This is a genomic window from Staphylococcus sp. NAM3COL9 (assembly GCF_001431205.1).
GTDB lineage: Bacteria > Bacillota > Bacilli > Staphylococcales > Staphylococcaceae > Staphylococcus.
In genome coordinates, this window is record NZ_LGPC01000014.1 from 357703 (window position 1) to 403148 (window position 45446).

Consider the following 45446-nt stretch of genomic DNA (forward strand, 5'->3'; position numbering starts at 1 on the left):
GTTCCTAAAACAGCAATACATGATGAGCAATTTGTTTTCATACAAAGAAATAAAAAATTTATAAAACGGGTTATTAAAACACAAAATTCGGGTAATAACAAAGATGTACTAATTCTTGAAGGTTTAAATCAAGGAGGTGTCATAGCTAGAAATGCTGATACTGTGCTGTCTAAAAATTAGACGTACACGTTATAAAAAGTTATATTTTTAAAATTCAATAAGATTATTTAGCCTTTTTATCATATGACGGTAAATTGAAAAACAGAAGAATAAATTTTGATTAGCGTATTGGTGTTTAAAGAATTGAATTAATAATAGAAATCATTAACGTAATGCTTAAACATGTTTTTGTTTACTTTCTATTTTTATTTAGTTATAATAAACTAAATAATAGAGGTTTTAATATATTTCACTTAAATATAATCGAGCCACAAATTATGATAAACACTTTGTATTTAACTTTCAATTAAGACAAATAATCATACAAAAAAATTATTAATATGTATATTTGATTGGGCATTTAGAATAGGGAGGAATTAGGATGGCTATCACCAAAATCAATGATTGCTTTGAATTATTAGCTATGGTCACATATGCTGACAAACTAAAAGGTATTATCAAAAAAGAATTTTCAGTAAGTTTCGAGGAGTTCGCTGTATTAACATACATTAGCGAGCACGAAAGTGAAGAATATTATTTAAAAGATATCATCAATCACTTGAATTACAAACAACCACAAGTTGTTAAAGCTGTTAAAAACTTATCTCAAGAAGATTATTTTGATAAGAAACGTAACGAACAAGATGAAAGAACTGTATTGATCTTAGTTAACACTAAGCAACGTAAAAAAATCAATGAATTATTAACTCGCGTTAATAATCGTATTAAAGAAGCTAACGACGAAAAAGAAGTTTAAGTTAATTTAAATTTATACAGTCACACAAGTTTCTATAATATTGCTAACTTATTTTTAAAGGGATTTTCCAATATATTGGAAATCCCTTTTTTATATGTACTCCCCCTTTTCATGATACCAACTACACTTCATAATCTTCATTCCTTACAAAAATAAAAAATACTGTTGATATAAAGTCCTGAGACATTATATCAACAGTATTTAATAAAAACATTGCAGTATCTATATATATAAAATAGTAATGCGTATTTTAAAACGATTTTGCAAGAAACATTTATATTAAATCATCCTTTTGATGTTGCAAAGTGCTAATAAAATCTAAATACACTTCCACAAAATGATTGGGTTCTTCAACATGTGGCGCATGACCTGATTGCTTAAATTCTAAAATAGTTAAAGTTTGAAACGCATAATCGTATCTATCCGATGATTCTCCCATAAATAAAGGATCATATTTTCCATTAACTAGAAGTGTTGGAACATTAACATGTTTAATCACAATATCTTTATTAAAAACTGGAAATCCCATTAATGCTCTTGTCGCAACAGCACTGTCTTCGGCTGATTGTCTACTATAAATGAGCTGGTTTTGAAACCATTTTTTCGCTTTCCCTTGGTCTTTATACATATACGGTAATAATAAAATAAGTGCTTCAGATTTATCAAAACCTTCTATTTCGTCTTGATGTTCTATCATTAATTTATTTAATCCGTGTACACTGTCTATCAAATTAGATGCAATTAAAGTTAATGATGCCACCATTGATTCATATTTATTAGTAAAACTTTTAGCTATTAAGCCACCCATATCATGTCCAATTAAATGCGCTTCTTCAACATTTAATTTTTTCATTAACATTTTCAAATCTTCAACATGATCTTCTAAATTAAAGGAGTTTGGCTTAGAAGATTTACCATGTCCTCTCACATCGTAGACAATAACCTCAAATTTATTTTTCAATGCATCTTTCAAGTTATATAAAGAAGCCATATTGCTATCTAGTCCATGTATTAATATAACAGGAAAACCTTGACCCTCACGGATATATGCTATCTCGTTGTTACAACTTGTTTCGATTTTTATCATTATGGGCCACCTCCCTTTACAGAAGTAATATACCCTTATTTCATGTTTATTACGCTATTATTTTTGTTTGTCAGAATATATCATTTATAAATTTATTATTTTTCTGTTCCAACTATTTAAAAACTCCCTTCAAATTAATATCTTGAAGAGAGTTTTTAAAATATATTTATATATACTAATTTATCCTTAGTTTCTAGATGAAATACGTATAGTGTAATAAATAATGACAATCAATAACAATACCCAAATAATTATAGAACCAATTTGAGCAATTTCAGGACTACTAATCATAGCGTCTATCGTTTTTTGACAAAGTAGTAAACCAATTCCAGTAAATTCTAATCTTCTAAAATAAAGACCAGCAATACTAAATATAATACCTACAAAAAAGACGGCTTGATGTCCATATACTGTTATTGCTACGATGCCTAAATTCATATTAAATGCGTGCCCAATAATGAGAATTAAAGACACCCCTGCAACAACTAATCCTATAATTCTTTCGAATTTATTACTATAAAGATAATTTTTCCAATCAATACGCAAATATATAAAAATCGAAATTGGTAAGATAATTAAACAATAAAAGATAGACAATCCTGTTGCTGCTTGATACGGCACAAATTGTTTATCATATAAATACGATAACAATACAAAATTAAGTATAAAAAACACAATAGGATTCAATTGCAATGTAAATAAATTACGTTGTATCGTCAAAATAACTTCAGCGGGTGATTTTTTTCTATATTCAATATAATCTTCATCTTTTTCTTCGGATTTCTGAAAATCTTTTTTCAATTTCACTTTAATGTCATCTATTAAATTTGGAGAAAGACCTTTATGAGTGAAGTAATCATTAATGTTTTCCACTAGTACTTTGTCGTTAACTCTCATGACAAGCTCCTTTAATAATATTTGAACTATATCTACTATAATTTAATTTATAATCTCATACTTACACTTATTTTAACAATAAAATAACCGACAAGTATATAGCTTTACACTTGCCGGTCAAATTATTCTTTTTAAAAGCTACAAGTAATACTTATTCACCAATATCTATACGATAAAGTTTAATATTTTTATCACTTGGAGATGACGAGCTGAATTGATATGAAGCTTCACCATCTTGCACATAGCCAAAATTACCAGTTACGTTATTATAATGCTCACGTGCGACTGCATCTTTACTTAATTCGTTTTTAACTTCATCATAGGCTGGGCCGTCAGTATCATTATAACTCATAGAAATACGAGTAATTTCGCCTTCATTTTTCTTGCCATCAGTAGTTACAATAAGTACACCATTCTCTTTTTTAAATTCGTAATAATGTTCATTGTCATCAGGTCGATGAGAATAGACTGGGGTATCGTTATTTTTCAATACGCTTTGAATAGACTCGCCTAATGTTGCGCCTTCTAATGTTGTATCTCCTTCTTGCAATGCTTTAACATTTTGGATAGAGTTACCTGAAGCCGCATCCACACTACCTGCACCAATTCCAGAAAACGCTAATCCTGAAACTAAAACTGCCGCAAATATTTTTTTCATAAGCACTCTCTCCTTTTATTTATAAGTTATTTTATGCTTATTAACAGTGTACTATAAATATTACGTAATTAACAGGGATGTTACAAAAAGATTACATATCCATATCATTTCGTAATATAAATACGCGGCTATACTATATTTTTGTTTTTTTCATTTGCTTTAATAAAATCTCCTACAACATCGAGGAATTTTCCTTGTTGTTCTATAAATGGATATAAACCTGATTTTTCGAACACTTCAAACGAAACATCTCCAATATAGTCGCCCACTTCTTTAGCTTCTACAACGGTTGTTCTTTCGCCATGTTGCCCAGCGACAATTAAAGTTGGCAAATGGATTTTCCCTAAATAATGCATAATATTATTATTATTAAATGATTCCTTAACTGCTTTTAGTTCAGCTTTCGTAGCAATCGCATTGGTATCATCTACTTGTTTTAAAAACTTTTTAGCAGTGCGTTTTGAATAATATAGATGTTTGTCAAAAAACTTTTGTTGCGCTTCTTGTTCCCAATTACGCACTTTATCCGAATATTTACGATACAAACGTTCTTCAGGTGTTATTTCGTTAAGTAACGTTGGATTGACTAACGTCAGTGTCGTTGCCATTTCTGGATATTGAGCAACAAATGAGGCCGCAACTGAGCCACCTAGCTCATGACCAATTAATGAACACTCTGGAATATATAAATAATCTAATAGCGCTTTAATATCCTCTGCATAAGTTTCAAACTCAATATCCTTTGGTTTATCTGAATAACCATGACCTCTTAAGTCAATAAGCACAACCTGATGCGTTTTATTTAAAGTATTTTCAATCTCATTGTACACAGATAAATTATCTAAAGCAGTGTGTATCACAGCTATAGCATCTCCCTCACCACTTGTTCTGTAATTCAAAGCGACACCATCTTTTGTTGTGAATAAATTCATTAATTATCTTCCTTTCTTCGCTACAGATAATATTGTTAATAATTCTTCAGTGCTCCTAATCGTAAAATCTATTTCTTCAGGTAATGGTTCTACTTCAACATCATCGTCTTCCCTAAACCAAACGCTAATCATTCCCATTGCTCTCGCAGGTGCAACATCATTTAATGGATCATCACCCACATACATCGTTTCTTCTGGTTTTGTCCCTAGTTGGGATAACATATCTTCAAAAATCTTAGGATGTGGCTTACGGTAGCCCACTGTTTCAGATGTAGACAAATAGTTAATCGCATCCTCTACACCTAAAGTATGCATCCGGAATTGTTTGATTTTCGACTTTCCATTTGCGATTACACCCGTGAGATAGCCATTACTTGTTAACTTTTCAAGTGTATAAAGCGTGTCGTAATAAGGAAATACATAACGGTAAAAGTGCATTTCAAAATCATTAAATAAGTCCTTCCACGTTAAGCGATCAACATGAAAATCTTTAATAATTGCTTTATACAACTCTGGTTTATCATGATCTTCATCATCGTCTAATTCTATAAATTTTTTCTTAAAATCTGCAAGTTGTATACGTACTAAATAGTCATGAAATCTTTCATACTGTTCTTCTATAAATTTTTCGCGTGATTTTTTTCGATCTAAAAGTGTGCCTTCTAAATCAAAGACGACCGCTTTCACTTGTGTTAAGTCCATCATCATTACCTCTTTATTCAAACTTTTGCTTTAATTTATGCTTAACAGCATACATATTCATCTATTGCTACTTCGTTATTCATACATACGTGACTGTGTAATCATGACATAGAACAATACTGGTATACCCAGTAAGGCGAGTATAATACTTGCAGGTACTTGGAATGGTTCTAAAACAACACTTCCTAACCAATCTGAAAGCACCATAATTGTACCACCAATAACCATATTAAGTACCATTTGTTGCCCTAAATCATAATGACCACTATGTCGCCGTACAAGTTGTGGTATAACCATACCAATAAAGCCAATAACACCAACATACGCAACGATTACTGCAGTTAAAATTGATGCAATCAGCAACACACTATATGCCATGCTTTGAACATTTAAACCTAATGATTTAGCTCGTAAATCACCAAGTTGTAATAATTTAATTTTAGAAATCATGCTTAACAAAATAATAACACCAATGAGTAACACTGTGCCAATGTATACCACTTCGTTATATTCAGCTGAAGAGAAGCCACCAAACATATAATTGACAATATTATTCATTTTATTTTGATTAAATATAATGAGGATATATAGAAAAGCGTTAAATAAAGCCCCTATCATAATACCCGATAATATCAATGTTCTAATAGGATAGCCTCTCGACATCGACATCGTTAAAGCAAGAACTAAAACCAATGTAATAATACTGAATACAACTGAAAATATTGGTAACCATATAAATGACATTCCTAGGACGACAGCCAAGCCTGACCCAAATGTTGCACCACTCGCTAATCCTAATGTAAAACTATCCGCTAATGGATTGTTTAATAACGTTTGAAACATATGGCCAGCTAGTGTTAAGCCAATACCTGCAAGCAATGCTTGTAGTGTTCTGGGTAGTCTAACTTGAAAGAGAATTGTTTGGGTCAATGTGTCACTGATATCCCCAATACTCCATAATAAACTTAGCAATATGCTAGCAATGAGTACTGTTAGCCATATTATGATTGATTTATAGTACTTCATTTTTTTGCCACGCTTTCAATGAAATCTTTCAATTATTACAATACCATCTGTTTATGCTTAACACTAAACCTCTCCAAATAAACACTTGGAATTTCATAAGCGCAAGACTGTACAGTTATATGGATAAATAGGCAAATTCCTACTATTTGTAAATAGCCTCTTTCAAAGCTTTTAATCCATCATCAATACGTGGCCCAGGACGTGAAATTTGATCGCCATTCACAGCTTCAACATGGTTTTGTTGCACTGCTTTTATGTCACTAAATCCACCACGATGGTTCAACGCTTGTTGGTATTCATCTTTAGAAATACCCATTGTCGAAATCATAACATCTGGATTTTTCTTAATAATTGCTTCTTTACTTACTTTTTGCCAACCCTTCATATTCGAAAAACTATTCGCTGTGTTTAATTGATTTAACATATCATCAAAAAATGTATTTTTACCTGCTGTATATATTTCTGGTTCTGAAGATACTTCCATAAATACTTTTTTTGATTTAGCATCTTTCGGTACAGATGCTTTCACTTCTTTAATATTTTGTTTCGTCTCTTTAATGAGTGCATTTGCCTTATTCTCTTTACCAGTCACCTTCCCAATTTGTTTAAATGTGCTATACATTTCGGTGAGCGACTGTCCATCTTTCACGTAGACTATTTTAACGCCACTATCTTTAAGCGTATTTAATATGTCACCACTTACCGATTTTTGTGATTCATGCGCTAAAATTAAATCTGGTTTTGCTTTTAATAAGGATTCTTTATTTAATTTCATTGCATCAAACTGCTGCTTATCTTTAACTTCTTTCGGATAGTCATCCACAGTCGAGACACCCACAATATTATTTCCTAACCCTAATTCATACAATATCTCAGTATTACTAGGCATCAACGATATAATCCTATCGTAAGAACGTTTGTCCGAATTCTGCGATTTCTCTTTAGGTTGATTTCCATTTATCTCACAAGCTGCTAATAAAAATACTAAAACAATTAAAAGACAAATCATTTTATGAGGTCTTTTCACATCGTAATCTCCTAGTTCATATTTTTCTTTATCATATCAAAATTCTGTTCAATTTTAATTAACAATGCTAAATTTTTTTCTATAAATACGCATTTGATTGTAAAATCCCTAAAAAAACCAAACGCCTTTTATTAGTTATTTGATGTCTAGTTAAGCATTTATGCCACATTTTATAAACTGCTCATCTTGCTCATACGTATGTGCCATATATTCGATAAATGGATTGTCACAATTAGTCACTTGAATCGATAAAATACGTTTGAATTCTTCAATGTTGTCAACTGCTTGATTAGGTGTAATGCCCCCATTTTGCAACCGAGTATTTTATTTTTTTCATCTACAGTACATTCAAAATATTGTTTTATTTCTTCTAATGTTAATTCTAGGACTCTTAAAAATAAAATATGCTGCAGTTTCGTTAGATTTTCCATGTTATATGATATGTAACCTTGCTCATAAATTTGATTGGTTATTAACATATCTATTTCATGATAGTAATGCAATATGCGCGTACTTACACCAGTAATATTTGCGATGTCTTTCGGACTAAATTGTTATTTCAATTATCTCGTCTCCTATAATGAAGTATGTCGTATTACGTTATGTGAAGGTCAACCCCTTGTTTAATTTTCAAAATAAGCATCTAAAAATGTATATTTTGTATTTATTTTACCGTTAAAATAATTTTTTCCAAAATTATCTAACAATGCGTGGAATTCATTAGCATCTTGATTTGAAAAGTCATTTGGTAGTTTAATGTGCCGCTTTAATTTTTCATAGCTGTCAGTTTGCGTATATCCTAATTTTCGATAGAGTCTCCTAGAATAACTGTCTGCAATAAACTCAACGCCTCCAAAGATATATACAATGAGTACATCAGCTGTCTCACTACCAATGCCTTTAATTTCTAACAATGTTTTTCTCAAATCTTGCTTATAGTAATCGTTAATCTCCTGATAATCAAAATCGTAGTGAGCCAACCAATTTAATAAAGAGAGAATTGTTTGTGCCTTATTTTTATAAAACCCACTTGATTTTATGAATACTTGCAACTCTTCTAACTTTAAATTCAAGATGTGATATGGTTCTAGATGTGTTGCTTGCTTTAAAGATTCAATTGCATATGCTGCATTTCTCCAATTCGTATTCTGAACGAGAATCGCGTCCAACATAACTTCTATTTTTGATTCTGCCGGCCACCAACCCTGCGGTCCCATATGCTCATATAGTAGTTGATATAACGTTTTTGTATCCAACATAATATACCCACCTCTCTTCAACTTTAAGTTTTATAATTACTTATAAGTTAGTTTATTTTTAAAAAAGAGCGAGCAACGATTTGTTGTTGGATAAGTTGTTAAACTATCTAATCCATACAAATCTATTACTCACTCTCGTTAATTGAATCTTATCACTTTAGACTTTTACTTACATAGATTCTGGTGCATTAACGCCAACTAAATCTAATGCATTATGCATTGTGATTTTGACTGCATTAATAAGCGCGATTAACGCTTTTGTCTTTTCAACATCATCTGTTAATACTTTTTCCGCATTATAGAATTTATGGAAGTGAGAAGCTAACTCTTGAATATAATTCGTAATTCTATGAGGTGCTCTTTGAACTGCTGAACTTTCAATCATTGTTTCGAATTCAGCTACTTTTTTCAATAAATCAATTGCTTTTGCATTTGTTATATATGAATAATCCGCTTCTTTTGAAGGTTTAATGTCTCTATCTTCAGCTTGTTTCAAAATCGAACAAATACGTGCATGTGCATATTGTGCATAATACACTGGATTATCTTGAGATTCTTGTTTCGCAAGTTCCATATCAAAATCAAAATGTGTATCCGGGCTACGCATTGTTAAGAAATAACGTGCAGCATCTACACCGACTTCATCCATAATTTCACGTAACGTAATTGCATTACCTGTACGTTTACTCATTTTCACTTCTTGTCCATCTTGCATTAATCGAACCATTTGCATAATTTGGATTTCAAGGCGGTCATTTTCTACACCAAATGTTTCTAACGATGCTTTCAAACGGTTAATATAACCGTGATGGTCTGCACCAAATAAGTTGATTAATACATCGTTGCCACGTTCTATTTTATCAAAATGATAAGCGATATCAGGCAAGAAGTAAGTGTAGTTGCCGTCTTTCTTGATTAATACTCTATCTTTATCATCTTTAAAATCAGTTGTACGTAACCACGTTGCGCCATCTTGTTCGTACGTATAGCCAAGTTCTGTCATTTTATCTAAGACTTTTTTAATTTCGCCTTTTTCGTATAAAGATGTTTCACTAAACCAACTGTCAAAGTGTGTATTGAAATCAGACAAATCTTTTCTTAATTTTTCCATTTCATAATCGACACCTAATTGTCTAAACGTTTTTATACGTCCGTCCTCTGAAAGGTCTTTTAACTCAGGTTGTTTGTCAGCTAAATCTTTACCAATATTAATGATATCCTTGCCGTGGTAACCACCTTCTGGCATTTCAAAAGAATCATCACCCAGCGCTTCAAAATAGCGTGATTCAATTGAGCGCGCCAAATTCGTAATTTGATTACCAGCATCGTTGATATAGTATTCTCTTGTTACTTGATAGCCTGCTGCTTCTAAGATATTGGACAACGTATCTCCAACTGCTGCATTGCGCGCATGTCCAATATGTAGGTCTCCTGTTGGGTTTGCAGAAACATACTCTACTAAGATACTTTTACCGTTAGCTTCTTCAGTATGGCCAAATTTGTCACCTTTATCCATTGCTTCAGAAATGATTGCAGTTAAGTACGAATTGTCTAAATAAAAATTAATAAACCCAGGTCCTGCGATAGCTACTTTTTCTACTTTAGCTTTTGTTGTATCTAAATTATCTACAATAGCTTGTGCGATTTCACGTGGATTGCGTTTTGCTATTTTTGTTAAGACCATTGCAATATTTGTTGAATAGTCACCATTACTTTTATCTTTAGGAATTTCTATCTTTATTTCTGGAATTTCACTCGTATCAGCAAGTTGTGCTTGTTGAATACTGTTATTAATTTCTTCAACCAACGTTTGTTTAACTTGATCAATTATGTTCATTATGGTGTCTCCTTATAAGTAATTTCATATTGATAAGATCCCATTTTCTCTTCATCTTGAATTAAATCATAATGTACTTTCAATTTGCCACCATCAGGAGTAACAAAATGTAAAATGGAATGTGTACGTACCGTGAGTGGAATGCGTCCGCCACTAATTTCATATAAAGTAATCGTATCTTCACCTTCAACAAAATGAAGAATCATTTTAATTTCACCGTTGCGAATGATTTTGACACCTGATTTCTCAATTTTCACCGTCACATTTACAGTCACATCATTAATTTCTTCTTGATATCGGATAAATTCAGCATTGCGTTTTTGCCAAGATCCTTGTGTTTTTTGCGAAAATTTCTCTTTATTATCAAATTGTTTAACAATTTGCTTCGTCTGGATATTAACATTGTTTTCCAATGTGCATTTCACCCTAATCTTTAAAATAATACAAACTATTATAGCATACTTGAAATAAGCAATACAGTTGCGGAAACAATTTTCAAAACGTTAATTTCATACTAACTGAAAGTATAAATTTCTTTTTACATGCAACACTTAGAACTAAGTTGAATTCACATAATAAAACAGCCAGAATTCAAACAATTCGGCTGTCTACTTGATCTAAAAACAAAATGTCTTAGATGTTACTTACATTAAATTTACTTAGTATCTAATGCATCATGCAATGTTTGTTCAGAATTATTCCACATCTCAATATCATGTACTTTAAGAAAATCTTTTAAAACTTGTTTGTTTTCTTCACCGATGTGTTCAATTTCTATTTGACGTTTCATAGATTTATCCATCATGTTGACGTGTTCCGGCATACTTTTATAGCCTCTACGAATACTTTTGTTCACCATTAAATAACAGCCTGTGACACCTGCATAGTACGGACCGTTTTCGCCTCGTTCAGTTGTAACCCAGCACAACCAATACTCTTTAGCCTCTTCACCTTCAACGACTTCTTTTTCTTTTATCCACTTAACACCTTTTTCTACACTTGCGCGCGCATGCATACCACCAATATCAATAAAGGCTTCTTTATTTTGAACATCAATAAAGACAGGCGCTACGTTATCTAAACTGATTGAACCGATATTCGTGCCTTTATGTCCATCTAGTGGATCATTCTTAATGATGTTAAATTTAAAACCTTTGCTTTCAGCCACTAGCAAACACCTCCAATAAAATAAGTTTCATAATTAATTGCAATAACTACGTTCTATTTTAAAACCCCAATATGCCTCATGTATACTTAAATGGTTTTTAAAAGTTGTATTCAAAACGACATTTTAATTGCCGATACTTTACCAGCATTGGTGAATCGCTAATTTAATTCGTTTAAAATACTGATAATCGCATTGCTTATATTTTCATCTTTAATTTCAGTAATAAACTCTTTAGGATAATATAATTTATAATCCTCTCTGTTTATACCAGTAATACTATGAATGATTAATGACTGACTACTAATTTCACGTATTTCACCATTACGGCGCAATAAATGAATAGGTTGTCTATCTGACCCTGGTCTATCATAATCGTATGGTAAATCCGAGAACGACTCACTTACAAAATAATAATTTGGATCTATACCTGCTTGTATAAACAAATCGGTTAATTCTGTAATTGTAATAATAGAACCGTCAAACGGCATATATTTAAATAAATCACGATTAATAAAACGACGCGATAAATCACTTAAGATTGCATCATCTTCTTTCACCCATGCTTTCAAATAATACAATACCACCGCTTCATCTAAATCCACGTATTGTTCAATTGTCATAGACTCTTCAAAGAACGGTATGAAATCTGTCGGATGCATTTTAAATGTATAGTTTTCCTCATATAACTGCTTTGCGCGTTTCAAACAATTATTTAATAGTACTTCACCACCTCGACTTACTGGGTGGAAATAAATTTGCCAATACATTTGGTAACGACTCATAATAAAGTTTTCTACTGCGTGCATACCACTTTCTTTAATAAGCACTTCATCTTTAGACGGCCGCATTAATCTTAAGATACGTTCCATATCAAACTCACCATAAGATACACCTGTAAAATACGCATCACGTTGTAAATAATCCATTCTATCTGCATCAATTTGTGATGAAATCATAGAAATCACTAATTTATTCTCATGCGTTTTATTAATTACATCTGCAACTTGTTGCGGAAAATCATTTGAGACACGTTTCAATACTTCATTTACTTCAGTTGGTCCCGTAATAATCGCTTGTGTAAAAGCTTCATGATCCGTGTTAAATATTTTTTCGAAACTATGTGAAAATGGTCCATGCCCTAAATCATGTAACAATGCTGCACATAATGCTAAGGGTCTGTCATCATTATTCCACGCTTCTCGACCATCAAATGAATCATCAATCAATCTACGTACAATTTCATATACACCGAGCGAATGCCCAAATCTACTATGTTCTGCCGTATGGAATGATAAATATAATGTACCTAACTGTTTAATACGACGTAAGCGTTGAAATTCTTTGGTCTTGATTAAATCCCAAACCACTTGATCTCTGACATGAATGTACCTATGAATCGGATCTTTAAAAACTTTTTCTTCAGGTAACTTTTGTGTAGCATAAGTTGTAAATATCAATGTAGTCCTCCTATTCATACCCTATACTTTACAGATCATTTTAATGGCTTACGTAACAATGCTAAGTCCATTGCTTCACCGTACATTACATGTGTGTATGAGCGTACTTTTTCAAAACCTTTTTGTTGATAGAACGTCATAGCCTCATCATTTTTATTATCTACCTCTAGATAAACTTCATTATATTCATCTTTAAAATATCTAATGCCTTCAGATAAGAGATTAGAGCCATAACCATGGTGTTGCCATGACGGGCTCACATAATGTGCAGACAAGAATAATTCAGAACCATAAATAAATATAGCGAAACCGATAATATTTTCATCTGCTTCGACTACTAAAAATAATTGATCTTCCAAACGTTTAAGCAAATGCTGTTCATTATATGAAGCAGCCAACAATTCATTCACTGTCTTAGCTGCATAAATATTTAAATACGTATTATACCAAGCTTTTGTTGCTACATCTCTGATACTGACAACATCTTCTACAGTTGCTTTTCTTACTTTATGCATGTTGCTCTCCCCCTATTTAGATAGGTAATAATAGCTACATTATAACATAATTTTAGTATTCAAAATACTTTATCTATCTAGATTAAAAATAGTTTGAACAACATAAATCATTTGTCCAAACTATCTTTTATATATTTACTTTTCACCTAATGTTTGTTGCCATTCTTGTGCACGTTTTAATGCGTAAACGTCCTTTTCAATATCGCCTGGCTTTTCAGCAGTACCAATAATATAACCTGATAACGTTGCACCCACAAATTCTAAGCTATATTTCACTTGTGTGATACATGGTTTCCCTTTTACTTTCGGGAAATCCCCACCAACGATGATTAATCTAAAATCTTTTTTTGCCATTTCTTCTTTAAAATTTTTATAATTCGGATCCATTAATGTTTCAGACCAATGATCGAAAAATGCTTTTACCGATGCCGATAAGCTATACCAATACACCGGTGAAGCAATAATAATCGTGTCACTTGCTAATACTTTATCAATAATCTCTTTATAATCGTCATTATATGATTCTATTATCTTATTATCATGTCTTACATCCCTAACTGGATTTAATTGATATTGTGTTAAATCTATCCATTTGTAGTCGTATCCTGCTATGGCCGCCTTAGTTAAATAAGCAGTATTTCCCTCTGGTCGACTGCCCCCGAATAAAACTGTGATCATAATAATCTCCTTCTACTACTAAATTAATAATATATCTGTTGAACTTTATAATTATACATTTTCATTATTTAGGTAAACTTAATTCATAATCCTACACTAAATAATGTAATTATTAAACAGATAAATGAAAATACATTAATAAATTAAATTATTTTCTCAAAAATAGTACTTTTCCAACATACTATTTATCTATATTTTTAGGATTTAAAGTTTATAAATATAAAAAGTAGATAAACGCTACGTGGTTCATCTACTATAATGTTATTATTCTATTGGAAATAATTGTTCGATTTTTTTGATTTCCTCGTTTGTTAATTTAAAATCAAGGGTTATTAAATTATCTACAACTTGATTTGGTCGTTTGGCTCCTGGAATAATCACATCTAATGATGGTTTAGTAAGATAATATGCTAATACAACATGTACTACATCTACTCTATGGTTATCTGCAATTACTCTGAGTTGATCTATTTTTTCTAAGTTTTCTTGATATCTTTCACCTTGAAACTCTGGATTTTTAGCACGAAGATCATCGAACTTAGTGTTTTCTGTATATTTACCAGCTAAAAGACCAGATACTAATGGGAAATATGGAATAAATGTAATATCATTTTCTGAAGTATATTCAAAAATCTTCTCGTTTTTACGATTCAATAAATTATATTCCATTTGAACGACATCTACATAGCCATCCTTATTCGCTTCTTTCAATTGTTCTAAACTAAAATTCGAAACGCCAATCGCTTTTATTTTACCTTCGTCTTTGAGTTCTTTTAAAGCTGCAACGGCTTCATTTTTAGGTGTTGATTCATCTGGAAAATGAATATAATACAAATCAATATAGTCTAATTTTAGACGTTTTAAACTTTGTGATACTTGTTCTTTTAAGAATTGCGGATCATTAGAGATTTGTACATTTCCGTCTTCATCAAAATAATGTGCGCCTTTTGTAGCTATCGCAAATTCTTCTCTAGTGAATTCTTTCACCGTTTCTCCAACAAGCTCTTCTGAACGTTCTGGTCCATAGATAAATGCTGTATCTAATAAATTAATATCGTTTCTAATTGCTGTACGTACAGTTTCCTTCCCTTGTTCTTCATCTAAATTATTGTAAAGGTTATGACCACCTACCGCATTTGTTCCTAAAGCAATGGGTGATACTTTAACATCTGATTTACCTAATTGTACTTTTTCCGCCAAACTTCTTCAGCTCCTTATATAAAATATGAATTACGTATTTTAAAATACGATTTCTATATTTATTCTCATTAGCCTCGCAACAAAATTGTACATCTATACACACTTTAATAAATCAAAGTCTAAAAATCGATGTACAAAACGATTAAAATTTAATGCTTCACTAACGTCATAATTTGTATTTACCCTTTTCAGATCATTTTATGAGTTGTTTTATAAATAAATTGTATTTTCAAACCATTTCCTTACTTATATCAACAAACAATTCAAATATAATACTATCTTCATAAAATTTATCATGATAGTTCTAATTTATTAAATAAATTGCTTGGGCCAGACTATCACTATTTTCCATAAAAAATACAAAAAACAGCAGTGCAACTTAAATTCATAAGTCTCACTGCCGTTGATTCGCTTTCAAATCTTCTCAATATAAACACTACTTTTATTTCACACTTTTTCGCTGTGCGAGTTTCTCTTTCAATTTTCTATCTTGTTCTTCTTTACGGCGTTTACGTAGTTCATTACGCTGTCTCAAACGCTCTTCTTCTTCTGGATCTCTCGATTTTTGTAACTGTTTCATTACTTTTTCCATGAGTTCTTCTTCTGTTAGTGCAGCGAGCGGACGGTTATTAACAAAGGCAAATGTTTTTCGTCTACCAGGCCCGCAATAAGACTGACAACCAATCTCTATTTCAGCTTCATGGTCTAATTTCGTCAGCTTTTTTTCTAATGATTTACAATCTACACCCTGACAATCATCACAAATCAGAAACTTATTTTGCAACTACACCCTCACCTTTCTAGTAATATACAGACTCAAAAATCCAATACTTATTTAATATGTATATGTGCACGCATTTGCAGTTCATTTTGTATTTACAACTCTAATTATTTTACTCTATTTAGTGAAAATTTCAAGTTTTTAATTATATGTTTGCCTATTATGACTTGATTTAAATTGTCTTATAAATAAAAAAAGTGAACTTAGTAGATGCTTTAATGTTCGCATACTAAGTTCACTTCATCGACTTTTAAGTCCACCATAAATCTGGTGCAGGGTTTGCTATATTAATTGATTTCAAGTTATTTACTGCTTTAGTAAAACCTTCTTCAATCGACATGATTGGATCTTCATGTTCGATACTAATGACATAGTCATAGCCATTGATTCTTAATGTACTAATCATTTCGCCCCATACTTGAGGGTTATGACCGTAGCCTACAGTTCTAAATGTCCAGGCACGTGTTTGTACATTATCATAAGGTTGCATATCCGTCAGACCATACATATTCACATTTTCTTGATCAATGTATGTATCTTTAGCGTGAAAATGGTGAATTGCATTTTCACGACCTAAAATTTTAATTGCTGCAACTGGATCGATACCTTGCCACCACAAGTGACTAGGGTCTAAATTAGCACCAATCGCATCATTTGTTGCTGCTCTTAATTTCAATAAAGTATAAGGTGTATGTACTAAAAATCCTGCATGTAGTTCAATCGCAATTTTGATACCTTGTTCTTTTGCGTAATATGCTGCTTTTTTCCAATATGGAATCAGTTTTTCTTCCCATTGCCATTCTAATATTTCAGAATAGGCTGTTGGCCATGGCGTTACCGGCCAATTGGGATATTTTGCTGTTTCATCCGAGCCAGCTACACCTGAAAAAGTATTAACTACTGGTACATTTAATAATGCCGCTAATTTTATTGTTTTAAACAAAGTATCATGCGCATCTTGTGCATTATCTTGATTTGGTGAAATGGGATTATTGTGACAGCTGAAAGCACTAATGCCTAAACCACGTTGCTGAATTTTTTCTAGATATTCAGCTCTTTTACTTTCATCTTCTAATAATTCATCTAAAGGGCAAAATTGATTACCTGGATTACCTCCAGTACCTAATTCAATCATGTCAACGCCCGCATCGGCTACATAATCCAACATTTCTTCAAAATTTTTATCTTGAAATAATACTGAGAACACACCAATTTTCATAAATTAAACCCTCCTCAAAATTTTAAAACGTTACAATCGAATACTATGTCCTTCTGTACTGCTCTGATATATTGCATCCATTAACACATTAATTTTTTGTGCTTGTTCAGGTTGTACCACTAACACTTCATGCCCTAGACAACTGTTGACAAAATTAAGCGCTTGTCTCTGAGCAGCAATTTCCTCATCATGTTCTGCATCAGCTTGCTCTGTAAAAAATGTGCCAAACCGTGGTTGATAAATTTCAAAAGGATACAAACTTAAACCACCGTCCACACCTGAAATACTCATGTGTTTTGTATCTTCTTTAATATTTGCTGACCAGGAACATTCAAATTGCAACGTTGAATGATCTTCAAAAGTAATAAAGCTCGAGACATGATCATCTACATCAAACGTTTCATGATCAAATTCTCCCCAGTCATTTATTTGATTCGGTGTTTTACTTAGTCTGTTATATGTTTTGCCAATCACTTCAACGGGTTCAACATCTTTTAATAACCACAATGACAAATCTAGCAAGTGGCATCCGTAATCAATCAGGCTGCCACCACCTTGCAATGTTTTGTTTGTAAACACACCCCAACCTGGTACTTTTCTTCTACGTAAAGCTTGTACACGTGTGACAAGCACATCACCAACAACGCCATCATCCACGGCATTTTTTGCAGTAATTGCAGCATCCGTAAATCGATAGTGATAGCCTATAGCCAATAATTTGCCAGCATGCTTAGCAGCTTTAACCATCTGTTCACATTCTAATTGATTCATCGCCATTGGTTTTTCACAAAATACATGCACACCTGCTTCTAAAGCAGCAATGGTGATTTCTGCATGAAATTTATTTGGGGTGCAAATAGCTACAGCATCAACCTTTTCAAACATAGCTTCATAATTTTTAAACACTGTATCAATTGCGAACCTATCCGCTACTGTTTCTGCTAATGTTTGATTAACATCTTGCAGTGCCACAATTTCAGCAAGATGGCTTAAATTTTGAAATGCTGGAATATGTCTGCCTTGCGCAATACCACCACAACCAATAATGCCGATTTTCAATTTTTCCATATACTCCATAGTAATCAAACTCCCAACCTTATTTTTCGTTTATTTCCTCTAACGGTTGAGCATTGCCATACTGATGTTTCGGTGTATTGGTATTGCATGCCCATCTCACAGCATTTTTGATAACTTGTTGGATGTTGGTATTATAATATGTCGGGTAACTTTCATGACCTGGTCTGAAATAAAATATTTTGCCATTACCTCTTTTAAAAGTCGCTCCGCTTCTAAAGACCTCTCCGCCTTCAAACCAACTAATAAATACTGTTTCATCAGGTGCAGGAATATCAAAATGTTCTCCATACATTTCTTCTTTTTCTAATTCAAAATATGAATCTAAGCCTTCAGTAATAGGATGTGAAGGATCAACTACCCATAATCTTTCTTTTTCATCTGCTTCTCTCCACTTAAGATCACACGTGGTACCCATTAAGTTTTTGAAAATTTTCGAGAAATGTCCAGAATGTAGCACAACAAGCCCCATGCCATCCAACACACGTTGTTTCACTTTTTCTACAATGACATCATCGACTTCATCATGTGCTTTATGCCCCCACCAAACTAATACATCTGTGTTTGTTAATACATCTTCTGTCAGACCATGTTCAGGTTCGTCTAGTGTTGCCGTCTTAACTTGGTGTTCACTCTCTAGAAAAGAAGCCAGTGCTTTATGAATACCTTCTGGGTAAACTTTTTTTACTTCAGCGCTTTCTTGTTCATGACGAAATTCATTCCAAATTGTAATATTCAATAGTAAGATCCCCTTTGATTAATGATTATTTAGATATACCGCTTTTCCTGTTTTTGCAGATTCATAAATCGCTTCTAATATTTGAGTCACTATAAATGCTTCTTTAGGTTTTACGACTGGTTCAGTATCATGAATAATATTATCTATCCAAGCACGCGCTTCTGCTTCAGCTTCATCGATTTTTTCACTTTCATAAAAATCAACGCCTGCATTATCTACTTCAATTTGAGATGTATATAAAGTACTAAATGCTTCACCATGAATACGCAAACCATCTTTCATATCTGCGCCACCGTGAGTTCCTGACAATGCACATTTCGCTTCGTCTACATCTAAAGAATTGAGTGCCCAACTTGATTCTAAGATGATCGTTGCGCCATTACGCATCTTAATAAAGCCAAATGCTGAGTCTTCAACAGTAAATTTATCTGGATCCCATGACCCCCAAGCATTTGCTGCATTTTCTTGTTTACCTAATTTATGAAAAGTAGATCCCATAACAGACTCTGGCTCATAATTATCCATCATCCATAAGGTTAAATCCAAGGCATGTGTACCAATATCAATTAATGGTCCGCCTCCTTGTTTCTCTTCATCTAGGAACACACCCCATGTAGGAACTGCACGACGTCGAATTGCTTGAGCTTTACTATAATAAATATCTCCTAAGTCTCCACGTTGTGTCACTTTTCGAAGATGTTGACTGTCAGCTCTAAATCTATTTTGATAACCAATCGTTAATTTTTTATTATTTCGCTTTGCAGCATCAATCATTTCGCGCGCTTCGTCTGAAGTTTTAGCCATTGGCTTCTCGCACATCACATGTTTACCAGCATTTAATGCTGTAACTGTAATATCCTTATGTGTATTATTAGGCGTACACACGTGTATTACTTCTATAGTTTCATCTTCGAGTAATTGTTTGTAATCTTCATATATTGCCGCATTGTCTATACCATAAGTTGCTGCTGCAGATTCAGCTTTCGCTACGTCTATATCGCAAAAAGCGACCATAGTTGCTTCTGGGATTTTTTCTAAACTTGGTAAGTGCTTACCATTAGCTATACCACCGCATCCAATTATTCCAATTTTCACATTCATAGACTCATCCCTTTATATTAAATTTATCCACCTTTTAAAGTAAACGCTTACAAAAACTCGTATTAAATTTAAACTTTATTACATTTAAAAGCTTAATACTTAATTCCATATTAAAATACAATGTTAAAAACACCAATAAATTTGACGTATTTAGATTTTATATATTAACATTAGAATATATTTTCAAATTCCGGAAAATTTTCCAATGAATAGGTGGAATCCACACATATGGTACTTGATCATCTTATAAATAAATACTTTGAACAGTTAACTGAAAATGATTTACATATCATCAATATCATACGTCAAAACATGGATGACATGTCAGCTATGAAAATACATGATTTAAGTAAACTGACGCATACTTCCATCTCAACGATTCATAGACTCGTTAAAAAGATGGGCTTTGAAGGTTATAGCAACTTTAAGTTTTACTTAAAAATGGAAAACAATGCGCAACCACCACATTTAGCAAACACTGATCCGATTGTCGAAGATGTGCAAAGAACTGTAGAACACCTTGAAATGTTCGACTATAACCTTTTAAACCACTTATTAGAAGCTGCACCTTTCGTCTATATATTCGGCACAGGTATGGCTCAGCAAAATGTGGCACGGGAAGCTCAACGTCATATGCTTTCTATCTCTAAACGTTCTATTGTAGTTAATGATGAAAATGAATTGCGCTTAGCCATAGATCAAATGTCACCAGAAGATTTACTTTTCATCATTTCTTTATCTGGTGAAACTAGAAATTTAAAAGAACCTATCCAACTCATTAAATCACGTGAATTGCATTACGTCTCCATCACGACATTGCATGACAACTATATTGCAAAAAATGCCGCCTTCAATATTTATGTCAACAGCGCGCCAATGCATTTTTTTAATAACACGGAATATTATAGTTTCACTCCATATTATGTCGTTTTTGATTTTATCGCTAGAACATATCACAACTACAAAATTTCAAAATAATGATACAAATTATATGATGTAAAACAACGATACTGGTTGGTTTTACATCATATTTAATTTTACATTCTTATTCTTCGTGTTTAATAATTTGTTCTACCGCTTCTCTCACTTGAGGAACCGATAGCCCTACGATAACTTGCACATTTTTACCGCTTTTCACGAGTCCATGCGCACCACCTACTGCTTTAAAATAGCCATCTTCTTCTACTTTTTCAGGATCTTTGACGGTCACACGTAATCTTGTTGCACAATTGGTTATATCAGCAATATTTTCAGTGCCACCCAAGCCTTCTAAATAAATCGCAGCTTTTTTTTCATATTCGTTTTTATCACTGTTTTTTTTGTTTTTATTTTCCTTATAATCACGCTTCGTATAGAGCTTAGTATCTATATCATCCTCTTTCTCTCTACCTGGCATAGGTATATCCATTTTTAGGATGATAAATCTGAATAGATAATAATAAATGAATATGAATATAATTCCTATAATAAATTGAGCAACGTAAGTTCCCCAATGAGAACCAAACAGCGGAATCCAATTGGTTGCTGCGATTTCAATAAAGCCACCACCTAAATTACCTACAAGACCAAATCCATGCATAATTGTCACCATTGTTGCTCCAAGTATAGCGTGAATTAAAAATAGAAACGGTGCTATAAAAATAAACGTAAATTCTAATGGTTCTGTGATACCTGCAAACACGGCTGTTAAAGTAGCCGCTAATAATAATGCTCCAACTTCTTTCTTTTTATGTGCTTTTGCCGTTGAATATATCGCAAGTGCTATACCAATTGAACCAAACATTTTAATATTACCTTGTAATAAAAAGCCACCACCTGGAAAAATTTCTTTTAGTGGTTTTGTTGTTTGAGAATACTCAGTTAAATGAGAAATCCAATACGATTTAATACCACCATCAACGACTGCCGGTCCATATTCAAATGGCGTGTATATGAAATGATGTAGGCCTGTAGGAATTAAAATACGTTCTAAAAAGTGGAAAAGCCATACGCCAACGTAACTTGATGAGGCTAAAAACACTTGTAACGAAGCAATCCATCCTTGAACTATAGGCCATCCCCAACTTGTTAAAAATGCTAAAGGAATCATTACAAAGAATGAAATCATGACAACAAACGGCGAACCTTGGAATATTCCTAATGACTCTGGCAATTTCTTATCATAATATCGATTATGTAACCAAATAGCAATGCCTGAGATGATTAGTGCACCAATAATATTTGTATCTAACGTTTTAATACCTGCGAGTTCAGTAATACCTGTGACTTCTGCCACATCACCCTTAAAGTCCACGCCAAAAGCAGGTCCCCATGTTGTTAATATGCTATTTATAAAATAATTAAACATCATATAAGTTACTACCGAAGACATTACTGCATGACCAGCTGATTTTTTAGCTAGTGATATAGGTAAGCCGATAACGAAAATAAGTTCTATATTTTCAAATACAGTCCATCCACCATTTTCAATTAATGACCATATTTGAAACCATAAACCATTAGGATCAGCCAGCTGACCCATAATCGCCTCGTTTTTAAACAGTGTAGCTATGCCAATAATAATCCCGAAGAATGGAAATAATAATACTGGAACAATCATTGCCCCACCAAACCTACGAATCGCATCTCCAAACATACGTCCAAAATTCATAATAATCACCCTTCTATCACTGCATATTTGTAAACGCTTTCTTAAGTTGATAATATGCTTTAATCTCAATGAGTTCAATAACATCCGCATATTTAGGCAATTCATTTCTACAACTGGTTTTTTTTTCATTAAGAGGTAAATTTTCCATTGATTTATTTAGAGGTATTCAAATTAACAACAACGTATTATGCGTTGATTATCAGTCTCTTATGATTTGGTCGCTCCATAGTTTACTTTTACTCAATTTCAACAAAAATAAAAAACAGTAGTGAGTGGGACATATATTTATGCCTCAGCTTCATACTGTTCATTTTCATTATTGACCGTGATATATATTAAACTCTAAAGGTTTTACTTCATTTGCTAACCATTCATCGTAAATGCGTTGTTTATTAACACCTTTATTGATTATCGTTATGCCACAATCTCCACCGCCTGCACCTGATGTTTTAGCAGCACCACCATATTTTTCAGCTACAGAACACAACACTTTTAAATGTGCAGTTTCAATATCAACTGTCGCTTCTTTATCCATAGATTGAATAATCTCACGGTTGATGCGAATCATTTGTTGCACGCCTTTAATATGATTCGTTTTAAAAGCATGTATCAACTTCTCAACACATAAATGAGAGCGTTCTAAAAATTTACCGTAAAAGGTAGGATCTGATTTTAAGCGTTTTACTTCACTCACTAAATGGTGTGATGAAGCTGGTGACCCAGTCCAACCTATAAGCACTTCCATATTCTCTGGTGGCTGTAACGGTTCGATATGAAGTCCAGGCCAGTTTTTATTCAATACATCATTGACTGACGTATCTTCGATTTGCTGTGATACCCATTCATGGTCAAACGTACTATAAGCTAACCAACCAGTATAAACACTGACAGCAATATCACCACAAGAACTTAAGCTTTGTAACTTCATATTTGCAATAACTGCAAGTTTGTAAATATACAAATTAGATAAATGCATACCATAAAATTCATTCAAAGCTTTAACAACTGATACCAAGACGGCTGCACTAGAACCTAAACCATATTTATGCCCATTTGTATCGTCTAAATTACTATCAATTGTTAAATTGAAATGTTTTAAAGGCATATTATTACTTCTTACAAATTGTTCAAAGATTTCAATTGCTGTGATGACATACTTCAATTGTTTAGCAGCATTTAAATCTGAAACTACAATTTTATCTTCACGTCTTTGAAATGTGACTGGTTCATGATGTAAGGTCTTAGAATGTATTGTGCCCTTAGGTGCATTTGAATCTTCAATAGAAGCAGTTACAAATCGGTCTACTGCGATTAATATTGATTTATATCCAGGTTCGACAACTGCGTATTCACCTGCAATGTATAGCTTCCCTGGTGCTTTAACTTGAATCATTTTATCTCTTCCTTACTCAATAATTTCTACACCTGTACGTGTAATGTCGCTCGCAATGATTTGGTCTTCTTTAAACGATTTATGTAATGCATCAATAACCGCTTGTTTATTTTTCTGTTCTACTAAAATTTTAACGTTAGGACCGGCATCCATCGTAAAGTAACAAGGATGACCCGCATTACGACATTGGTCTACAATATCCATCACTAAGTAGCTGTCGTCGACCATATAAGTGAACGGCGGTTGTGCACCTAAGTTTGTTGCATGCATGCGCAAACCATTGGCTTCAATCACTTCGCCTAATTGTTTAAAGTCTTTTTGATTTATTGCATGCTTAACTGACGCTATGTCCTCATCCACATGGTCTAACCAATATTGATAAAAACGTGATGTATCACGTGTAAGTGACATACCGGCACGACTTGAAACTTTTTTCGATTTATTATTAATGACTACAAATATCATTGCTAAATCGTCTTCCCAATTACCTGCTTCAATAGGAAAACTGTATGATGTCTCATCATCACACCCTTTTTCCCATTCTACAAAACCGCCATAGATACTTCTAGAAGCTGATCCTGACCCTCTACGTGCCAATCTAGATAACGCTTTACCTGTTAGCCCAAGATTCAAAGCTGCATCACAAGCTGCTGCTAATGCCGCATAGGCACTTGCTGAAGATGCTAGCCCTGCTGCTGTAGGAACATAATTATCACTTTCAATATATGCAAACATTGAGGTTTGACTTAATTCGCGGAACACATCCATAAAACGGTGTATCTTAGCCGCTTCTGCGTCATTTACTGCTTGGCCATTCAAAATAAGCGTATCTTTAGTATAGCTCTCATCAAATGTCACTTTAGTTTCAGTATAAAAGCGATCTAATGTAACCGATAAACTATTATTCATCGGAATAATATAAGTTTCATCAGCTTTACCCCAATATTTTATTAGCGCAATATTTGTATGTGCACGTGCTTTACTACTATTAACCAACGTCATTAACCTCCTAAATATTCAATCCATGTGTGATGTGCACCTAAGTCTTGCGCACTTTCAACAATTTTCTCAGCCACTTCTAAGGTTGAAGCAAGTACAATCATACTACCACCGCGACCGCCGCCAGTTAATTTTCCAGCAATAGCGCCTTGTTGTTTACTTGCCTCAAGTAATGTTTCGATTTTATCATGGCTTACCGTTAATGTACGTAAGCTTTCTTGACACAAATTAAAGATAGAGGCTAATTTTTCGAAGTTATGATGCTCTATAGAGTCACTTGCTTCGTATACAAGTTGACCAATATGTTTCACATGTTCTAGGTACTCACTATCTGCTTTACATAAATTATGTACGTCTTCTACTGCTTGTTTCGTAGAGCCGAGTACGCCCGTGTCAATAACGATCATGTAACCATTTAATTCTAATGGCTTTAATGTCGTTACTTTACCTTGTTTAAACCATACTGGCTTATTCGATACAATCGTTTGTGTATCAATACCACTTGGTTTACCGTGTGCAATCTGTTCCGCCCAATTGGCTTCTTCTATCAATACCTCATCAGTTAATGGTTTATCGAGATAATCAAAACTTGCACGCACAAAAGCAACCGCCATTGCAGCACTTGAGCCTAGTCCCCTAGATGGTGGTAAATTTGTATCAATCGAAACTTTTATAGGTGTTTGGATTTCATATTTTTCTACAAAACGAGTTATTACTGCCTTTAAATGTTCTGGGGCATTAATTAACTCACCTTCATATACATCACTTTTAATACATGAAGAAAGAGGTTCTTCTATAGATTCTATTTTCGCTCTCACTTTCCCGGTCGTAAATGGAATCGCAATTGCTGGTTCGCCAAATGTAACAGCATGTTCACCAATTAATATAACTTTTCCATTTGCTTCCCCATATCCTTGTTGTGTCATATTCTCAATCACCTTTAGTATTTTCTTTAGTTTTATATTTTAAGTACGCTAGACATTACAGACCACACTTATTTTAATCATTTCAGAGCACCATAATGAATTCTGCTTGGAATTTCCTGGGAAATTCTGTGTTTTAAGTCTATTTGTCAGCGAATCTAATATGTCTTTTATCATTATTAATTTGAAAAGACTGCTCGTATTCTATAGGAAAATACTCAACCTTAACTAATTTTACACACTTTATTATACATTATCTCATAAATTTTATATTATGCCATACAACTCTAGTCATAGTTGCTTTGTTTATTTTTATTTAAATAACAGAATCACCGTTCAAAAGTTAATACCTGCTACTAATTATAATCAATACCTTCCCATTATAAAACTCTATAGCCTTATATTCAAAAAGTTAACATGATTTTACGGAATTTTATTTAAAATAGCTAATTTTAAACTACACTTTTCCTATATTACTTATTTAGTTTCTATAATTCAACAATTAGAAAGATTTATGTCAATATTTTTTATATTAACTATAAAAAAGACCAGCGCCGTTACTTTAATAAAAAAGTACCGTTTCTGGTCTTAATAATTATTTAATCCATTGTTTGATTAATCTTGGCGTTACGTTCAATCATTTTTTCAAAATAACCTTCATAGCGTTGCCATTCATCATCTGTTATAGGTTCCATATTTAATCGTCCCCCTAAATCTTTAAGGGCATATAACAACTTAAACATTACGTCTTGAACAGTGATGGTTTTACCTAATAATGACTCTAAAGATGCCATGCATTGTGGGTCGATATTTGGATAAATAAATTTTGTTTCTTCGTCCTTTAATGCGCGTTCATAAAAATATTTCATCATATCAGCGCGTTCACTGCCATCACCTTCTACACAAAGATATACTTGTACAGCAATGCCGCCACGTACTCGTCTTTGTGAAATGCCTGCAAATTTCCGACCATTAATACTTAAATCAAATTTCCCTGGGCAATATGAACGTTCAATTTCATGTGTTTCAATATCTACGTCTTCATCTTCAAACATTTTCGCAACCAATAAATACATCACTGTAAAAGCTTCATCTATTGTAATATCGTGTTTACCTTTAAAGAGGAGTGAAATATTGAGTATACCTTGATCTAAGACTACACCTAATCCTCCTGAATTTCTTACAATCGCATTATAGCCACGTTCTTCAGTAAGATAACGAATGCCGTCTTGTAAAAAAGGCAGGCGTGAATCATGTATACCTAAAATGACTGTATGTTGGTGTATCCAAGTACGTACAACATTACATGATAAATCTTTACCAACACTTTCTGAAAATGTATCATCGAATGCAAATGATTGCATAGGCGCTAACCCAGAAGAATGGTCAATATAACGCCAATCTATATGATTAAAGTATTTGCTTGCTAAATCCATTATTGTAATGATTGCGCTGCAGTGATGATTGATAAGTTATACACGTCTTCTGTTGAACAACCACGAGATAAATCATTCACTGGAGAATTAAGTCCTTGTAATACTGGACCTACTGCATCAAAACCACCTAAACGTTGAGCGATTTTATATCCAATATTACCTGCTTCTAAACTTGGGAAGATAAACACATTAGCATTGCCTTGTATTTTTGCGTCTGGCGCTTTTTTCTTAGCAACTTCTGGTACGATTGCTGCGTCGAATTGAAATTCACCATCTACAACAACATCTTCAATATTGTCAGCTTCAATTTTCTCTTGAGCTAAGTTTACTGCATTTGCTACTTTTTCAACATCGTCTGATTTTGCAGAACCTTTAGTTGAAAAACTTAACATTGCTACACGAGGTGTCATGTCAAAGCTTTTAGCCGTTTTTGCACTCTCTACTGCAATTTCAGCTAAGTCTTGTGCTTCAAGTGTTGGATTGATTGCGCAATCGCCGAAGATATATTGCTCTTCTCCTTTAATCATAAAGAAAACACCAGATGTTTTTGAAACACCAGGTTTCGTTTTAATAATTTGTAACGCTGGACGAACTGTATCGCCTGTAGAATGTGCTGCACCGCTGACTAGCCCTTCAGCTTTACCAGTATAAACAAGCATTGTACCAAAGTAGTTTACATTTTTCAGCATTTCTTGCGCTTGTTCTTCAGTCGCTTTACCTTTACGACGTTCAACGAAAGCAGTTACTAACTCTTGTTTCAATTCACTTGTTTCTGGATCGATAATTTCAATATTAGAGATATCTAATCCTTTATCATTAGCTAAAGCCTTCACGTTAGCTTCATTACCTAATATTACCGGCGTAACATATTCCGTATTGTGTAATTGTGTTGCTGCTGTTAATACGCGCTCATCTTCACCCTCGGGTAATACGATTCTCACATTTTTTCCTGAAATTTTTTCTTGTAATACATCTAATAAAGACATAGGGGCCTCCTCGAAATTTAAATCTATTTATTTACACTATATAGTATACGTCATTTTTTTATAGAATTCCATGTCACTAATTTGTAATCATTTACTTATGTTTTAACACTACCTTTATGGTAGAATTTTATAGTGAAGACATAGAATTTTTCACAAAGGAGCGATTTACAATGCCACAAGTACCAGAAACGTTAGACGGTTGGTATAGTTTACATTTATTATATGCTATTGATTGGACTACTTTACGTTTAGTTCCAGAAGAAGAACGTCAATCTCTCGTGGAAGAGTTACAATCGTTTTTAAATAAGCATGAAGAAGCACGCACAAGTAATGCAGGAGATCATGCATTTTATAATATTACTGGTCAAAAAGCAGACCTTCTTTTATGGGTATTACGTCCAGAAATGAAAGATTTAAATGCTTTTGAAAATGAATTTAATAAATTAAAAATCACAGATTTCTTAATTCCAACATATTCTTATGTTTCTATCATAGAATTAGGTAATTATCTTGCAGGAAAATCAGATGAAGATCCATATGAAAACCCTCATATTAAACCAAGATTATTCCCAGAATTACCTCGTACTGAATATATCTGTTTCTATCCAATGGATAAACGTCGTGGTGAAACGTATAACTGGTATATGTTACCACTTGAAGATAGAAAGAAACTTATGCATGACCACGGCATGATTGGTCGCCAATATGCAGGTAAAATCAAACAATTCATCACTGGATCTGTTGGTTTTGACGATCATGAATGGGGCGTTACACTTTTTGCAGAAGACCCACTTCAATTCAAAAAAATTGTTTATGAAATGAGATTTGATGAAACAACTGCGCGCTATGGCGACTTTGGTAGTTTCTTCGTAGGTAATATCATCACAAAAGATGTCTTACAAAATCTATTTTCAATATAAAATACAATAAACAAGTCCATTTATATTAATGAAAACCTATAAGACTGTCGGCAAAGTATCCAACTTTGTCGGCTTTTTTATGTCTTTACATAACTCATAACTCGCTCTAGCTTTCAACTCGTTGCTACTTGTAGTTCCCATGCTTACGCCTCTAGCTTTCAACGAGTTGAAAGCTAGAGCGAGTAAAAAGGCACACTAGTCATTGAACAAGTGTGCCTGAGTCTGTGTAGTGTGTTTGGGAGAACTTTAATCACTACTTAATTTAAGTATTAACTGTTAAATATTGTCGCTACTCAATATTTGTCTGAAACAGTTAACTAATATTATTTTAGCCTATTTACGAAACTTGAAACATATTTAAATTACTTTAATTGTATAAAATGTTATTTTTTAAAATTTATAAAGTGCTTAACTTACTTTCTGATTCTTCTAACAATTTCTATGAGTAAAGTGTTACAATAAAAATTATTAACTTAATAACTTATTTCTATGCTATGAATACAAAAACATAGCTTTAGTTAAATACTTCTTTATTGGTGATTAGATGACAATATACAATCAAACAGTTGAAAGTTATGATGAAAGAATGGCGAAAGATGTCATTTTGCTCGCAGGACGCATTCTGTTGGAATCCGGTGCAGAAGGCTCCCGAGTTGAAGATACAATGACTCGGATTGCTACTACCTTAGGTTATCCAGAGAGCAATAGTTTCGTAACAAATACAGTTATCAACTTCATGTTACATAACGAATCTTATCCTAGAATTTTCAGAATTAAAACGCGAGATACAAATCTTCATCGCATATCAAGAACAAATGGTATTTCTAGACGGCTTGCTTTAGGTGACATTTCACTTGAAGATGCCTTTCAAGAATTGCAAAAAATATATCATGAACAAAGCATTAACCATGATCTAATTTTTAAATTTATTGCTGCCGCTATTATCGCAGCGAGTTTTTTATATCTTCAAGGTGGTATCTTAACAGATGTACTTACTGCTATTTTGGCTGGGTCCTTTGGCTTCATTGTTGTAGAAACGCTTCAACGGAAACTACATGCCCAGTTTATTCCAGAATTTATGGGCGCGATTGTCATCGGTCTCATAACTGTTTCGGGACACCATTTAATACCTGGTGGTTCGATATCTACTATCATAATAGCTTCAGTGATGCCAATCGTGCCTGGGGTCTTAATAACAAATGCTATTCAAGATTTATTTGGTGGCCATATGTTAATGTTTACCACTAAATCATTAGAAGCCCTAGTGACTGCTTTTGGTATAGGCGCCGGTGTAGGTACCATACTCATTATTTTTTAGGAGCAATGTCTATGTTTTGGATTTTAAATTTAATATTTAGTTATACTGCTTCCCTTTTCTTTGGTGTGATATTTGATGTGCCAAAACGCCTATACAATACAGTTGGTATTGTAGGAGCATGTGGATGGATGTTTTATATTTTATTTTATGAAGGTTTTCATTTCCATACTATATATTCTAGTTTCTTTGGAAGCATTGCGTTAGGTATGCTAAGTCACATCATGGCACGATATAAAAAAGAACCCGTAATTATATTTATGGTTCCAGGTATTATCCCCCTTGTGCCTGGTGGCCTTGCATTCGATGCAACAAAAAACTTGATTCTATTAGAGTTTAGTAAAGCAATTAATACAATGTTGGAAGTGACTTTAATTGCTGGTGCTATCGCTTTAGGATTACTTTTTGCTGATCAAATATCGAAACTTATTGTGTCTGGCACAAAAATACGTAAGAAAAGAATTTAAAACACATTATGCTAAATCAAAAACCTGAGAAAAATCATTGATACAAATGATTTTTCTCAGGTTTTTTGTTGCACATCATTTTTATAATAATAAAAGCCCTCCAATATAGACACTTTTACTGTATCTCTATTGAAGGGCTCATATAAAAATCTATAATCCGAGTTTAAATATTAGAAATTATATAATTTTACATGCAAAAAACATGATTATTATTCGCAAAAACAACTAGCTATTCGCTTTATCTGATTTATTTTTATTAATTAAATCTACTATTTCATCTTCTGATTGGTTTAAAATAAGTTTACTTAATCTGTCATTATCCATATTTTTCAGTTTTGGATAACGTACAATAAAGAAGATTAAACCAATGATTAACCAACCACCTAATGCGATATACGAAGGTGTTGAAAGTGCCGCTGGTGATCCAGGAACTAATAATAACAGTAAGAACACAAATGAAACGATTGAACCTAATATCGCAAAAACTTTATATACAGGTCCGTATGTGTTACTTGATTTATCAAAACTAAAGAGTCTTGCTGCTGATAAACATGTAATAAAGTAAGCAATTGATACACCTGTAGAAGACATATCAACAATCCATGTTAATGCAGTACGACCTAGCCACGGTGCAATTAATGTAACAGAAACTAAAAAGAAAATTGCAATATAAGGTGTCTTATATTTTTTATGCAATTTACTAAATACAGAAGGCATAATGCCTGAACGTCCCATTGAGAATAATAAACGGCTTGAACTCATCAAGAAACCATTTAAACCAGTGAATATCCCCATCATAATTGCAATTGCTAGCACTGCTAAACCAATGTAACCAAATGCTTCTTGTGTCACAGCACCTGTTAACCATAAATTACCGTTTAAACTTGTCGATGAACTACTTAACCAACTTGTGTATAAAATCATTAATACATAGGTAAATGCTGCGGCAAGCAAACTATAAACGATTAATTTAAATGTTTTATTCGGCGCAAAATCAAATTCTTCTGCTGTTTGTGGAATATTGTCAAACCCAACATACGCCCATGGTGCTACTGCCACGATCATAATAATGGATGTGAACCAACCTTCTTTTTCATTAGTTAACGGTTGTAGATTTTCAAAAGAGAAGTTATTTCCAAAGAATGAACCGAAAAATAGTAATAAGATTGTTATAACCATTGCTACACAGAAATAAAACTGTAGAGACCCTGATACACTTGAACCTTTAATTGCTATAAACATAAAGACAATTAATAATAACGATGCGATAAGAATCTCAGTTATATAAACATCCCATCCTGCAATAGTATATAACTTACCAGTTTCTAATATATCTGGTAGTAAGAACTTAATTAATAAACTAAATGCTGTTGCGTTTAAAGCTACAACACATATATATCCAAAAGTTAAAAACCAGGATGAGAAGAAACTAACGTACCTTCCAAATCCTAAAAAACTAAATGCAAATGCTCCACCCGAAACTGGAAAACGTTCAACTAAAGCACCATAACTTACTGCAATCAGTATCATCAATAATGCACCAATTACAATACCTATCGCTGCAGATATAGGGCCTGATTGACCAATCCAATCACCAGGCAGGATAAATGCACCCCAGCCTATACACGAACCATAGGCAATAGCCCACACAAATTTTTCAGATAAGTTTTGTTTTAAATCTCCTCTATCTATTTCCTTTTCCTTACCATTTTGACTCATAAATAAAATTCACCTCATGGACTGTATTATACCCACAAGATGAATTCTATAACAATTAAAAATTTATAATTTAAATGTTCCGATAATTAGCATTAACCAACCTACGAGGAATAAAACCCCACCGATTGGCGTAATTGCGCCAAGAATACGGATTTGAGTTAATGCCAAAATATATAATGAACCACTGAAAAAGACGATACCGAAGAACATGAGCCAACCTGCCCAATTCACATTAATTGAAGTTGTACCACTAATGATTCCAAGCGCGAGTAATCCTAGACCATGATACATTTGGTAAGTCGTTGCTTTTTCCCATACTGATAAATATTTTGCTGATAGTTTATTTTCTAAGCCATGTGCACCAAATGCGCCAGTTCCAACTGCCATCATTGTGTTCAATGCACCTAATATAATAAATACTTTCATCATGCTATTTACTTCCCTTCTTAATTAAAAATCAAATATTGAATCTCCATTACCTATTTCATCATCAGTAACCAACTTGTTAGATGTAAGTGACGTGTCAGAAACGCTACTTTGAGGGGCGGGTTGTGATGTTCTACCCCCCATTGCTCGAATCTCTTCTGCAGATACATCCTGTTTTTTAGAAGCTGATTGCGAATTTGAAATACCATTACTTACTATAGTAGATGTTTGGAATGATGAAGAAACATCATACGTATTATCTTTATAACTTTTATGCTGACTTGTCGACCCAGTAATAAGGGAAGTCAATGTATGAATAGCATAAATATGCTTTTCAAATTCAGCATTATGATTTGCTTCATCCGCTGCTACTAATTCTTGCTCAATTAACTGTATGATCTTATCTTTTTCCATGTTTATGCCTCACCTTCACACCAATTTACAGGCGCTTGACCATTTTCTTGTAAATACGTATTTGCTTGAGAATACGGTTTTGAACCAAAGAAACCACGATAAGCAGATAAAGGACTTGGATGTGGAGATTTGATAATATGATGCTTCGACGTATCTATCAATTTTATTTTTTGTTGTGCGGGTTTTCCCCATAAAATAAACACAACATTTTCTAATTGTTCAGATACTGTTTTAATCACTTCATCTGTAAAAAGTTCCCAGCCAATTTCTTTATGTGAATGTGCCTCGCCTTGACGGACAGTCAGGACTGTATTCAATAACAAAACACCTTCGCGTGCCCAATCTTGTAAATGTGGTGTTGTTCTTTCACAACCTATGTCATTTTTAAGTTCTTTATACATATTACGCAATGAAGGTGGAAACTTAGCATCTGGCTGTACTGAGAAAGCTAAGCCATGTGCTTGATCCGGTCCGTGATATGGGTCTTGACCTAGTATGACAACTTTCACTTGTTCAAATGGTGTTAAATCAAATGCTTGATAAACATTCTCTCTATCTGGATATACAATTTCTGTAGTATATTCTTTTTCTAAAAATTCGTGCATCCCACTAAAGTCATGTCGTGTAGTAATTTCATGAAAAACATCTGACCATTCCATATTCCCTCTCACCTCAGTAAACATTTTAACATATTTAGTGTTACTTCTTGTACTCAAGATTAGTAACACTTATGCATGAGCTTCAGCTCAGGTAATCATTTTTTTAAATACTCGCGCACGAGAAAATAGTAGTTCTTATGCATGTAAAGTAGTACTTCTTGCGTTAGCAAGATTAGCACTACTTATGCAAGTGTCTTAGCACTTGTAAACCTTTAGACCACCTCAGGTAATTCTCTAAGATATTTCAAACATATTATAATTAATACTATTTCACTTCATAAAAAAATAACCTACATTATACAAAGTCGTTAAATATTGTTCACTATTTAAAAGGTCATTATTTAGAATACTCGACAAACGTGGTATGATATGTACAAAAGAAATTTAGGAGTGAAGATTCATGGCATTGAAAAAAACATTAACGATTGCAGGTTCAGACACAAGCGCAGGTGCAGGTATGCAAGCAGATTTAAAAACATTTCAAGAGTTAGAGACATACGGCATTGTTGCTCTGACATCAATCGTTACAATGGATAAAGCAACATGGTCTCATGACGTAACGCCAATTCCATTTGATGTATTTGAGAAACAATTAGAGACAGCGATCTCAATCCACCCAGATGCTGTGAAAACAGGTATGCTTGGTACAAAAGAAATTATCAAACGTGCTGGTGAAGCATATGAAGAATCTGGTGCTGACTATTTTATCGTTGATCCAGTGATGGTCTGTAAAGGGGAAAACGAAGTATTAAACCCTGGCAACACTGACGCAATGATTGAGCATTTATTACCTAAAGCAACTGTCGTAACCCCAAATTTATTCGAAGCGGGACAACTTGCAAATCTAGGTACTTTAAAGTCAATAGATGATATGAAAAAAGCCGCTGAAATCATTCATAAACAAGGTGCGAAGCATGTCATTATTAAAGGCGGTAAAGCTTTAGATCAAGATAAATCATATGACCTTTACTATGATGGTGAACATTTCTACCAATTAACTACTGATATGTTCCAACAAAGCTATAATCATGGCGCAGGCTGTACATTTGCAGCTGCAACTACTGCGTATTTAGCAAACGGGAAAACACCAAGAGAAGCAGTTATTGCTGCCAAAGCTTTTGTTGCTTCTGCAATTAAAAATGGTTGGAAGATGAATGACTTTGTAGGTCCCGTTGACCATGGTGCATATAACCGTGTTGAACACATCGATGTTGACGTTACAGAAGTTTAAAAACAACGATATCAATTAAAAAAACCAAGCAGAAATTGAATATATTTCTGCTTGGTTTTTTGTGTATTATATACACTTTATGATACAGTCGCACTCGTTACATAGCCATCATTCATATGAAATACAATATAACCTTCACCTACTTCATACCCATATGAACCATCGGAGCTGTTTACTTTATCCCCATGAAGCGTTGGTTGATATTCAAAGTTTTGTCCAAATTGCACTCTCATATCTTGTAAACTTACCGCATCTTCCGCTATATCAAATTCTACTGAATTAGCTTTATTACCATTTACTTTTTCGAATTTTTGATCATAAATCACTTTGCTTTCAGAACCCGAATCATATTTGCTATTCACTTTAATGTCATTAAAAGTCACATTACCTGCTTTTAATCCATTATAAAAGGATTGATCTAATACAAAATCTCCGCCTTTAGCTGTGTAACCGTGATAATCATAATAAGGTTGCGTCGTTTCTGCTTGTGCTTCACTTTGTGATATGTTTTCGTTAGCAATGCTTAGGCCTACTGTAGTACCAAATACGACACTACATGCTACAAAAGTCTTTGCAAATTTGTTCATTCATTATCACTCCAAGCTTGAATTTTAAAAAATGATATCTCTCAGTTACAATTTACACTATAATTCAAAAAAGTTCAATCCTCACCCTTTATTTCACTCATCATTTTTCCTATTAAATATATTTTTAAATATTCATTTTTACATACTTTTCACCTTTCAAATCATATACGACATAAGTCTGATACAAAGTTGATACTGAAGACTCATGTATTTTTCAAGAAAATCTATTAGTATATTAAGTGTAGAGAGAAAAGGAGGGAATCACAGCATGATGATATACAAACAGGCTTTTGAAAATGGTAACCCAATATATGAAATTATCACTAAAACTTTCAAAACAATTTCTGTTAAATTTGATGAAAATTTCAGCATGAATGAATTATATAAGTTACTCTCTCTACTTGGAAGTAATGTTGATAATGTGAAACTAACCTATTAATAACATTCACTTTACACCTTAGACTTTTCAAAATTTAGCTTTAAGAAGTATTCAGAAGAATATATGCACTTAACTCCCCTTTAGAAATTAGAAATTTAAAAAGAATAAAGGCAACATAAGTTGTCCCCTTATGTTGCCTTTGAATAACACAACCCTATAAACACTCACCCTATGAGCGGTACATAGTTAGACAAAGATTGTCCCCTTTGTTGTGCTTGGAGAGAATACTCGAAGCAGTTCTAACTTATGTACCGCTCTTTTTATACATACAATAACTTAAATTCTTCACACACCATGATTTCTGTTTCATCAAAATGAATCCCTAATTCAGTATAATATGATTTGAAAAATTCGATATGTGCTTGACGCCAATAAGCCAGCGACTTATCTCCTTCACCTTCAAGATATGCATGTTCTTCAGTAACTTCATTAAATGGCGTTTGGTAAACACGTGTAGTTTCAATGATACATTGCGGATTCCCTTTTTCATTTAATACAACACTGATATCACCGACTTGTGGTAATGTTTCTTCCTCTACTTTATAAGACGCTAATCCACTTGTCGTCGCAGTTTTGATACCCTTTTTCACTAAATTAGCTAATTCATCTTCGTCGACACCAAAAGACCATGCATCAAATTGCACACCTTTATATTCTGGAAATGCTTCGATAAAAGATCTCCAATATGTTTCTACTGTCATAGTTATCCTCCTAAATTCACTCGTTATGTTACTTATTATTGTACCGTATTATTTTAAATTAACATAAAAAAACAATCGACAAAGTTTCATAACTCCGTCGATTGTTTTGATCCAAATAAGCTAAATTTTTAAAAATCATGTTTTATACGCGTTTATTTTTAGCCCACCACATCGCCTTTTCAGGATTTTCTGCATAGTATTCATATTCTTCGTCACTTTCAACATTAGGATAAGATCCTTTAAGTGATTTACCAGAAGTACTCACATGCAATAATGAAATGACGATAATACCAACAATACTCATCGCAGTTAAGTAATATGCAGGAGATAAGGGATCTCCTGTCTTCGCTACAAGTGTAGAAGCAATTAATGGTGTTGTGCCACCAAATAATGATACAGATACGTTAAATGTTACTGCTAATGTTCTATATCTAATATGTGTATAAAACATCGTCGGTAAGGAGCCAGGCATTGTCGCTTCATATGTTGATAAGAAGAAACCTAGAATAAAGATACCAACAATTACATAGATGATTGAAGTTGATTGGAAAAGTGAAAAGGCAAATATACTCAATACAGCTGTTCCAATTAATCCAATTAAGAATACTTTTTTCTCGCCAATTTTATCAGCAACTCTCCCAAACATTAATGCTAATGGAATCATTACAGCCATTACAATTGTAATAACTACAGAAACTGTTGTACTATCAAGTTTTACAATTTGCTGTAAATAAGAAGGCATGTATGAAGTTACCATGTAATTAGTACAATTAAAGAACGCCACTGCTACGAAACATACAATGATATCTTTATAATAATATCTAATAATAGTTAAGAAACCAATTGTATCTCTTTTTGATTTTGTTGCAATTTCATTTTCATAAACAGGTGATTCGTCTAATTTTCTTCTTAAATAGAAACCAAAAATACCTAAAAATAATCCTAAGATAAATGGAATTCTCCAACCCCATGTAGCCATTTGATCATCATTTAAAAAGAAAAATAGTAATCCTGTTATTACCGAGGCAGCAATATAACCCGATAACGTCCCTATTTCAAGTCCAGAACCAAGCGTATTTCGTTTTCTATCTGGAGAAGATTCTGCAACGTACACCATTGCACCCGCATATTCTCCACCTGTTGAAAATCCTTGTAGCACTCTACCTAGTAATAGTAATATTGGAGCCCAAATACCGATTTGTTCATATGTAGGTAATAAGCCAATGAACAATGTCGAGAACGCCATCATAATAATGGTCGTGGTTAGTACTACTTTTCTACCATATTTATCTCCAATAATGCCAAAGATAATACCACCAACAGGTCGTAGTAGAAACGCGATTGCAAATGTTGCAAATGTAAAAATGGTTTTGAGTTGATCATTTTCTACCGAACTGAAAAAATTTTGTCCGAGTATTACCGCTAAATAAGAATACAACCCAAAATCGAACCATTCCATAGCATTACCTATACCTGTGGCAAACACTGTTTTTTTAGCCGTTTTAGGATTCACTTTATTTATTTTACTTTTATCAAAATCCATGAATAACTCACTCCTTTTAACATGTTATATTATTATACGGAGTTAGTTTGCATTGTCAAATTGATATCTATTTATTACTTTATATCTTTAATAATTTTAAGAGTGTTATTACATTTAATTGAATATAAATATAATAAAATATTAAATCTCACTTTTATATTTTATTAATGAAAATTTTAACATCACCACTTTGATTAGAAATTACCACTTTTTCATGTGACACAAGTTCAAATTCTAAAGTTTCATTCATTTCAACCGATGCCACGTATTTCACTTTGTACGATACCCACGCTATTTTTTTATTCGCGAGCGCAAATTGCACAATCATTTGACCAGGTACTATATTTTTATGCACTGGGTTTTTATCATTGATTAAACTCAAATATTCCTTCACTTGTTCTGCTGTTATTTGTATCATGCTATATGTGCTCCAAAAATATTTGTTTAATCGAAATATAGTTTTCACTATTCTTAGTTATTTCTAATTTAAAAGTATATTTCATAATTTTTTTTATTTTCTTTTTCTCAGCAATATACATATGCGCAAGATACGTTTCATTCATTTTAAGTGAATTTAATTGATTAATTTCTGTCTCTTTCAGCAAAATATTACGCTTGGCATGTTGCTGAAACAACTTAAATTTTGGCCATAACTTTGCACAGTATAAAGGAGGTACTTTATTTAATGGATATTGGTTAAAGTATTGATTATAAGCCATGACTTCATCTTTATTAAATATGATTTCTTTCTCTTCATGTCCATCTTTCAAACAATAATGCATTGCCCATTCCTCCTCCTATTCCCATTGTAGCAATCGTTCTTTGATATGCTTCCATGTGAAACAAGCGCGTCACTAAAGCTGCACCACTTGCACCGTATGGATGTCCCGTAGCAATCGCCCCACCATAAACATTTAATTTTACATCAGATAATTGCAACATTTCTTGACTTGCTAACACCTGTGATGCGAAGGCCTCATTCAATTCAACAGCATCTATTTCATCAATAGTATATTGATTTTTGTCTAATAACCGTTTTACTGCTGGTGCAGGACCAACCCCTAATACATTTGGGTCTACACCTACAGTTACACCATCAGTAAATGCCAACCCGTTAGTAAAACCATATGCTTTGGCAGTTTCTTTTTCAATAATCATTAATAACACTGCACCATCATTTTTCATACAACAATTTCCAGCAGTAACTGTTCCTTCAGGTAAGAGCGGCTTCAAACGATTCAAAGTCCGTTCAGTTAACTTTGGTTTAATACTTTCATCTTGCTGAAATGTTTCTCCCTTGACTTGAAATGGAATTATTTCTCGAGAAATGATTTGATTTTCATATGCAGCCATCGTTTTTTGATGGCTCATCCATGCATAATAGTCTTGTGCCGTTCTTGAAATGTTGTAAGTTCGAGCTACATTTTCAGCTGCTTCAATCATAGAAGGGTCCTGTCTCTCAGGAGCAAACGATGCACGTTCAAAAAACTCTGGTGATTGCGTATCATAAACAGATTGAGGTCGTTTTATTTTCCAAGGCGAACGGCTCGTACTTTCTACGCCTCCTGCCATATAAATCGTACCTGCTCCTGCTTGTATCATACGGCAAGCTTGTAATACGGCTTCTAAACCTGAACCACATTGTCTATCGATAGTTACACCCGGGATGTGCTGATTTAGTTCAGCTTCGAGTAAGGACTTTCTAGCCAAATTGCCTCCATTACCTATGACATTACCTAGAATAACGTCATCTATATCTGACATCAAATTTGGAAATACTTCTTTGAAATGTGTAAATAATGGCTTTATGAGGTTTTCTGGCTCTATATGCTTAAGCTTTCCTCCATATTTTCCAAATGCTGTACGTTTTGCTGCAACGATTACCGCTTCTTTCATCATTTAAACTCTCCTTCTAAATAACGTTCCTTCATTAGTCTACGAGCTATTTTTCCACTTTCTGTATAGTACATTTTATCTATTCTAATTAATTTAGATGGTATTTGATATCTTGCTAAATGTGGTGACAAAAAACTTTTCAAAGACTGATAAGACATATCTTGTTTGCCTGTATAAAGTAGTATTGCAATTTCTCCAAACTTCGAATGTGGTTCACTCACTATACATACTTCATTAAAATAATCATATGCTTGTACTACACTTTCAATTTCAGATGGATAAACATTCCGACCACCAATAATCATGCGGTCGCTCTGACGTCCATGCAAATAGAGATATCCGTTATGATCAAGTGAAGCAAAATCACCAATTTCTAACGATTTACTTTGTGAAATATCATGATTTACATAACCACTAAATACCATATTACTTTTAATATGTAACACACCTACACCTTGTCCGTCTTGATGTGCCAAGTGTATTTGCACATTTGAAAAAGGTAAACCAACAGAATTAAAAGGAGCTTCATTATTGTAGTTATAACTTATAAAGCTTGCTTCAGATGTTCCGAAGAACTCTATTAATATAGTTTGTGGCATATATTTATGTACTTTATTTCTTGTATCTGGTAGTAACTTATCACCAGTAGAAAAAATATAGCGCACTTGTTTCATTTTATAATTGTCAGACAAACATGATGTTAACATTGTCGGTACTAAAAACATGGCAACTGTTTCAGATGCTTTTTCAATCGTTTGTAATAATAATGGCGCCTCAAATTGACGTTGTCCTATAAATGTTCTGCCACTATACAGTGCATATATACAAGCATATAAAGACAAAGAATGAGATAAGGGACCAGGTGCAACGAGTATATTAACAGGATCTTCTAAAAGCTTTTCGTTTTCCTTGTATGAATATAACCATGATTTCTCATTGCGATAATACGCTTTTGGTAAGCCCGTCGTTCCTGAAGTAAAACCAATATGTAATAAATCATCATCCCATTTTAATTGATTATCTTTAATGCGTTCACTTATTACTTCTTTTTCCTCATTAATTACATAAGCAATCCCATAATGTTCTAACAATGTGTCTATCTGTCCTTTTGACCATTGAAAATCTAATATGCAAGGAATACAATTTCTCTTTAACAATGCACAATAATATATGATTGTCTCCATAGGGTTTTTCATAACCAGTGCTACAAATTGATAACTAGGAATATTCGCTAAATCTTCAACTACTAATTCGATATTGATCTTTAACTGTTTATAATTGTACTTTAAATCATCAAATTGCAACGCAAGACAATGTGGCTGTGATTGTGCATGTTGATCAATCTTTTCTAATATTTCCATTTGCATGTCATCCTTCTAATTGTAAACTTTAATACTATACATGTTAACATTCATTATAGTCGTTTAGCTTTAAAGAATCACTGATAAATTTTATTCGTGATTCTTTAAGATTAGATGAAACTATTATTTCAAATCCCATTAACACGCTTAACTTTTCGTTAATATTTTACTTAAACTCAATTATATAGATATACGCATACCAAAATCCCCCACTGCATTTGTAGAGAGGGCCTTTCTATTAACATAGAAAATTTATTTATAATTTTCAAAGAAATCTATAGTTAACGATTTTACTTTTGGTGAAAGTATGAGGACAGCGATAACGTTAGGTATAAGTACAATTGCAAGTGCTAAATCTAATAAATCCCATAGTTGTGTTGCTGCACCCAAAGCACCTACGACTAATGATATTACGTAAACGACTTTCATAATCCAAGCACCTGTTAATCCAAATAAAAATTCTGCCATTCTAGAGCCGTAAAAAATCACGACGATAACCGTTGAAAACACGAAAAATAACATCGATATCGATACACTCATACTGCCAAATTGTCCAAAAGCATCTTCAAACGCTCTGGCTGTGAGAGCTGCAGATTGTGATTTTGCATCTTCTGATTTCCAAACACCAGAAACAAGCACAACAAAAGCAGTCGTACTACACACGACAAGCGTATCAACTACAATCTCACTAACACTCCAAAAAGCCTGACGTACAGGATGATCCGTTTTTGCAGCTGCATGGGCAATAGGTGACGTACCAAGTCCTGCTTCATTAGAGTATATTCCTCTAGCAAATCCCCAACGAATTGTAGTTGCAAGTGCTGCACCGAATGTTCCACCTAAAGCTGCACTAGGATTAAAAGCTTGTTCAACAACAAGCGCAATGACATGAGGCACTTGAGTGATATTCATTATAATAATAGTAAATCCTAAGAAACAATATAAACCTACCATAATTGGTACAATCTTCTCAGCAAATGATGCAATACGTTTAATACCACCAAATACGACTAATGCTGCAAGAATAGCTAAAACAATACCGGTTACACCCATATGTATATCGAATGTATCATGAACAGTACTTGCAGCCGAATGACCTTGCACCATAATACTTGGTATGAGCTCAATCATTAGCGCAAAAGCAAAGATGGTAGAAAAAATGGTACCTATTTTTTTGTTTTTAAAACCTTTTTTCATATAATATGTAGGTCCACCAATAAATTCGCCTTTTTTGTTTTTTTCACGATAATGTACACCGAGTACGTTTTCGCTAAATTTTAAAGCCATTCCTAAGAATGCAATTACCATCATCCAAAAGACAGCACCAGGGCCACCCATCATGATAGCAGTAGGCACCCCAACAATATTCGCGGCGCCTATCGTAGATGATAGCGCAGAAGTCAGTGCTTGCCTCGGTGTGATTGTGCCTTCCCCTTTTGGTTTTTTATTGATACTCCCAAAAGTCTGTTTCATCATATAAAAGAAATGTCTGAACTGAATAAATTTCAAATTTATTGTTAAATACAAACTTGCAACTAATAGTAAAGTAACTAAAGGAAATCCCCAAAGCCAATCTGAAAAAGCAACGATTTTTTCCATTATATCTCCCCTTTAATAATGTATTAAAATCAAATTGTCATAGATTTAGGTGAAAATAGTCTAAAGATAACTAAACTATTTTTTTATATTATCCCCTGTTTGTTTTATTTTTAACCATTAGTTGCTATTTTAAAATTCATTTATACATTCTAATTAAGTTTCTTTTGAATTTTTAAACTTATTATTTTTAATATTAAAATAAATTATGGTACTAATTAAAAACAACAGAGACTTGCGCCTACTTTTAAGATAAACGCGCTAACCGAAGACTACAGGATAAGGTTTTACCGGCGAAAAGGGAGCAAAAAAAGTGTCGACAAAGTAGGTTACTTTGTCGACACTTTTTCACTTTTATTAACACTCAAATTATAGTTACTCCAAATTTGCGTGGTTTTGTTGCATTGCTTCTTCATCAACTTTTAACTCAGTCATTAAGTCTAAAACAATACTATCTAAAAACACTTGTGATGCTTGTTCGAATAGACTACCTAAGGGTTGTGCTGAACCTTCAGCATCATATTTCGTCCCTGCCGGTAATTCAATAACTGCATTTGCAAGTTCACCTATCGCTGAAGCCGGGTTTGTCGACAATAATACAACTTCTGCACCTACAGTTTTAGCTTTATCTGCTAATAATCTTAAATGCTCTGTCGAACCTGACCCAGAGATAATAACAAACAAATCATTTTCAGTAATAGACGGCGTCGTAGACTCACCCACAACATGCGCGTATTTACCTAATTGATTTAAACGCATTGCAAAACTATTTGCTACAAAGCCTGAACGACCTTTGCCTGCAACAAATATTTGATTCGCTTCAACCACTTGTGTTAAAAACGCTTTTGCTTCACTATCTTTAACATGCGACAGTGTATGGTCTAATTCATCTAATATTAAGCGATAATTTGTAATCTCAGTCATATTATCTGCCTTCAATCGCGTCTCTACATTGTTTAGCAGCTTCAACTGGATCGTCTGCGTTAGCAATACCGCCACCAACTACAACTAAATCTGGTCCTTCTGCTACAACTTCTTTAATTGTATCTGGCTTAATACCACCAATAACAGCTACTTTAGAATTAGTAATAACTGATTTAACTTTACGTAAACTTTCTAAAGGAGATTGACCTTCGGCCTGTAAGTCATAACCCGTATGAACGGCGATATAGTCTGCGCCTAAATCATCTAACTCTTTAGCGCGTTTTTCTAAATCTTGTACTGCAATCATATCTACTAATAATTCTTTGCCACTTTTATGTGCTTCTTCAACTGCTGCTTTAATAGATGCATCTTCTGCAACACCTAGAATTGTTATTACGTCTGCACCAAATTTAACTGCTTGGCTTACTTCGTAGTCAGCAGCGTCCATAATTTTTAAATCTGCAAGTACTTTTACGCCTTCTATATTATCATTTAAATGTTGAACCGCTGGTAAACCTTCATTAATAACGATTGGTGTCCCAATTTCTACGATATCTACATAATCTTTAACTTTATTCGCAAGTTTTG

At 33.3% G+C, this 45446-nt stretch carries 50 protein-coding genes (1 of these 50 running past the window's edge); 8 read left to right on the forward strand and 42 right to left on the reverse strand.

Features of this window, described 5'->3' with window-relative positions:
- A protein-coding gene (locus tag ACA31_RS08850; RefSeq protein ID WP_253721381.1) for an efflux RND transporter periplasmic adaptor subunit crosses the window boundary here: on the forward strand, positions 1–180 show its end. Its footprint begins 768 nt before the window's first position; only the last 180 of its 948 coding nucleotides appear in the window; its start codon lies off the left edge, out of view; its stop codon occupies positions 178–180.
- 361 nt (positions 181–541) lie between these two features.
- Positions 542–916, forward strand: a complete 375-nt coding sequence (gene sarA, locus ACA31_RS08855) for a global transcriptional regulator SarA (protein ID WP_057512962.1) — start codon at positions 542–544, stop codon at positions 914–916.
- A gap of 274 nt (positions 917–1190) precedes the next feature.
- Here sarA and ACA31_RS08860 read toward each other — a convergent pair whose 3' ends face one another.
- From ACA31_RS08860 to ACA31_RS08955, 22 genes are all read right to left on the reverse strand, one after another.
- Entirely contained in the window at positions 1191–2003 is an 813-nt protein-coding gene (locus tag ACA31_RS08860; protein ID WP_057512963.1) for an alpha/beta fold hydrolase, read from the reverse strand.
- Positions 2004–2189: 186 nt separating this feature from the next.
- Positions 2190–2900, reverse strand: coding sequence for a hypothetical protein (locus ACA31_RS08865; RefSeq protein WP_057512964.1), 711 nt, complete (start codon positions 2898–2900; stop codon positions 2190–2192).
- Between the two features lie 151 nt (positions 2901–3051).
- Entirely contained in the window at positions 3052–3558 is a 507-nt protein-coding gene (locus ACA31_RS08870) for an SA0570 family protein (RefSeq protein WP_057512965.1), read from the reverse strand.
- Positions 3559–3686: 128 nt separating this feature from the next.
- Positions 3687–4490 (reverse strand): alpha/beta fold hydrolase, encoded by an 804-nt coding sequence (locus ACA31_RS08875; protein WP_057512966.1) that lies wholly within the window; start codon positions 4488–4490, stop codon positions 3687–3689.
- A 3-nt stretch (positions 4491–4493) separates the two neighbouring features.
- Complete coding sequence (locus ACA31_RS08880) at positions 4494–5192, reverse strand: HAD family hydrolase (protein ID WP_057512967.1); 699 nt, start codon at positions 5190–5192, stop codon at positions 4494–4496.
- A 75-nt stretch (positions 5193–5267) separates the two neighbouring features.
- Positions 5268–6218, reverse strand: coding sequence for a FecCD family ABC transporter permease (locus ACA31_RS08885; protein ID WP_057512968.1), 951 nt, complete (start codon positions 6216–6218; stop codon positions 5268–5270).
- Between the two features lie 142 nt (positions 6219–6360).
- A complete protein-coding gene (locus ACA31_RS08890) occupies positions 6361–7245 on the reverse strand; it encodes an ABC transporter substrate-binding protein (RefSeq protein WP_057512969.1) in 885 nt (294 codons plus the stop codon).
- A 150-nt stretch (positions 7246–7395) separates the two neighbouring features.
- The gene (locus ACA31_RS13500; protein ID WP_253721384.1) at positions 7396–7560 is read right to left on the reverse strand and encodes a hypothetical protein; all 165 of its coding nucleotides are present in this window, start codon (positions 7558–7560) and stop codon (positions 7396–7398) included.
- Positions 7482–7748 (reverse strand): hypothetical protein, encoded by a 267-nt coding sequence (locus ACA31_RS13505; protein ID WP_253721382.1) that lies wholly within the window; start codon positions 7746–7748, stop codon positions 7482–7484. The genes ACA31_RS13500 and ACA31_RS13505 overlap by 79 nt, the downstream gene beginning before the upstream one ends.
- Positions 7749–7868: 120 nt before the next feature.
- Entirely contained in the window at positions 7869–8504 is a 636-nt protein-coding gene (locus ACA31_RS08895; RefSeq protein ID WP_057512970.1) for an endonuclease III domain-containing protein, read from the reverse strand.
- Positions 8505–8673: 169 nt separating this feature from the next.
- Entirely contained in the window at positions 8674–10341 is a 1668-nt protein-coding gene (argS, locus tag ACA31_RS08900) for an arginine--tRNA ligase (RefSeq protein ID WP_057512971.1), read from the reverse strand.
- Complete coding sequence (locus ACA31_RS08905) at positions 10341–10754, reverse strand: DUF1934 domain-containing protein (protein WP_057512972.1); 414 nt, start codon at positions 10752–10754, stop codon at positions 10341–10343. Before ACA31_RS08905 ends, argS begins: the two co-directional genes overlap by 1 nt.
- Positions 10755–10996: 242 nt before the next feature.
- Positions 10997–11509 carry a YwhD family protein gene (locus ACA31_RS08910; RefSeq protein ID WP_057512973.1) on the reverse strand — a complete coding sequence of 171 codons (513 nt, stop codon included), beginning with the start codon at positions 11507–11509 and terminating at the stop codon, positions 10997–10999.
- A gap of 158 nt (positions 11510–11667) precedes the next feature.
- Positions 11668–12984: an HD domain-containing protein gene (locus ACA31_RS08915; protein ID WP_057512974.1), complete on the reverse strand. Its 1317-nt coding sequence runs from the start codon at positions 12982–12984 to the stop codon at positions 11668–11670.
- A 17-nt stretch (positions 12985–13001) separates the two neighbouring features.
- Entirely contained in the window at positions 13002–13481 is a 480-nt protein-coding gene (locus ACA31_RS08920; protein ID WP_057512975.1) for a GNAT family N-acetyltransferase, read from the reverse strand.
- A 135-nt stretch (positions 13482–13616) separates the two neighbouring features.
- Positions 13617–14159, reverse strand: coding sequence for a flavodoxin family protein (locus tag ACA31_RS08925; protein WP_057512976.1), 543 nt, complete (start codon positions 14157–14159; stop codon positions 13617–13619).
- A 264-nt stretch (positions 14160–14423) separates the two neighbouring features.
- The gene (locus tag ACA31_RS08930) at positions 14424–15359 is read right to left on the reverse strand and encodes an aldo/keto reductase (RefSeq protein WP_057512977.1); all 936 of its coding nucleotides are present in this window, start codon (positions 15357–15359) and stop codon (positions 14424–14426) included.
- A 442-nt stretch (positions 15360–15801) separates the two neighbouring features.
- Positions 15802–16143 (reverse strand): DUF1450 domain-containing protein, encoded by a 342-nt coding sequence (locus tag ACA31_RS08935; protein ID WP_057512978.1) that lies wholly within the window; start codon positions 16141–16143, stop codon positions 15802–15804.
- A gap of 247 nt (positions 16144–16390) precedes the next feature.
- Positions 16391–17359, reverse strand: a complete 969-nt coding sequence (locus ACA31_RS08940; RefSeq protein WP_057512979.1) for a sugar phosphate isomerase/epimerase family protein — start codon at positions 17357–17359, stop codon at positions 16391–16393.
- A 30-nt stretch (positions 17360–17389) separates the two neighbouring features.
- Positions 17390–18427 carry a Gfo/Idh/MocA family protein gene (locus tag ACA31_RS08945; RefSeq protein WP_172793168.1) on the reverse strand — a complete coding sequence of 346 codons (1038 nt, stop codon included), beginning with the start codon at positions 18425–18427 and terminating at the stop codon, positions 17390–17392.
- Positions 18428–18455: 28 nt separating this feature from the next.
- Positions 18456–19172 carry a ThuA domain-containing protein gene (locus ACA31_RS08950; RefSeq protein ID WP_057512981.1) on the reverse strand — a complete coding sequence of 239 codons (717 nt, stop codon included), beginning with the start codon at positions 19170–19172 and terminating at the stop codon, positions 18456–18458.
- A gap of 18 nt (positions 19173–19190) precedes the next feature.
- The gene (locus ACA31_RS08955) at positions 19191–20273 is read right to left on the reverse strand and encodes a Gfo/Idh/MocA family protein (RefSeq protein ID WP_057512982.1); all 1083 of its coding nucleotides are present in this window, start codon (positions 20271–20273) and stop codon (positions 19191–19193) included.
- A 228-nt stretch (positions 20274–20501) separates the two neighbouring features.
- On the opposite strand from ACA31_RS08955, the gene ACA31_RS08960 reads away from it, so the two are divergent.
- Positions 20502–21251 carry a MurR/RpiR family transcriptional regulator gene (locus tag ACA31_RS08960; RefSeq protein ID WP_057512983.1) on the forward strand — a complete coding sequence of 250 codons (750 nt, stop codon included), beginning with the start codon at positions 20502–20504 and terminating at the stop codon, positions 21249–21251.
- 67 nt (positions 21252–21318) lie between these two features.
- Here the strand turns inward: ACA31_RS08960 and ACA31_RS08965 are convergent, their stop codons facing one another.
- From ACA31_RS08965 to pta, 6 genes are all read right to left on the reverse strand, one after another.
- Positions 21319–22923 (reverse strand): alpha-glucoside-specific PTS transporter subunit IIBC, encoded by a 1605-nt coding sequence (locus ACA31_RS08965; protein ID WP_057512984.1) that lies wholly within the window; start codon positions 22921–22923, stop codon positions 21319–21321.
- 316 nt (positions 22924–23239) lie between these two features.
- Positions 23240–24316: a phosphomevalonate kinase gene (locus ACA31_RS08970; protein WP_057512985.1), complete on the reverse strand. Its 1077-nt coding sequence runs from the start codon at positions 24314–24316 to the stop codon at positions 23240–23242.
- Between the two features lie 12 nt (positions 24317–24328).
- The gene (mvaD, locus tag ACA31_RS08975) at positions 24329–25312 is read right to left on the reverse strand and encodes a diphosphomevalonate decarboxylase (RefSeq protein ID WP_057513015.1); all 984 of its coding nucleotides are present in this window, start codon (positions 25310–25312) and stop codon (positions 24329–24331) included.
- 5 nt (positions 25313–25317) lie between these two features.
- Positions 25318–26241, reverse strand: a complete 924-nt coding sequence (mvk, locus tag ACA31_RS08980; RefSeq protein WP_057512986.1) for a mevalonate kinase — start codon at positions 26239–26241, stop codon at positions 25318–25320.
- Positions 26242–26837: 596 nt separating this feature from the next.
- On the reverse strand, positions 26838–27674 hold the full coding sequence (locus tag ACA31_RS08985; RefSeq protein WP_057512987.1) for a lipoate--protein ligase family protein: 837 nt from the start codon (positions 27672–27674) through the stop codon (positions 26838–26840).
- Complete coding sequence (gene pta / locus ACA31_RS08990; RefSeq protein ID WP_057512988.1) at positions 27674–28660, reverse strand: phosphate acetyltransferase; 987 nt, start codon at positions 28658–28660, stop codon at positions 27674–27676. Before pta ends, ACA31_RS08985 begins: the two co-directional genes overlap by 1 nt.
- 170 nt (positions 28661–28830) lie before the next feature.
- Here pta and hemQ point away from each other — a divergent pair, with 170 nt between their 5' ends.
- From hemQ to ACA31_RS09005, 3 genes are all read left to right on the forward strand, one after another.
- On the forward strand, positions 28831–29580 hold the full coding sequence (gene hemQ / locus ACA31_RS08995; protein ID WP_057512989.1) for a hydrogen peroxide-dependent heme synthase: 750 nt from the start codon (positions 28831–28833) through the stop codon (positions 29578–29580).
- Between the two features lie 550 nt (positions 29581–30130).
- On the forward strand, positions 30131–30898 hold the full coding sequence (locus tag ACA31_RS09000) for a threonine/serine exporter family protein (RefSeq protein ID WP_172793169.1): 768 nt from the start codon (positions 30131–30133) through the stop codon (positions 30896–30898).
- A gap of 11 nt (positions 30899–30909) precedes the next feature.
- Positions 30910–31362, forward strand: a complete 453-nt coding sequence (locus ACA31_RS09005; RefSeq protein WP_057512991.1) for a threonine/serine exporter family protein — start codon at positions 30910–30912, stop codon at positions 31360–31362.
- A 225-nt stretch (positions 31363–31587) separates the two neighbouring features.
- On the opposite strand, the gene ACA31_RS09010 is transcribed toward ACA31_RS09005, so the two are convergent.
- The 4 genes from ACA31_RS09010 to ACA31_RS09025 all read right to left on the reverse strand — a co-directional run bounded on the left by ACA31_RS09010 (position 31588) and on the right by ACA31_RS09025 (position 34604).
- The gene (locus tag ACA31_RS09010; protein WP_057512992.1) at positions 31588–33081 is read right to left on the reverse strand and encodes an APC family permease; all 1494 of its coding nucleotides are present in this window, start codon (positions 33079–33081) and stop codon (positions 31588–31590) included.
- A 63-nt stretch (positions 33082–33144) separates the two neighbouring features.
- The gene (locus ACA31_RS09015; RefSeq protein ID WP_057513016.1) at positions 33145–33507 is read right to left on the reverse strand and encodes a DUF423 domain-containing protein; all 363 of its coding nucleotides are present in this window, start codon (positions 33505–33507) and stop codon (positions 33145–33147) included.
- Positions 33508–33531: 24 nt separating this feature from the next.
- Positions 33532–33921 carry a DUF5327 family protein gene (locus ACA31_RS09020; protein ID WP_057512993.1) on the reverse strand — a complete coding sequence of 130 codons (390 nt, stop codon included), beginning with the start codon at positions 33919–33921 and terminating at the stop codon, positions 33532–33534.
- Between the two features lie 2 nt (positions 33922–33923).
- Positions 33924–34604 carry a uracil-DNA glycosylase gene (locus tag ACA31_RS09025; protein WP_301335884.1) on the reverse strand — a complete coding sequence of 227 codons (681 nt, stop codon included), beginning with the start codon at positions 34602–34604 and terminating at the stop codon, positions 33924–33926.
- Positions 34605–34980: 376 nt separating this feature from the next.
- Here ACA31_RS09025 and thiD point away from each other — a divergent pair, with 376 nt between their 5' ends.
- On the forward strand, positions 34981–35811 hold the full coding sequence (gene thiD / locus ACA31_RS09030) for a bifunctional hydroxymethylpyrimidine kinase/phosphomethylpyrimidine kinase (protein WP_057512995.1): 831 nt from the start codon (positions 34981–34983) through the stop codon (positions 35809–35811).
- 77 nt (positions 35812–35888) lie between these two features.
- Here thiD and isaB read toward each other — a convergent pair whose 3' ends face one another.
- The gene (gene isaB, locus ACA31_RS09035) at positions 35889–36398 is read right to left on the reverse strand and encodes an immunodominant staphylococcal antigen IsaB family protein (RefSeq protein WP_057512996.1); all 510 of its coding nucleotides are present in this window, start codon (positions 36396–36398) and stop codon (positions 35889–35891) included.
- Between the two features lie 268 nt (positions 36399–36666).
- Between isaB and vraX the strand changes: the two genes are divergently transcribed.
- A complete protein-coding gene (vraX, locus tag ACA31_RS13370; RefSeq protein ID WP_057512997.1) occupies positions 36667–36837 on the forward strand; it encodes a C1q-binding complement inhibitor VraX in 171 nt (56 codons plus the stop codon).
- 260 nt (positions 36838–37097) lie between these two features.
- Here vraX and ACA31_RS09045 read toward each other — a convergent pair whose 3' ends face one another.
- From ACA31_RS09045 to hxlA, 9 genes are all read right to left on the reverse strand, one after another.
- Positions 37098–37538: an ASCH domain-containing protein gene (locus ACA31_RS09045; protein WP_057512998.1), complete on the reverse strand. Its 441-nt coding sequence runs from the start codon at positions 37536–37538 to the stop codon at positions 37098–37100.
- Between the two features lie 142 nt (positions 37539–37680).
- A complete protein-coding gene (locus ACA31_RS09050) occupies positions 37681–39081 on the reverse strand; it encodes an MFS transporter (RefSeq protein WP_057512999.1) in 1401 nt (466 codons plus the stop codon).
- Positions 39082–39235: 154 nt separating this feature from the next.
- Positions 39236–39499 carry a hypothetical protein gene (locus ACA31_RS09055; RefSeq protein WP_057513000.1) on the reverse strand — a complete coding sequence of 88 codons (264 nt, stop codon included), beginning with the start codon at positions 39497–39499 and terminating at the stop codon, positions 39236–39238.
- A gap of 1 nt (position 39500) precedes the next feature.
- Positions 39501–39863 (reverse strand): hypothetical protein, encoded by a 363-nt coding sequence (locus tag ACA31_RS09060; protein WP_057513001.1) that lies wholly within the window; start codon positions 39861–39863, stop codon positions 39501–39503.
- A complete protein-coding gene (locus tag ACA31_RS09065) occupies positions 39835–40977 on the reverse strand; it encodes a thiolase family protein (RefSeq protein ID WP_057513017.1) in 1143 nt (380 codons plus the stop codon). The genes ACA31_RS09060 and ACA31_RS09065 overlap by 29 nt, the downstream gene beginning before the upstream one ends.
- Positions 40977–42338 (reverse strand): AMP-binding protein, encoded by a 1362-nt coding sequence (locus ACA31_RS09070; protein ID WP_057513002.1) that lies wholly within the window; start codon positions 42336–42338, stop codon positions 40977–40979. The genes ACA31_RS09065 and ACA31_RS09070 overlap by 1 nt, the downstream gene beginning before the upstream one ends.
- A gap of 252 nt (positions 42339–42590) precedes the next feature.
- Positions 42591–43937 (reverse strand): alanine/glycine:cation symporter family protein, encoded by a 1347-nt coding sequence (locus ACA31_RS09075; RefSeq protein ID WP_057513003.1) that lies wholly within the window; start codon positions 43935–43937, stop codon positions 42591–42593.
- A 372-nt stretch (positions 43938–44309) separates the two neighbouring features.
- Complete coding sequence (gene hxlB, locus ACA31_RS09080) at positions 44310–44858, reverse strand: 6-phospho-3-hexuloisomerase (protein ID WP_057513004.1); 549 nt, start codon at positions 44856–44858, stop codon at positions 44310–44312.
- Position 44859: 1 nt separating this feature from the next.
- Positions 44860–45446 (reverse strand): 3-hexulose-6-phosphate synthase (hxlA, locus tag ACA31_RS09085; RefSeq protein WP_057511676.1); only part of this gene is annotated, 587 nt, incomplete at its 5' end.

Bases quoted from the DNA above. Each gene is read 5' to 3' on its own strand.
- sarA (WP_057512962.1), top strand. From the start codon at position 542: ATGGCTATCACCAAAATCAATGATTGCTTTGAATTATTAGCTATGGTC.
- ACA31_RS08860 (WP_057512963.1), bottom strand. From the start codon at position 2,003: ATGATAAAAATCGAAACAAGTTGTAACAACGAGATAGCATATATCCGT.
- ACA31_RS08865 (WP_057512964.1), bottom strand. From the start codon at position 2,900: ATGAGAGTTAACGACAAAGTACTAGTGGAAAACATTAATGATTACTTC.
- ACA31_RS08870 (WP_057512965.1), bottom strand. From the start codon at position 3,558: ATGAAAAAAATATTTGCGGCAGTTTTAGTTTCAGGATTAGCGTTTTCT.
- ACA31_RS08875 (WP_057512966.1), bottom strand. From the start codon at position 4,490: ATGAATTTATTCACAACAAAAGATGGTGTCGCTTTGAATTACAGAACA.
- ACA31_RS08880 (WP_057512967.1), bottom strand. From the start codon at position 5,192: ATGGACTTAACACAAGTGAAAGCGGTCGTCTTTGATTTAGAAGGCACA.
- ACA31_RS08885 (WP_057512968.1), bottom strand. From the start codon at position 6,218: ATGAAGTACTATAAATCAATCATAATATGGCTAACAGTACTCATTGCT.
- ACA31_RS08895 (WP_057512970.1), bottom strand. From the start codon at position 8,504: ATGTTGGATACAAAAACGTTATATCAACTACTATATGAGCATATGGGA.
- argS (WP_057512971.1), bottom strand. From the start codon at position 10,341: ATGAACATAATTGATCAAGTTAAACAAACGTTGGTTGAAGAAATTAAT.
- ACA31_RS08915 (WP_057512974.1), bottom strand. From the start codon at position 12,984: ATGAATAGGAGGACTACATTGATATTTACAACTTATGCTACACAAAAG.
- ACA31_RS08920 (WP_057512975.1), bottom strand. From the start codon at position 13,481: ATGCATAAAGTAAGAAAAGCAACTGTAGAAGATGTTGTCAGTATCAGA.
- ACA31_RS08925 (WP_057512976.1), bottom strand. From the start codon at position 14,159: ATGATCACAGTTTTATTCGGGGGCAGTCGACCAGAGGGAAATACTGCT.
- ACA31_RS08940 (WP_057512979.1), bottom strand. From the start codon at position 17,359: ATGAAAATTGGTGTGTTCTCAGTATTATTTCAAGATAAAAATTTTGAA.
- ACA31_RS08945 (WP_172793168.1), bottom strand. From the start codon at position 18,427: ATGGAAAAATTGAAAATCGGCATTATTGGTTGTGGTGGTATTGCGCAA.
- ACA31_RS08955 (WP_057512982.1), bottom strand. From the start codon at position 20,273: ATGAATGTGAAAATTGGAATAATTGGATGCGGTGGTATAGCTAATGGT.
- ACA31_RS08960 (WP_057512983.1), top strand. From the start codon at position 20,502: ATGGTACTTGATCATCTTATAAATAAATACTTTGAACAGTTAACTGAA.
- ACA31_RS08965 (WP_057512984.1), bottom strand. From the start codon at position 22,923: ATGAATTTTGGACGTATGTTTGGAGATGCGATTCGTAGGTTTGGTGGG.
- ACA31_RS08970 (WP_057512985.1), bottom strand. From the start codon at position 24,316: ATGATTCAAGTTAAAGCACCAGGGAAGCTATACATTGCAGGTGAATAC.
- mvk (WP_057512986.1), bottom strand. From the start codon at position 26,241: ATGACACAACAAGGATATGGGGAAGCAAATGGAAAAGTTATATTAATT.
- ACA31_RS08985 (WP_057512987.1), bottom strand. From the start codon at position 27,674: ATGGATTTAGCAAGCAAATACTTTAATCATATAGATTGGCGTTATATT.
- pta (WP_057512988.1), bottom strand. From the start codon at position 28,660: ATGTCTTTATTAGATGTATTACAAGAAAAAATTTCAGGAAAAAATGTG.
- hemQ (WP_057512989.1), top strand. From the start codon at position 28,831: ATGCCACAAGTACCAGAAACGTTAGACGGTTGGTATAGTTTACATTTA.
- ACA31_RS09005 (WP_057512991.1), top strand. From the start codon at position 30,910: ATGTTTTGGATTTTAAATTTAATATTTAGTTATACTGCTTCCCTTTTC.
- ACA31_RS09010 (WP_057512992.1), bottom strand. From the start codon at position 33,081: ATGAGTCAAAATGGTAAGGAAAAGGAAATAGATAGAGGAGATTTAAAA.
- ACA31_RS09015 (WP_057513016.1), bottom strand. From the start codon at position 33,507: ATGAAAGTATTTATTATATTAGGTGCATTGAACACAATGATGGCAGTT.
- ACA31_RS09020 (WP_057512993.1), bottom strand. From the start codon at position 33,921: ATGGAAAAAGATAAGATCATACAGTTAATTGAGCAAGAATTAGTAGCA.
- ACA31_RS09025 (WP_301335884.1), bottom strand. From the start codon at position 34,604: ATGTTTACTGAGGTGAGAGGGAATATGGAATGGTCAGATGTTTTTCAT.
- thiD (WP_057512995.1), top strand. From the start codon at position 34,981: ATGGCATTGAAAAAAACATTAACGATTGCAGGTTCAGACACAAGCGCA.
- isaB (WP_057512996.1), bottom strand. From the start codon at position 36,398: ATGAACAAATTTGCAAAGACTTTTGTAGCATGTAGTGTCGTATTTGGT.
- vraX (WP_057512997.1), top strand. From the start codon at position 36,667: ATGATGATATACAAACAGGCTTTTGAAAATGGTAACCCAATATATGAA.
- ACA31_RS09045 (WP_057512998.1), bottom strand. From the start codon at position 37,538: ATGACAGTAGAAACATATTGGAGATCTTTTATCGAAGCATTTCCAGAA.
- ACA31_RS09050 (WP_057512999.1), bottom strand. From the start codon at position 39,081: ATGGATTTTGATAAAAGTAAAATAAATAAAGTGAATCCTAAAACGGCT.
- ACA31_RS09055 (WP_057513000.1), bottom strand. From the start codon at position 39,499: ATGATACAAATAACAGCAGAACAAGTGAAGGAATATTTGAGTTTAATC.
- ACA31_RS09060 (WP_057513001.1), bottom strand. From the start codon at position 39,863: ATGCATTATTGTTTGAAAGATGGACATGAAGAGAAAGAAATCATATTT.
- ACA31_RS09065 (WP_057513017.1), bottom strand. From the start codon at position 40,977: ATGAAAGAAGCGGTAATCGTTGCAGCAAAACGTACAGCATTTGGAAAA.
- ACA31_RS09070 (WP_057513002.1), bottom strand. From the start codon at position 42,338: ATGGAAATATTAGAAAAGATTGATCAACATGCACAATCACAGCCACAT.
- ACA31_RS09075 (WP_057513003.1), bottom strand. From the start codon at position 43,937: ATGGAAAAAATCGTTGCTTTTTCAGATTGGCTTTGGGGATTTCCTTTA.
- hxlB (WP_057513004.1), bottom strand. From the start codon at position 44,858: ATGACTGAGATTACAAATTATCGCTTAATATTAGATGAATTAGACCAT.